Consider the following 57,033-nt stretch of genomic DNA (forward strand, 5'->3'; position numbering starts at 1 on the left):
CTAGAGATTCGTCCTGAGCCGGGTGATTTCATCATGTTCAATTCGCGCTGCATGCACTCGGTGACCCCGGGTGTGGACGACCCGCGATTGAGCCTTTCGTTCTTTGTCGGCTATCGCGGCAATGCTTCACCCCTGACTTTCTGGAGCTGAGATGTTTTCGAATTACCTGGGCGAGTTTCTGGCGCTGGCAACGATCCACTTTCTGGCCGTGGTCGCCCCCGGACCGGACTTCGCCGTGACCATCCGCCAAAGCGTGCGTTTCGGCCGCTTAGTGGGTATTTGCACGGCGCTGGGCATCGGCGCGGGCATTTCCGTGCATGTGCTTTACACCTTGCTCGGCGTCGGCGCGCTGATGCACACCACGCCCTGGTTGTTGACGGTGGCCAAGGTTGTGGGGGGTGCCTACATTTTGTACCTCGGCGTGAGCCTGATACGCAGCAAACCCAAATCAGCGATTGAAGGCGACAAGGGTGCAGAGGCGTCAACTGAACGGCAGACCTTGTTCAGGGCCTTCAGCACGGGATTTCTGACCAATGCCACTAATCCCAAGGCCACGCTGTTTTTCCTGGCGATCTTCACGACCATCATCAGCGCCACGACACCACTGCAGATTCAGGCGCTATACGGGCTATGGATGTGTTTCGTGAACGCCTTGTGGTTCGTGATCGTGGCCCTGTTCTTTTCCAGCGCCCGGGTGCGGTTGCTGTTCATGCGCATGGGGCACTGGTTCGAACGAACCATGGGGGTGATCCTGATTCTGTTCGCTGGCCGGTTGATTCTGTCGATGTAAAACAAACGGCCCGCCAGTCTGGCTGGCGGGCCGTCGATATCATTTCTTGTTCGATAACCCAGACATTTACCAAAGCGCCAGGGTATAGCTGACGATCAAGCGATTCTCATCCAGATCATTGCCAAAGTTCGAACGCACCGACGCGTTGCGCCATTTAAAGCCCAAGCCTTTCAACGTACCGTCCTGCACCACGTAAGCGATATCGGTGTCGCGCTCCCATTCCTTGCCTTCACCCGCAGCACTGCGCTGCACGTTATCCCCCGAGATATAGCGGGTCATAAAGCTCAACCCCGGCACACCCAATGCGGCGAAGTTATAGTCGTAGCGCGTTTGCCAGGAGTGTTCGTCAACGTTGGCGAAGTCATTGATCTGCACGAAGTTGACCAGGTACGGATCGCTGCGTCCGATGTACGGAAACGGATCGTCGCCGCTCATGCGCTGGTAGCCGAAGCCCAGCGCGTGACCGCCGCGACTGTAGGTAAACATCGCACCGAGAGCCTGGTTGTCGAGGTCACGGAAGTTGCCATCTTCGATGCTGCGCGCATAGCGCACGTCGCTCTTGAGCGACTGACCGGCTCCCAGATCCAGCAGGTGGACCAATCCGAGGTAGTTTTGCTGGTAGATGTTTTCCAGCTTGCCGTAGCGGTACTGCGCTGTCAGGTTCGGCAGGAATTGATAGTCAGCCCCGGCGAACTGGAATTTGTCGCTTTGCCCGCCGATGCGATTGGCGGTCATGTCCTGATAGTCAGTGGAATCGACAAAGTTGATCTGCGTGAGTTGACCGGCGGTGAGCTTCAAACGGTCGATTTCCTGCACATTGACCAGGCCGCCTTTGAAAGTTGACGGCAACAGGCGAGTGTCGTTGGAGTTCACCACCGGATCCTTGATCTGCAACGTCCCCAGCTTCAGGGTGCTCTTGGACAAACGTACTTTGGCGGTCAGGCCCAACTCGCCATAGCGATCCTGCGAGCCACCCGACAAATCCGCCGGCAACAGATTGGTGCCCGCCGTGCCGCCGCCGGAGTCCAGTTTAAAACCGGCCATGCCCAGCGCATCCAGACCAAACCCCAGCGTGCCAGCGGTATACCCGGACTCCATTCGCAACAGAAAGCCCTGTGCCCATTCCTCGGCTTTGTCTCGCGAGCCGTCCTGGCGGAAATCGCGATTGAAGTAAAAGTTGCGGGCTTCCAGGCTGCCTTTACTGTCGGCAATGAAATCCGCCTGAGCGGCCGGTGCGCCGAGCAAACTCAAACCGAGCAATGTGCCGACCGGGAGGTACAACCGTTGGGTGGAAAGCGAATAGTTCATGCCTGCTCCTGTTACGGGCGCGAGCGAGCCCTCTCGGGGGCGTTGCGATCGCGGCCGATGTTTGTCGATTAGCAATGGATCAGCGACGTCTGGGCACAATGGCCCAGACGTGTCGGGGTTCAGGATTCGAGTTGTCGACCGCGGGTTTCCGGCAGGCTTAACGCGGCCAGAATCACCACGCCGTAGGCACCGGCAGCGAAGATTCCGATCCCCGTACCAATCGGCAACGTTTCGCTCAGCGCACCGATGAACAACGGAAACAGCGCCGCAATGGAACGCCCGGCGTTATAGCAAAAGCCCTGGCCCGAACCGCGCATGCGGGTCGGAAACAACTCGGTCAGAAAAGCGCCCATGCCGGCAAAAATGCCCGAAGCGAAGAAACCCAACGGAAAGCCCAGCCAGAGCATCCAGGTGTTGTCGATGGGCAGTTGGGTGTAGGCCAGAACGATCGCCATGGAGCCGACGGCAAACAGGATGAAGTTCTTCTTTCGGCCGATGGCATCGGTCAGCAATGCACTGGTCACATAGCCGATGTAGGAGCCGACGATCACCATCGCCAGATAGCCGCCAGTGCCGAGTACACTTAGGCCGCGTTCGGTTTTCAGGTAGGTCGGCAACCACGTGGTGATCGCGTAATAACCGCCCAGCGCGCCAGTGGTCAGCAACGAAGCGCGCAAGGTGGTACTGAGCATCCGAGGCGCGAAAATTTCGAAGAAGGCCCAACGCGAATCCTTTTCAGGCTTGGCCTTGCGCTCAATACAGGCCTGCTCGAAGGTGTCCGACTCCTTGACCAGTCGGCGGATCACCAATACGAATAGCGCTGGCACCAACCCGATCATGAACAGCGCCCGCCAGGCCTCTTCCGGCGGCAGAAAACTGAATAATCCGGCATAGAGCAATGCCGTCAGCCCCCACCCCAGCGCCCATCCGGCCTGCACCATGCCCACTGCCTTGCCGCGATCCTTGGAACGAATCACCTCGCCAATCAGCACCGCACCCGCAGTCCATTCGCCACCGAAACCAAAGCCCATCAAAGTCCGGGCCACCAGCAGTTGCTCGTAGTTCTGTGCCAGTCCGCAGAGGAAAGTGAAGAAGGCGAACCACAGCACCGTCAATTGCAAGGTGCGCACCCGACCGATGCGGTCGGACAGTATTCCGGCGATCCAGCCTCCCGCCGCCGAGGCCAGCAGCGTACAAGTGCCAATCATCCCGGCATCGCCCTTGGAGATGCCCCAGGTGGCGATCAGGGTCGGAATAACGAAACTCAGCATTTGTGTGTCCATGCCATCCAGGGCATAGCCGATCTTGCAACTCCAGAAGGTACGCTTTTCATTTTTCGACAGGGGGCCGTACCAACTGAACGGGCCGGTGCGGCCCGAACCTGAAAGCACGTGGTCAGTCATGGTCTTTTCCATGGGAGTTCCTGCGGCAGCAAGCGAAGATGACGGACACGCCTCATTATTTTTTTGTGAAGGCGTTGTCGTGGGGGGCAGACGCAGTGGCTGCGTCGTGGAGCGGATTCTTCGCGCCAAGGCCAAACTGCGTCAAACGGGAAAAAAACGAGGTTATGCATAAGAAAATTTGATACCCCCGGCGACGAACTCTGGAGTAACAATTACTGCACCCCCACCACGGTTCTCTGTGGAAAAACAGTGAACGCCCCCCCCACGAGAACCGCCATGAACCTCAAATTTCTCGAAACCTTCGTCTGGGTCGCCCGCCTGCAAAGCTTCAGCCTCACCGCCGAGAAAATGTTCAGCACTCAGGCCGCTATCTCTAGCCGGATTGCCTCGCTGGAAGAAGAGTTGGGCCTGCGTTTGTTTGTGCGCGATTCGCGCGGCGTGTCGCTGACGCTCGAAGGTCTCAAGGTGCTCGACTACGCCGAGCAGATGCTCGAGGTTCAGCGAGCGTTGAAACACTCACTGGATAACACCAACCCGCAACAGGGCCTGGTGCGCATCGGTGTGATGGATACGGTGATCCATACCTGGCTCAGCCCGTTGATGTCGACCTTGATGCAGACCTTCCCCGCCGTGGAAATCGAGATCACGGCCGACGCCGCACGCAATCTGTGCGATCAGCTGCAAAAGGGCTATCTGGACATCGTGTTCCAGACGGACCTGATCCGCCACGAAAGTGTGCGCAACCTCGAACTGGCGCACTACCCCATGCACTGGATCGCCGCCAGTAACTCAATCTATGCCCGCCCCTATGCCTCACTGGCCGAAATGGCCAGTGAGCGCATCATCACCTTCGTCAAAAACTCCCGGCCGCATCAGGATGTACTCAACCTGCTGCACGCCCACGGCATCAGCACGCCACGCGTCAGTTGCGTCAACTCAGTGTCGGCCATGACCCGGCTGATTCGTGACGGATTCGGTATTGGCGCCTTGCCGGCCGCGCTGGTGGCCAAGCCCTTGGCCAGCGGCGAGCTGATTCAGCTGGAACCGGGCACTCGCTTGCCGCAACTGGATGTCGTGGCTTCGTGGCGCGCCGGCGTCGGCCTGGAGTTGATCGAGAGCATCGTCGACATGAGCCGCCAGGTGGTCTCCCAATACGCTGCGGATGTCGGCCCGCTTCGAATGGTTCCGGCACCCGGTCTCAACAGCCGACGGTCCCTTGAATAACTTTTAGTTGTCGGGGGGTAACAACATTCCTGGTTGGACGGCATCGTCATGGTTTTCTAAAAAGGGTCATCGAACCTGAAGAGATGCCGTGATGAGCCAACCCACCCTGTCGTTCGAACAACTGAAGCACAGCGTTCCACTGGCCCTGCGCCAATGCATCGCTGCCGGACAATATCGGGGCCACACCAGCGGCTTGGCCCAAGGTCGGGTGCAAGCCAATATCGTGATTCTACCCAATGATTGGGCTAACGAGTTTCTCCGGTATTGCACGCTCAATCGGCAGGCTTGCCCGGTGCTCGACGTTACCGAACCGGGTGATCCGTATTTTCGCAATCTCGGCACAGCCATTGATATCCGCCACGAGGTGTCCCGATACAGGGTCTATCGCCATGGCGAGCTGAGCGAAGAACCGTCGGATATCGAGCATTTGTGGCAGGACGATCTGGTGGCCTTCGCCATCGGTTGCTCGTTCTCCTTCGAACAACCGCTGCTGGATGCCGGCATCGCCCTCAGGCACATCGATCTGGGGCGCAATGTTGCCATGTACCGGACGAACATAGACACTCGCCCTACCGCTCGCCTGAGCGGCAAGCTGGTGGTGAGCATGCGCCCGATGAAGGCCGCCGCGGCGATCCAGGCGATCCAGATCACCGCACGCATGCCCAACGTCCACGGCGCGCCTGTGCACATCGGTGATCCGGCGCTGATCGGCATCGATTCACTAAGCAGCCCGGACTACGGCGATGCCGTGCCAGTCGAAGCCGACGAAATCCCGGTATTCTGGGCCTGCGGTGTGACCCCGCAATCGGTGGTACAAACTTCACGTCCGCCGCTGTGCATCACCCATGCTCCCGGCTGCATGCTGGTAACGGATGTGTGGAATAGCGCTTTGTAAATGAGGGCGGGCTCGCGTGGCATAGTAACGTGAGCCTCGGATAAGGATGTTCTCAACCTGATAGGGATTCGACGGACAAACAATGAACACTGCTCAACAATCGATTCAACAGTACATAAAAGCCAAGGACAGTAATCGCCCACATTTGTTGCGCCAGGCCTTTGCGCCAGACGCGATACTGGACATGGTCGTGCATACCGGCTCTATCTCGTTTCCACCCCACGTTGAAGGCCTCGGATCTATCGGCGATGTACTCGTCAGGCGATTCGGCCAGACTTTCGAAAACGTCTATACCTTTTGTCTGGGACTCCCACCTGAACCGCAGGCCAAAACATTCCAGTGCAAATGGCTGGTCGGCATGTCCGATAAGAGCGGCGGCGAAGTTCGAGTCGGTTGCGGTCTGTATGAGTGGCAGTTCAGCCCCGAGTCGAGGCTTGTCGAGAGGCTCACTATCACCATTGAGCACATGAAAACCCTGCCAGCGACTGATCTGCACTGCATCATGGAGTGGGTATCGCATCTGGATTACCCATGGTGCAGTTCGCAAGCCTTAGTGAGCAATGCTCCTGATATAGACACGCTTGAAGAGGTGATCCAGTACCTTACGGCCAATACGCCAACCTGCACTTCGCAGGTGTAGAGCTACACAATCAGTCGTATTCAGCTTCCTTGTAATATCCCCTCAGACGCCATTGTTAGGTTTGGTCAGCATCCGAAAAGTACAAACCGGCACGCCTGAAAAGACGCCACTCAATGAGTGGCGTTTTTGTGAAATATGCAGCGCAAAACCCAAAGAAAAACTCGCAGGACCGTAAAGCACCCCATATTCCATCAGCATCCAGCGCAATACCAATGATTGCGCGGCCTGACCGTGGCTTTCAGAAAAAAACCAGTATCTGTATCGAAAGTTTTCGTTCAAAGCATGGCGCTTTGCCTTGGTTGAACTACCTTTCAAACAAGAAGAAGACATAACGGTTCGAAATGCCACGTTAGGTTCAGCGATCAGATAGCGGATTGGCAAAAGGAGTTACCTCACTATGATCCTGACAAGCGTTTTCCGGCTCAGTGCGTTAATTGCCGGTTGCTTTTTAGGGGAGTCAGGTCGGCGCAAAGTGCCGTCTTTAGCTGCTGTCGAGCCTGCGCATATCGTTCGGGTTGACAGCCCAGGCATCTGGATCACTAAAAACCGTTATAGCGAAGGTCGCTCGTTGTTCCGTCAGAACAGCGTATTGCAGTTGCTTGCATGTAGCACCACGGAATATTGCCGGAGCCATTAGTCAGGGGCCTGGCGGGGTAGAGGGCCGACCAAGGCCCCTTGTAGTGATCCGAGGCAACCTGGTTTTGCCTCAAAGATGGCTATTCAGCGAGGATGCACTTAATGAGCTATCGTACCGTGCCCGCTTTCAAGCGAATTATCCATGGTCTGTTCTGGACGGGCCTCAGCGTGAATGCGGCTCAGGCCGCGCCGGCCAATTGTTCGCAACTGGATAATATGCCGACAACGTTTGAGGTCGGCCAGGGGCTTCAGAATGAACTGCGCGTCCCCGTCCCGGTGACACAGCTGGCAGTCGGCGATCCGAAAATCGCCGACGTGCAACCCAGCGGCAACAACCCCAATGCCTTCTTGCTCACCGGTATGGCGCCGGGGACCACCAGCCTGATGGTCTGGACTGCCTGTTCGACAACGCCGCGCCAAAGCATGGTGTTCGTCAAGGGCAAGGCCACCGCGGCGCTCACTAGCGTCTCGACAGTGCCTTCCGAAGATCCGCTGTTGCCGATCCAGGTGCAAACCGACATCCGCTTCGTTGAAGTCAGCCGGACCAAACTCAAGGAAGCCAATGCCTCGATTTTTGGCCGCCAAGGCAACTTCCTGTTCGGCTCACCGAGAACCTTGCCCACCGTCGGCGGCATTGTCACGCCGTCGGTGCCGGTGAACAACGGCATGTTCAACTTCGCTTTTGCGTCCAGCGATACTCTAGTGTCGATCAACGCACTGGAAGGCAGCGGTTTCGCCTACACCCTGGCACGGCCAAGCCTGGTAGCGCTCAGCGGGCAGAGTGCGAGCTTCCTGGCCGGTGGTGAAGTGCCGATTCCAGTACCCAGTTCCGGCAGCGATAACGTGTCCATCGAGTACAAGGAATTCGGTATTCGCCTGACCCTGACGCCGACCATCATCGGGAAAAACCGTATCGCGCTGAAGGTGGCGCCGGAAGTCAGTGAACTGGACTTCACCAACGCCGTAAGCATCGCCGGCACCATCGTTCCGGCGCTGACCATTCGACGTACCGACACCAGCATCTCCCTGGCCGACGGCGAAAGCTTCGTCATCAGCGGCCTGATCAGCACCCGCAACAGTTCCCAGGTGAACAAGTTTCCGGGGCTGGGCGATATCCCGATTCTGGGCGCGTTCTTCCGCGACAACAGCGTCAACCGTGAAGAGCGTGAACTGCTGATGATCGTTACCCCGCATCTGGTCCAGCCACTGGCTGCCAATGCACAACTACCGTCATTGCCTGGCGAACAGCTGCGCAATTACGACCCGAACTTCTACCGTATGTTCTTTCTTGAAAATGGCGACTTCGACAGTCGTTCCGGGCTCTCGCAATGAGCCTGAATCAGACTTGCCTCGACCTCACTCGTAACGGTGATCTTGAACGCTTGCCAAGCCAGCTTTATTGCCATTGGCCAGGCGTTCAACGTGTTGTAGCCAGAGGACACTCGATGAAAGCAGTCATTGCAATAGCGGCGACAATCATGCTCACAGGTTGTGCCAGCAATGGCTTGTCGTCGCGACCGGCTGAGTGTGCCAAGCCCGCTTCGGATCAAGAGCTGGCCCTGAGCTTGGCCGATAACATGGTCAATGAGGGCCGTTTGTATGCCAGCCTGGCGAATCTGGAAGGTTTGCCCGACAACCTGGTTCAGGTTCGCCTGCGCAAGGCTCGGGTACTGCGCTTGATGGGGCGTAACGAGGCAGGGCCGTTGTATCAAAGCTTGCTCGGCACCTGTATGGCCGCTGACGGGGAACATGGCTTGGGCCAGTTGGCCGCGGCCAAAAATGATTACGCCAACGCTACCACTCACCTTGAGCGTGCGGTGAAGATGGCCCCCACCGACGAAAGGATGCGCAATGACCTGGGGGTGGTCTACCTCAATCAGCGACGGATCCCTGAAGCACGCTTTGAGTTCATGACCGCCATGGAGCTCAAACAGTCCAATTCACTGGCGGCAATCAATATGGTGACGCTGCTGATCTATCAGGATAACTGGAAGGCAGCTTCCGAACTCGTGACCCGCGCCAGCTTAAGCCCTCAGCAAGTCGCAGAGGCTCAAACCCGCGCGGAGAAGCTCAAGGCTTCTGCTAAAAAAGCAGTGGCATCCGAGGGGAATCGCAGAACTGAGGTAGCCGCTGCCTCATCCAGTGCGACCAAGTAAAACGTACGAGGAGTCGAGATGAATACCAAGAGGCTGTTGATCGTGTGCATGGCTTGCCTGTCCACCAGTGCCTGGGCTTTTGAACCAGGCCCCTCTTCGAAGGAGCAAAAAGGCACCGAGCAGTGGATGCAGCTACAGATTCGCGGGATAGTTGCTTCACCCAAACTGCAAACCGCTTCGGCCACCGAACGTGACCTGGCCATGCAGCGTTGGCTGAACAGCTTCAACTACCCGATTCCGGAGTTTTTTGACCAGGATATGGCGGGTGAGATCCCTAGCAGTAACTGAGGCGCATCAACGGGTGATCAGCTTCTGGTGTCGTCTAAAGTGGCCTGGCTTGCAAAGCCGGGCTAGACGTCGTGTACAAGTAAAGCGGCGGCATCTGCGCATTATCCAAGCCTGACCGGATCACCCTAATGTAGGAGCTGCCGCAGGCTGCGAGCTTTTGCTCTTCAGCGATTCCTCGACCATTAAAATCAAAAGATCGCAGGCTTCGCCAGCTCCTACGCCTGACCGCGGTGTTCCTTAAAGGAATGCCTGGCAACCATTGCTTGCGCCTTGACCAGCCTGTCACCGAGCGTATCGCGACAATCAGCGCCCGGTCATTGATGAACAGATATACGCAAATCCCTGTAGGAGCTGCCGCAGGCTGCGATCTTTTGCTCTTCAGCGATTCCTCGCCATCAAAATCAAAAGATCGCAGGCTTCGCCAGCTCCTACGCCTGACCGCGGTGTTCCTTAAAGGAGTGCCTGGCAATCATTGCTTGCGTCTTGACCAGCCTGTCACCGAGCGTATCGCGACAATCAGCGCCCGGTCGTGATGAACAGACATACGCAAATCCCTGTAGGAGCTGCCGCAGGCTGCGATCTTTTGACTCAGAGGCCTGGGCAATGAATTGCCTGCCAGAAAAATCAAAAAATCGCAGCCTTCGGCAACGCCTACAGGGATGTGTGGAGCTATGGAAGGAAAGTGCAGATCAGGCTCGGGCGGCAAGGCCATCGTATTCGACAGCCTCCGCCCGTTATTTCACCCGAAAGCTCTCATTACACCGATCATTGCAGGGCCGATGGCGACCAGGAAGAAGCTCGGCCACAGGCAGAAAATCAGCGGAAATATCAGCTTGGTACCGATTTTTGCCCCCATCTCTTCGGCGGCTTGCGTACGCCGATCACGGAACTCGTCGGCATAGATGCGCAGGGTATCGGCCACACTGGTACCGAAGCGAATACTCTGCGCCAACAGGCTGACCAACCCTTGTACATCATCCAGCCCAGTGCGCACGGCCAGTTGCTTGAGCGCCTCGGTACTGGTAATGCCCGCGCGGATTTGCGCATTGACCAGGGCCAGCTCTTCAGCCAGTTCAACCTGACTGACCGACATTTCTTCAGCCACCCGCTCGATGGTCGTGGGCAGGGCCAGGCCTGACTCCACGCACACCACCATCAGGTCCAGTGCATCCGGAAACGCGGCGCGCAGCCGGTTTTGACGCGCCTGCTTGCGCTTGCCGACATACAGGGCCGGCAGCAGCCATCCGATACCCGCCATCATGACCACCAACAGCAGACCAATGGTCAGCGAAACCTTGGGGATCAAAGGTAATAGCAACAATGCAACGCCGACCAGCAACAGCGGTAACATCAAACGCACCGCCCAGTACATCTGCACCGCCGAAGCAGAACGGTACCCCGCATGCGTCAACAGCGTCTGGGTGGCGGAAGCCTGAGCCGATTCGCTCGAGGCAAAGCGCTGACCGACCCGCTCCAGCAACAGTTGCAGATTACCCGGAGCTTCCTGCCCGGTCGTATTACCTAAATGACCACGCTTGATCAACGCCAGGCGACGCTGCACCGGGTCCTGAAGGCCCAGCATCAGCAAGATCACGGCGACCACAGCAAGCACCGTACTGACGCCAATGGCGCCAAGGAACAACAGGCGCCCCATCTCCTCGTTCCCCGTGACCCGACTGAACAACCCGAGTAAAAAGTCCATGATCTATACCTCCCGGTAGCAAATACCGCTTTAAACCTGAATCCGGATGATTTTTTTTATCCAGAAAATCCCGATCAACATGGCGCAGAAAGCCCCGATGATCAGCTTATGGCCTATGGGATCATTGAGCAGCACCGGCAAGTAAGTGGGGCTTGTAACGATGATCGCGATCGCCAGCACGAAGGGAATGGCCACCAGTATCCAGGCCGACATCCGCCCTTCGGCCGACAGGGTTTTGATCTTGCGCTGGAAGCGGTAACGCCCGCGAATCAGCCGGCTCAAACGTTCCAGCACTTCTGTCAGGTTGCCGCCGGTCTCGCGATGAATGAGGATCGAAGTCACCAGCATCATCACCGTCATGCTTGGCATACGCTCGAGCAGGCCGAGCATGGCGCGGCGTACATCATTGCCATAGTTGATGTCGGCGAAGGTCAGGCCGAACTCATGAGCAACCGCGCCCTTATGCTCCTCGGCAACCAGGCGCAGGGTTTCGTTGAACGGGTGTCCGGCGCGCAGGGCCCGGCACATGGCATCCAGCGCATCCGGCAGGCCTTCCTCAAACTCAGCGAAACGTTTGCCACGGTCACGAGAAATTTTCAGCACGGGCAACCAGAACACCCCGAAGCCCGCCAACAGCGCCATCCACCAGACCGACGAGAGCATCCAGATCGAGATAGCCGCACAAACGCCCAGAAACAGCCCGAGCAACAGCACCCGATAAGCCCGGTATTCGTGGCCGCCCTGCTCGATCACCTGGGTCAGGCTCGCCATGAAAGGCAACTGTTCGAGCATGGCCTCCAGGGGCGACAAGCGCGTCAGGTATTTCTGCCGTAACACCGTTTGCATGTTGGGCAAATTGTTGGCTTTCTCCAGCACATGCAGACGACCGCGGATGCGCTTGCGCATCTTGCCGGCCTCGCCGAACACCGGTACCACCACGCCCTGGGACAGAAGGAACACGGCGATAAACACCATGCCGAGGAACATCAGAATGAATTCACCAGGAATATTGTTCATGACTGCCGTGCCTCCATCCACTCAGGCCTGAACATGTTAAGCGGCAATTCGATGCCGCGCTTGGCCAGCACATCGCGGAAGGCCGGGATCATGCCGCTGGGGCGATAATCGCCAAGCACTTCGCCGTTCTCGCCCATGCCTTGACGCGCAAAGGAGAAGATTTCGGTCATGGTGATGATCTCGCCTTCCATGCCGTTGATCTCTTGCACGCTGACCAGGCGGCGCTTGCCGTCCTCCTGACGTTCCAGCTGGATCACCACATCTATGGCCGACGCGATCTGCTGACGCATGGCCTTGATCGGGAAAGTCGCCCCGGTCATCGACACCATGTTCTCTATTCGGCCCAACGCATCACGCGCGGTGTTGGCGTGAATGGTGGTCAACGAGCCGTCGTGGCCGGTGTTCATCGCGGTCAGCATGTCCAGCGCCTCGGCGCCGCGCACTTCGCCGATCACAATGCGGTCCGGGCGCATCCGCAAACTGTTGCGCACCAACTCCCGCTGACTTACCTCGCCACGCCCCTCAATATTCGAAGGCCGGGTTTCCAGGCGCACCACGTGGGGCTGTTGCAGTTGCAGTTCAGCCGAGTCTTCGATGGTGACGATGCGCTCGTTTTGCGGAATGAAACTGGACAGCACATTGAGCATGGTGGTCTTGCCGCTGCCGGTACCGCCGGAAATCAACACGTTCAGGCGTCCACGAACAATCGCCTTGAGCAGCAGGGCAATGGCCGGGGTCAATGTCCCCACCGAGATCAGGCTGTCGGTATTGAGCAGGTCCACCGCAAAGCGGCGAATCGACATGCTCGGGCCGTCGATCGCCAGCGGCGGGATAATTGCGTTGACCCGCGAACCGTCCTTGAGCCGGGCATCCACCAACGGTGAAGACTCGTCGATACGACGACCCAGGCTGGAGACGATGCGGTCGATGATGTTCAGCAAATGCTGATCATCACGAAAGCGCACATCGGTCCGTTGCAGTTTGCCGAAGCGCTCGACATAGACCGAGGCATGGCCGTTGACCAGAATGTCGGAGACGCTGTGATCAGCCAGCAACGGTTCCAGGGGACCCAGGCCAAGCACTTCGTCTGTGATTTGCTTGATGATCAACTGGCGGCTGGCAGAACTTACCGGTGCCGAATGCTCATCGAGCAAGCGCTGGCAAATATCGCGAATCTGCCGCGTGGCCTCCGCCTGTTCAAGGGAGTCCAGCAAGGACAGGTCCATGACCTTGAGCAACTGCTGGTAGATCTTTTCCCGCCACTCGGCTTCCACCGGAGTGACCTGGCTTCTGGTTTCGTAAAGAACGTCCGGCGCTGCACGTTCCCACGCCATTATTTCCTCTGCCGGATCCAGCAGGTCCTCGGTCGCCGACGAAGCGGCGGGTTTACCGGACTGTTTGCGCAAGCGGTTACGAAAGTCGCTGATCATGGGTCATCCCCCGAAAAAACGGTTGAAGGCGCGTTTGAGTAAGCCTTTGTTCCCGGCTACTTGTTGACCGACCAGGTCCTCGGTCATGTCGCGCAGAGCGGTAGTAATCGCTGCCCTCGGCGCATGCAGCCCCAACGGCACGCCAGTGTTCTGACTCTGGCTGACCAGGTTGAAGTCGTTGGGTAATTTCGACAGATTGGTGCATCGCAGCGCCTCACCGATGTCTTTGAGGCTAATCGCTGCCGACTTGTCAAAGCGGTTGACCACGATCTGCAATTGATCGCCGCGCACACCCAGGTCATCGCGAAGAATTCGCACCAGGGAGCTGGCATCGCGCAGATGGCTGACGCTCTGCTGCACCACCACGTACACCCGATCCACCTGTTCCAGCACAGAGCCGGTGAGGTGGTCGATTTGCCGCGGCAGGTCAATCACCACCCAGTCGTAGCTGGCGCGGGCCAACTTCAACAGGGCGTCAAGTTGCTCGGGCTGGGCATCCTGTGGCAGACACAGCTCACCGGCCCGGCCACCCAGCACATGCAAGGTCGGGCTGAAGTGACTGCAAAAACCGCGTAACGCGACGCTGTCCATGCCGTCGATCTGATGCAACACCTCAAGATGGCTGTGCGTCTGCGCCACATCCAGGTAATGCGTCACGCTGCCAAATTGCAGGTCCATGTCCAGTAACAGAGTACTGCCGCCCTTGGCACTAAGCTGCTGAGCCAGATTGCAGGCCAGCAAGGTTCCGCCGGAGCCGCCCTTGGCGCTCATCACGGCGATCAATTTGCCTTCTGTTCCACTGCCAGTCCGAACTTCCATGACCAGCCGATTCAAGGCGGCAACCAGTTCGGTCTCGGCAATGGGCTCGGGCAGAACGTCCCGGGCGCCGGCCTGCATCGCCATACGCATGCCTTCCTGTTCGCTCAGCAGACCGCAGACCAACATCGGCGGACGCTCATGGGCCGGGTGCAGCAACAGCGCCGCCAACTCTTCGCGCCACAGGTGGCTGACGCGCAACAGCAACAGATCGGGCATCCGGTCCAGGCCGTAGAGCGGGTCGACATGTCCATTACTCACCAGGCGAGTGCTCACCTCCAGGCCGGGCATGCGTTGGCAGACACTCTGCAGATCGCGCAAAGAGGTGGCATCGCGGCTGCTGATCAGCAACCGGAGCCCGGCTTTGCCGGTGGAGGTGGAGAGCGGCGTTTCCTTGGTATTCAGCATGGTGTGATCTCCCCGGAATCGGAATGACGCCCAAGGCTTTCGCGTGGCAACGTTGCCCTGAATGTGGGCAAGGTAATGGGCACGCCGAACCCGGGAATGAACAGATTGAAAACGAAGTTTTGCAGACTCAACTGGACATAGCGGATGGCACGAAAACCGTTGACTCCACTCGTATCGCCGGGGTTGGCGACCAAAGCGCCGTTGGCATCCAGGTAGGTCAGCGTCAGGTTGTTGGTGGTCAAGTCGGTGATCAGCTGGCTGGTACCGGCGTCGGTCGCGGCATTGAAGATCGCCCGTCGCAAAACGACCGGATCGCTGATGTTGCACACGGCCGCCAGGCGTGCACCGCGCCGTGCGGCTTCATCCAGCGCATTGACGGTGAAGTACAGTCGGCCCATCTCCAGCACGGCAAACAACAGCGTGAATACGAGCATACCGATGATGGCGAATTCCACGACATAGGTGCCGCGCATGCGTTTGCGATTCATCACAGTGCCCTCATGACAGTGGTGGCGACCAGCGGAATGCTCAGCGCAATCGGATTACCGAAGAAACCCGGAATCGAGCCGGTGCAATTACCACTGCCAATCACCGGGCAGAACGTATAGGTGATGGTTACCCGCACATGGTCCAGGCCCACCGCGGCGACTTCCACCATGCTGGTCGTCAACCCTGACACCACCGCGGTCCCGGTATTTGCAGGCACGCCATAGACCGCGACATTTCTCGTCTGGGCCTTCAGCGCATCGCTCAGAGCGACAGCGCCAAGCGTCGAGTTCCAGGCCTGGCTAGCAACGAAACGGTCAGCATCACGGCTGGCCTGCAGCAATACGTTGTAGTGGTAGAGCATGCGGCCGAACTCGCCGAAAGCCAGCAACAGCAGGAGCAACAACGGCAGCACGAGGGTGAATTCCACCAGGGCCAGGCCTTGCTGGCGCTGCGACTGTTTAAACGCGTGAAGTCTCATGACGCCCCCTCCCTACGAGTCAGTGCTCGGAGTGCCGCTGTTGAGATAGGTTTTGTAGAGCTGGATGATCTGCGGGCCGGAATCGGTTGCCGGCGAAGGGCTGGGCACGTTGTCGCCTTCGCACTCTTTCACAAACTGTCCGAAAATCTGCGCCTCCGTGCCGCCCCCGTTCATGGGCTGCACCACGAAATAGCAGCCAAAACCCAAGACAGGAATCGAGGTTGAACCGCCCTGTTTCCCGGTGCATTCACCCACCACGATTTTCAGCATCCGGCGCTCGAACACTCCATTGCTCTCACAGCCGCTGCCGGTCCCTGCCACGCACGCGGCCACGCTGGCACGCCAGTCGTTGTAATCCATTATCGCCTCGCCACCGGCCGTAAGATTGCCATCGCTCGATGTGACAGGCTGGCCCTTGTATTGCGCTTGTGCCGGGGTAACTGAATCGTTGTAAGTAATCTGAGGGTTGCTGGACGCGGTCACCAGGTCTGGCGGGTAGTTCGAAGCACTGACCGGACCGTTGTAGATGCCGAAGCGTGTATTCAGGCCTTGAGACGCAGGGCCGACCATGTTGCCGGGAGAGGTCTGGACGTTCTCTCCCACATTGCGGCAGACCGAGCCGCCTCCAGCCAGATCCTGCCTGACCGTACTGCCGCCCGAGCCGAAATCGAGCAACTGGAAGTTGCCTGGGCCAATGGCGGACGAATTGCCAGCCGCCGACTTCAATACCTGCAAATCACCAAACTGGAAGCCCCAGAACATACCGGCGTCAGGGTCGTATTGGGTCGCATCGCCACAGATCATCAACGGAGCGAGATCACACGGGCTGGTAGGGCTGGGTCCAGCAGTGGCGATCGCCGCCACCGCTTTGTCTCCCAGCACACCGAATGACTGAACGAAGCCCCAGAAAAAACCCGTCAGACTATAGTTCGATACCGATACCCGAACGTATTTGGGATCCGTCGGGCCAGGAAAAGAGAATGGGCCATAGACGCTGTCGGACAGTTCCACTACCGCAAATGCACCTGGATTACCGGCGACAGCCGTGGACAATTCGTTGTTGCCGGCGGCATTGGCATTTTGCAACAACGTATTGAGCGCGGCAGATCGCGTGGTGCTGGCAAAGTTGGTAGCGCCTGCTACCTGACTCAGGGTTTTGGCGCCACTCAGGGCGGCGGCGTCCACCGCATTCTGCAGACGTGTCTTGTTCAGCAACATGTGTCCGCCGTCCAGAGCCAACGCCGCCAACATGGACATCGCCGCCAACGCAATCACCATCAATACGCTCACCGAACCTTCCTGGCGCCTTGGCGTCGCAGTGAACGGCTGCTGAATTCGAAGATTCATCATCAAGCCCTCATTTACCGATACTGATCCGGATCGGCTCCGCCAATACCTGGGTGTCCCAGGCGCCTAGTACGTTCTGTCAGCGAATGTTGACTACTTTGGTTTCGATCCCGCGGATGATGGTGATAGCCCCGCCACGCTCGCCACTGCTGCGCTGTACCACGCGTTTTGGCGCCGGGGCAGCGACCATCGCCATGACCGGTGCCGCCGGTGCAGGTGCAGGCGCAACGGTCGCGATTTTCTTCTGGTCGTTCAGCGGATTGCGTAAGGTCAGTTGCAATTTGCCTTCCGTTTGTGCGGTAACCAGGGTTTCAGCCTCTGCAGTCGTCATTTCCAGCGTCACTGCACGTACCACTACCGGCTGGGTTTTGTCGGTACCTGCGGTCTGGTCCACCGCCAACACGCGCAGGTTCTCGAGGATGGTCTTGGAAACGGCGCTGTTGCTGCCGGCACTTGTGGTTTTGGTCGCCAGTACATCAACCCGGTTGCCTGGCAGGAGGAACCCACCTACGCCGACCACATCGTCTACGCGCACCGAAATGGCACGTTTGTCTGTCGCAATCAGCGAGGCCAGGGTACTGCCGCCCAAATGCTCGCTCAGGCGTGCGCCGCGCATCACGTCGCCCCGCAAGATGTCGAACGTTGCGATCTTGCCCACGGCCTTGTCGGTTGAATCGAGAGCATCGTCCGGAATTGTGTCCATCGGCATGCGTACGGTCGTCACTTGTTGGGCCTCGACCATCTGCCCGAAGGGAATTTCTACCGTGGCGACCACCACACTTCGAAGGTGATCATCCGGCGTGGCATTGAGCCGTGCGCTCAGCCAGGAATCGGCCATCCATGCAGCCCCAAGGCCCATGACCAGGGAAATGCCTATCAGGGAAACAGTACGAGAGCTCATGTCAGTATCTCCGCTTCAAAGAAAGTCGAGCTGGACGAAATAGTTGTGCCAGGCCCATTCCAGCTCCTGCGGCGACAGGGCTCCGGAACCGCCCAGGTAACGCTGACGGTCGAGGGCCATGTTCAGGAGATCGCGGGGATGGCAAGGCACCAGGGGCATGCCTTCACTTGCATAAAGCCTTTGCAATACATAACGCAGCAGCAGCGGGTCAAAAGGAATGCCCAGGCGCTCGCTTTCCTGACGCCAGATCTTTTCGTACTCCTCAGGCTTCAGGTAACCGAACTGCAGCTTGTAACCAATCCGGCGCAAGAAGGCCTCATCGGCCAGCTCCAGGGGATTGAGGTTGGTGGAAAACACCAGAATCAAATCGAACGGCAGCTCGCAATGCCGACCGCCGCCCAGGTTGAGGAAGTCACGCTTCTCTTCCATGGGTACGATCCAGCGATTCAACAGCTCGGCCGGAGCCATGCGCTGGCGTCCCATGTCGTCAATGATGAACAAGCCATTACTGGCCTTGAGCTGCAAGGCGGCCTGGTATTGACGGGTGTAGGGGTCATAGCGAACGTCCAGCTGTTCCATGCTCAACTCACCGCCCGTAATGACGATCGGGCGTTTACAGCACAGCAGACGACGGTCGATCCCTTCGTTGAGCATCAGATTGTTCGATTGACTGTTGTCATCCAGACGCTGATGCACCTGCGGGTCATAGATCTCGATCACCGCCTCGTTGATGACGATGGCATGAGGCACCCAGATCGCTTCGGCGAACAGACGAATCAGCCGACTGCTGACATACGTCTTGCCGGTACCCGCGGGGCCATAAATCATGATCGCGCGCCCGGAGTTCAGCGCCACACCCAACTGATCGAGCATCCCCTCCGTGAGCACTACGCCCGCGAGGGCCCTGTGCATATCGTCGGCGTTGATGCGACCGTGGTGAATGGTCTGGATTTTGATCAGGGAACGGTAAGTACTCACCGGGAAAGGTGCCGCGCCTATATAGCCGCTACGTGACAGGGCATCGCGGGCGGCACTGCGACCGCGTTCGGTCAGGCCATAACGCAGCATCTGCCCTCCTGCCGATTGCGGCCCCATCTGGCCAAGCACTTCGACACGGCCATCCTTGCGCAGAAACGCCAGGACTTCTTCCAGTACTGCACCGGTCAGTGCCAGGCGCTCCACCAGCCGCGGCATGTCGAGCACGCCGGCGTCATGCAAATGCTTGCACACTAGCTCACCGAGAAAACTGTCGGTCAGACCGGTTTCGCGGATGGTGCATGGCTGAGGCGCCAGTCGTTGCACCGCGTCCCTATCGCTGGGGTAGGCATCACTATCGACGATGACGTGCATGACTAAGCTCCCAATCCACCAGCAACGAGTTGCCAGTAGACGCTGTTTAAAGTGCCGATCAGGATGGCGATCGAATAAGGGAAAGGCTTGCCGGCTACTTCATCCGAAGCAGGCGCCAGATAAGCCTGCGCCCTGACCATCAGCCAATAGCGCCCCAGGGTTTGAAGTAGTTGACCGCGGAACAGCACGATCAGGAAACCGCATACGCCGCCGGCAATCAGACTGAACAAGGCAGCCCACAATGCGTAATGAACCGGTAAAAAACTGCCGACCATGGCCATTAACTTGACGTCACCGGCCGCCATGCCACCCACGGCATACATCGGTAGAAAGAACCCAAAACAGATCAGCATACCCAGCAGGCTGTCACTCAATCCGCTGACACCACCTGAATAAGTTTGACTGACCAATCCCAGGGCAAGCCCCAACAGGACCAGCATGTTGGGAATACGGTGGCGAAGCAGATCGCTCACCACCGCGACGCCCAGCAGTCCTAGCAGTACAACTGTCGACACCAGCAATTCCATGGACATGGCGCGTCTCCCCCTACCGGGACTATCGTTAGCAGGCAGCACCTTTGACCGCGGCGCACAGCGCTGTGATCCTGGTGTTCACCTCGGCGCCCAAAAGAACAAACATTGCGGCAACAGCTACCGTGATTAACCCACCGGCCACCGCGTATTCCACAATAGTCAGACCGTCTTCATCTTTGGCGAACTTGCTTATCGAAGTTCTGATTGTTTGCAGACTCATTTTGTGTGCCTCACTTCAGGGGACATATGGCTCAGAAAGAATATTGGCGGGGACAGCGCGAAGTCCGTTGAGTTGTCCGGTCTATCCGCGAAACAGAAACAACCGGTTGTTCAATGGATGTCGCCGCGCCCCCCGCCGAGTCGGCGTATCAGCAGGCAGCACCTTTGACCGCGGCGCACAGCGCTGTGATTCTGGTGTTCACGGCGCCACCCAAAAGAGTGAACATTGCAGCAACAGCTACCGTAATAAGCCCACCCGCCACTGCGTATTCCACAATGGTCAGGCCGTCTTCGTCTTTGGCGAACTTCACTACCGAAGCCTTGATTGTTTGCATGATCATTTTGCCCACCTCACTCGAATGTTGTTTTTTCGGAGGCAGTGCGTTCTGCTCTGCCTGGATGCAACACTAGTCAGGGGCAAGGCATAGGCGTTAGGAAGATTTTGCACATCACTAGGACTTTTTTGCGGGGGTGCCCAACTGCCGTTTATTGGCTTTTAGAAGGAACGGCAGGGCAAAAAAAGGGAATGACTTGCGATTGCGATTGCCGTTGATTCACAAGCGACGAGCGGTTGCGGCTCGGGACATCGATCCACGCTAACAAACAACTGGCTGTAACGGCTTTGCAACGAAATATAGAGCGTATAGAACTAAAGTATCAGTTCTTTATAAGCATTTAATCTGCAAAGTCAGTGCACGTTGACAATACTACTCAGCGAAGAGCGGCGCTAAGAACCCCAGAGTAGAGACATGACGTCCAATTTGACCAGAAGGCCATCGCTACTGTGGTTCGATCTGACCCACGATCATTCCACGAAGGAACTCATCGCGCAGTTCGAGGGTACCTGCGACTGCAAATTGGCGAAAAATTCCGCGTTGCCCATCGGGGAACAGGCGGACATGATCTGCATCCATTTCGATCGCCCCGACACACCAGGCTTGAGGCTGTTGCTGGAGATCAAACGCACAACGCCCACCATCCCGATCACCATGTTCACTGTGCAGCACTCGGAAGAACTGGCGGTATGGGCCATGCGTTCCAGTGTCTGGGAATACATGGTGTTGCCGTTCTCATCCAACGAGAGAAAGCGTTACCTGACGGCCGTGGTGCAGCTGTGCGAGTTGCGCAGAAATACCAACGGCCAGGGCCAGACATCGCTGATCGATCACTCCCCGACCTTGCCGGACAGCATCCGATTGACCTCGGGGCACCAAAAACACCAGGCGCTGAGCCACGTCATGCTGTACATCGACCAGCACTTTCGCGACAGCATCGATCAGAGGGATTTGGCGAAGCGCTGCGGCATGACGACCTTTCGCTTCAGCCGACTGTTCAAGGAAGCCAATGGCGTTGGCTTCACCGATTACATCCTGGACAAGCGCATGAGCTTCGCCAAGCAACTGCTCGACAATAGCCAGATGCCTATTACCAGCATCGGCTATGAGGCCGGCTTCAAGGACCCGTCGTACTTCGCTCGCGCCTTCAAGCAGTTCGTCAACTGCACGCCCAGCGAATACCGTTTGACCTGCCAACTCAGAGCGGTGGCAGCGCAACCGGCGCTGGAGGATACAACCGCTGAAGTGCTCGAAAGCCTGGTACAGAGCCTCGGAAGTTGAGGCGGTTTTTAGGCCCGTGACAAATAACTCGCATAAAAAAACGCCGCTCAATGAGCGGCGTTTTTTTTGAATTTGGAGCGGGAAACGAGACTCGAACTCGCGACCCCGACCTTGGCAAGGTCGTGCTCTACCAACTGAGCTATTCCCGCAAATGGCGTCCCCTAGGGGACTCGAACCCCTGTTACCGCCGTGAAAGGGCGGTGTCCTAGGCCACTAGACGAAGGGGACACGCTGCCCGGAACACATGGTGTGTGTTTCGGTGCCCAGATCCGCATCCGAAGATTAGGTTCTGGTTTCACTCAGCCCTGCCCGAAAGCAAAGCCGTTTAAAACTGGAGCGGGAAACGAGACTCGAACTCGCGACCCCGACCTTGGCAAGGTCGTGCTCTACCAACTGAGCTATTCCCGCATTGGCGTCCCCTAGGGGACTCGAACCCCTGTTACCGCCGTGAAAGGGCGGTGTCCTAGGCCACTAGACGAAGGGGACACACGTACAACATTCACTCCCTACCGCGTTTCGCTGTGTGCTTTACGCTGTAAGTGGCGCGCATTCTATGGATGGATTGAGGGGTCGTCAACCCCCAGATATAAATTTATTTAAATCAATGACTTCGCCCTGCTTTCAGCAGCGTTTGAGGCTTTTCCGTCGACTGACCTTTGGCGCCTATATTCTGGCATCCAGCAAGGCGCTATAGTCCCGGCCCGGATGATGGCAATGTGCATCTCGCACGTTATTTACTTATCTATGCAGCGTTACGGCCGATATAAGCAGAGCCATTGCCGATTCAACTCGTCGAGCGACCCTAGGCGCCCAAATGCCAAGCTACTACACTCGACTCGCACGCGAACCCTAATAAAAGAGGTCTTACCGGTGACACCACTCATGATCACCCTGCTAGTCGTAGCCGGGATCGCACTATTGATCGCCATTGGCTACATGAACCATGTGGTGGAGAACAATAAGCTGGAAAAGGCCCGCACCAAGGTTGAACTCAATGACCGCCTGCGTCGCTGCGGTGAAATCACCGAGACCTTCCCCGGTCAGTTGATGACACCGACCCTCAAGCTGCTGTTGACCCGTCTTGAATTGAACGTCTGCCAGCGCTTGCTGAACCTGGAAAAATCCAACAGCACCTTAAAGGCACGGATTGCCGAGCTGAGTGCCCTCGTCGCCCAAGGCGAATCGATCCCGGTCAACAACCCGCCGGCACCGATCCAGACCGAAGCCAAAGCCAAAGACGTGCGCTTTTTGCTCGAAGCCCTGCATGGCCAGATCACCCGCGCGGCACAGGACGGTTTCCTGCCGCCCAACGAAGCCAAGCGCTGGATCCGTGAAGTGCGCCACATCCTGGTCCTGCTGCACATCGAATTCTTCAACAATCTGGGCCAGCACTCGCTGCAGCAGAACCAGCCCGGCCAGGCTCGTCTGGCCTTCGAACGCGGCGTGCAATACCTGCGCAAACAACAGGAACCGCAGATTTACGCAGAACAGCTGGAATACCTGGAGAAACTCCTGGCCCGCGCCAACGCCCAGGTCATGGACAAGATCGCTCCGGTGGAAGGCGAGATGAACCAACTGACTGAAGGCCTCAAAGACGTCGAGGCTGACGCCGACTGGAAGAAAAAAGCGATCTACGACTGATCATGCCAATGCTGAAAAGCCACCGGGTCAGGTGGCTTTTTTTTGCGTTGGGATTGATGGAGGGCAGCCCCTACAACCTGAAATGCCCCACCATCCCCTTCAGCTCACCCCCCAGCTGCGCCAACTCAATACTCGACGCTGCATTGCCCTGCATCGCCAGCGACGACTGATCCGCACTGGCGCGGATACTGGTGACACTGCGATTGATCTCCTCGGCCACTGAACTCTGCTCTTCCGCAGCCGCTGCGATCTGCTGGTTCATCTGCTGAATCAGCGACACCGCTGCCGCAATGCTCCCCAACGCGCTCTCGGTTTGCAATGCATCGCTCACCGCCAGCTTCACCAACTCGCCACTGTTCTGAATCTGCTGCACCGACGACTGCGCCGCCGAGCGCAAGGCACTCACCAGCCGTTCGATTTCCTCGGTCGATTGCTGGGTTCGCTTGGCCAATGCCCGAACTTCATCGGCCACCACCGCAAAGCCCCTGCCCTGCTCGCCAGCCCGCGCTGCCTCGATGGCCGCATTGAGCGCCAACAGGTTGGTTTGCTCGGCAACGCTTTTGATCACGCTGAGTACCGTGCCAATGTTCTGGATTTGCGCACTGAGGCTTTCGATGCTGGAACTGGCCGAGGTGGCCGAGTCCGCCAATTGCTCGATCCGCGCCATGCTATGACGCACCACCTGCTGACCGCTTTCGACTTTGTCGTCGGCAGTCTGCGCCGCCTGGGCGGCCTCTTCCGCGTTACGTGCGACGTCGTGCACCGTGGCGGTCATCTGATTCATCGCGGTGGCGACCTGCTCGGTTTCTTCCTTCTGGCTGCTGACTTCAAGGTTGGTCTGTTCGGTTACCGCCGACAGCGATTGAGCAGAGCTTGCCAACTGTTCGATACCGGCCTGCAAACCACTGACGATACTGCTCAGCCCTGCGCCCATTTGCTGCATGGCTTGCATCAACTGGCCGATCTCGTCACGGCGGGTCACTTCAATCGTTGCACTCAAATCGCCCGCGGCGATCCGTTGAGCAACACCAATCACGCTGCGCAGCGGCGCGACGATCAACCGGGTGATCACCCACGCAGCAATCAGCCCCACCAGCAAGGCCAGTGCCGAAGAACCGATGATCAACAGCGAGTTCTTTTTCAGCTCTGCCTGCATCGACAGGTCTTCGGCAACGTAGGCTTGATCCACCCGTTCCACCACTTGAGCGGCGCGCTGGTGGAGTTGCTCGTAGACGGTTTTTTCCTCTGCCAACAGTCCGGTGTACTCGGCGAGTTTTTCACTGAAACCGGCGATGTGACCGGACACTTCATTGAGGACAGTCTGGTAGCCCTCGTCCTTGATCGTGGTTTTCAGTTGCTCGGCCTGGGTCAGCGCCTGATCGGCCTGCTCGATCTTGCCCTGCCCGCCGCTGTCGTCGCCCTTGCGGCTCTGGTCCAGGCGTACGCGCGCTTCGTTCATGGCCTGCAACATCAGCCGCGATACCTGACTGACCTGATTGGCCTGCTCGATGAATTGCGCGCCGTCCTTGCCCTCGGATTCCTTCAAGGTATAGGCACCATCATCGGCGAGCCCGGCCTGCAGCACGTCCAGGTTGTTGGCCACGCTGGACACCGACCAACTGGCCATTTCCAGTGCCAGGTCCTTGGCCTGACTCAGCGAGACGAACTCGTCAAAAGCCTTGCGATAGGCCCCCAGAGATTGCTCGACGTCATTCATGACCGGCACGTTGGCCGCTGACTGGGCCTTGAGCTGGGTCGCCAGAGCGATCAGAGCGTCCACCCCGGCGCGCAAGGCGTCCGCGGTTTTCGGATTACCGTGCAAGGCGTATTCCTGCTCGAGCAGGCGAACCTTGAGCAAACCGCTGTTGAGCGACGACATCTGCTTGAGCCCGTCGAAGCGCTGACTGATGGTTTGCAGGGACCATACGCCGATGGCCGCTACCAGTGCGGTCAACAGCAGCACCAGTACAAACCCGACACCCAGTTTTTTCGCCATACCGAGGTTGGCAAAACGTCCTTGCACGGCCGAAATCATTGCGCTTAGTCCCCTGCCATTGTCTGTTGATGCAGATTCGCAACGGGCTTGTGCCAACACAAGTCTCTGGCTGCGGAATAATGGCAAAAAGCTACGCCCGCGTCGCTTTCAGAACGCTCGAGGTCGATCCTCAGGATCTGCTGACGTTTGGCAGCGCAACGCGGCTCGTCACCAAACGTCAACAGACCCTGGCGGTGGCCTGAAAAAATGCCCGGGCGCGAGGATCACCGGCATAAGCTATGTTGATCCGCTGCCAGTCATGAGCCTGGCCGGTCGGACTGAACGCCGTCGGACAAGACAGCAGGACACCGAAGCGCCGAGCCTGAGTGCGCACCTGAGCATAGTCAGCGTTGCGCGATCGCGCCCAGATGAACAGGCCGCCAACCGGTTTGCCGAAAACCTCCCACTCCGCGTCTTCGAGGACCTGCAAGGCTGCGTCCCTGCCAATACTTAAACGCTGGCGCTGACGCTGCACCAATTTGCGGTAGGCACCGCTGGCCAACAGACTCGCCAGCACCGACTCGCTGAACCGTGAAGCGCCCATGCTGCTGATCATCTTGACCTGCGCCAGTCGCGAAATGACATCGGCACTGGCCACTACAAAGCCAACCCGCAACGAACTGCTGAGGGTTTTGGAGTAGCTGCCGACGTAGATCACGTTGTCATCGATGCCCAGTGCCGCAAGGCGCGTGCCGGGACCGCTGTGAAAATCAGCGTAGACGTCGTCTTCGATCACCCGCACGCCATGGTTTTTGGCCAGTTGCAGGACCTGCTGAGCCACCCCCGGGGTCAAACTGCTGCCAGTGGGGTTGTGATAAAAGCTGTTGATGAACAAGCCACGGGGTTTGTACTTCAGCAGCACTGCCTCGAGTGCTTCGGTGTCTGGCCCGCGCGGGGTTCGTGGCACCTCGATCATGCTGACCCCGTGCAGCCTGAGCAGATCGAACAGCATCGAATAACCGGGACTCTCCACCACCACGCAATCGCCCGGTTTGAACAGCGTGCGCACAATCAGATCGAGCCCATGACTGGCCCCTGCCGTGGTCAGTATTCGGCTTTCATCCACCTCGATATTCAGTTGTTTCAACCGCTTGAGGATCTGCTGGCGCAAAGCAGGCAGGCCCAGCGGCGTGCTGTAGTTGAACAACCCGGCCATGTCGGTGCGGCTGACCTGGCGTATGGCGTAGCTCAGGTCGTCAGTCTCGCGCCAGCTTTCGGGCAGGCCACCGCAACCCAGTTTCAGTTCCTCGACATGGCCGCTTTGCTTCTCCTCAACCCCTTCGAACCAGGGAAGATCGCGTTGCTCCTGAGCGGCCAGCACCGTTGCCGCGACAAAGAAACCCGCCCCGTTACGCGTCTCCAGTACCCCTTGAGCCACCAGCCGTTCACAGGCCTCGACGACACTGGATTGACTGAGCAGATTGATCCGCGCGATTTGTCGCACGGAAGGCAAGCGCCCCCCCGGCGTCACCTCGCCGCGACGGAGCCAGTCGGCCAATGCGTCGACGATTTGCTGCACGACAGGCACCAATGCCTCCCGATCGATTCTCAACTCCATGAGCAAGCAAACTCCTGTCCGTTTTGCGGGGAACAGTTAATCACAGGAGCGCACCAGGGGATGTGCGACAACGCCGCCAAAACCCTCAGATCTAATCATTTGAAACACATTGATCGGCGTCTTCACGGAACCGGCGTCAATGTGTGTAGTGCTGAGAAACCTGTGGCGAGGGAGCTTGCTCCCGCTTGAGGGCGTAGCACTCACAAGATTTTGGGGCCGCTACGCAGCCCAGCGCGAGCAAGCTCGCTCGCCACAAAGATTGTGTTTGCCTGAATCCCTGTGGCGCGACCTAAAACATTAAAACGCCGTGACCCCACCATCCACCGCCAGCGAATGACCGGTGGTGAACGCCGCGCCGTCGCTGCACAGGTACAGCACCGCGCTGGCAATTTCTTCGACCTTACCGATACGCCCGACCGGGTGCATGGCATTGGCGAACTCGCCCTTCTTCGGGTCCGCTTCGTAGGCTCGACGGAACATGTCGGTGTCGATCACTGCCGGGCACACCGCATTCACGCGAATCTTTTTCTTGGCGTATTCGATGGCCGCCGATTTGGTCAGGCCGATCACCGCGTGTTTCGAGGCGGCGTAGATGCTCATCTTCGGCGCAGCGCCCAGGCCGGCGACCGAAGCGGTGTTGACGATCGCGCCGCCGCCCTGGGCCAGCAGCAACGGCAACTGATACTTCATGCACAGCCAGACGCCTTTGACGTTGACGCCCATGATCGCGTCGAACTCATCGACTGTGCCGTCGGCCAGTTTGCCTTTCTCGATTTCGATGCCGGCATTGTTGAAGGCATAGTCGAGACGACCGTAGGTATTTACCACCTCGTCCATCAGATTTTTTACATCGCTTTCCACAGTGACGTTGCAGCGCACGAAGGTCGCTTCACCGCCGGCGGTGCGAATCAGCGCCACAGTGCCTTCACCACCGGCCGCGTCCAGATCGGCAACCACCACTTTCAAACCTTGGGCGGCGAACGCCAAAGCGGTCGCGCGGCCAATACCGTTGGCCGCGCCTGTCACAACGGCAACCTGGCCAGAAAACGTCATGCTCATTGTTATGTCCTCGGAGGGAAGAATGCAGGGGATCGCGTGTGGCCAGTCTAGTCATAGGGGCGTATGGCGCGGCAGCACTATCAGAAGGCCGGTTGGGCACCCATGAGTTGCAGTGATAGAACCACTGCCATGACTATCACCGCACTGGATCGATGTGCATTCGCAGCGTCAGCCAACCTTGCAGCATCGCCCATGAAGGTCTATCAACAAGACTTCATTCATCTTGAGTGCCTGTCATGACTACCCAGACCAATCGCCAGTTTCTGCTCGCCAAACGTCCCGTGGGCGCGGCCACCCGCGAGACGTTCACCTATCAAGAAGTACCGGTCGGCGAGCCGGCGACGGGTCAGATCCTGGTCAAGAACGAGTACCTGTCCCTGGACCCGGCCATGCGTGGCTGGATGAACGAGGGCAAGTCCTACATCCCTCCGGTCGGCATTGGCGAAGTCATGCGTGCGTTGGGCGTAGGCAAAGTCATCGCTTCGAACAATCCGGGGTTTGCCGTGGGGGACTACGTCAATGGCGCCCTTGGTGTGCAGGATTACTTCCTCGGCGAGCCGCGAGGTTTCTACAAGGTCGATCCGACACTGGCACCGCTGCCGCGCTATTTATCCGCGCTGGGCATGACCGGGATGACCGCCTACTTCGCCCTGCTCGATGTCGGCGCGCCGAAAGCCGGCGACACCGTGGTGCTATCGGGCGCGGCCGGTGCGGTGGGCAGCATTGCCGGGCAGATTGCCAAGATCAAAGGCTGCCGGGTGATCGGCATTGCCGGCGGCGCGGACAAGTGCAAATTCCTGATTGACGAGCTGGGTTTTGATGGCGCCATCGACTACAAAAACGAAGATGTACACGCTGGCCTCAAACGCGAGTGCCCGAAAGGCGTCGACGTGTATTTCGATAACGTCGGCGGCGATATTCTCGATGCCGTGCTGAACCGGCTGAACATGAAGGCGCGGGTGGTGATTTGCGGTGCCATCAGCCAGTACAACAACAAAGAAGCGGTCAAAGGCCCGGCCAACTATCTGTCGCTGCTGGTCAACCGCGCCCGGATGGAAGGCTTTGTGGTGATGGATTACGCCGCGCAGTTCGCCGCTGCCGGGCAGGAAATGGCCGGCTGGATGGCCAAGGGGCAGCTCAAGAGCAAGGAAGATATCGTTGAAGGACTGGAAACGTTCCCGGAGACGCTGATGAAGTTGTTCAGCGGCGAGAATTTCGGGAAGTTGGTGTTGAAGGTTTAACCCATACCCTGAAATGACCACAAAACCAATGTGGGAGCGAGCCTGCTCGCGATGGCGGCGGATCAGCCAACATTCATGTCGACTGACACTCCCTCATCGCGAGCAGGCTCGCTCCCACATTTGGATCTTCAGTGTTTGGTTAAGCGAGCTCTGCCACTACATCGGCCAACGCCTTCGCAGGATCCGCCGCCTGGCTGATCGGACGACCGATCACCAGGTAGTCGGAACCAGCCTCCAGCGCCTGACGCGGGGTCAGGATGCGGCGCTGATCGTCCTGGGCGCTGCCCGCCGGACGAATCCCCGGGGTCACCAGTTGCAGCGACGGGTGCGCGGTTTTCAGTGCCCGGGCCTCCAGGGCCGAGCAGACCAGACCGTCCATCCCGGCCTTTTCCGCCAGCGCGGCCAGGCGCAGCACCTGCTCCTGTGGCTCGATGTCCAGACCGATACCCGCCAGGTCCTCACGCTCCATGCTGGTCAGCACGGTCACGCCGATCAACAGCGGTTTCGGGCCGCTGCGCTGATCGAGCACTTCACGGCAGGCAGCCATCATGCGCAGACCACCGGAGCAGTGCACGTTGACCATCCACACGCCCATTTCCGCGGCGGCCTTGACGGCCATGGCGGTGGTGTTCGGGATGTCGTGGAACTTGAGGTCCAGGAACACTTCGAAGCCTTTGTCGCGCAAAGTGCCGACGATTTCCGAGGCGCAACTGGTGAACAGTTCTTTACCGACTTTGACCCGGCACAGCTTCGGGTCCAGCTGATCGGCCAGCTTCAGTGCGGCGTCACGGGTAGGGAAATCCAGGGCGACGATGATAGGCGTCTGGCAGGCGGACATGAGTGGGCTCTCAGGCAAGTCGAAATCGGCGCGCATTGTAGCGGAACCAGCGCCGCTGCGGGACCCGGTGATCGGTAATTCGTCGTCGCGGCTTAGACAAGACTAGCTCCTGCGGCAATTGTGTCGAGTTCGGTACACACACGACACGCCTACAACACCCTTCAGCGCTACCCTCGGCAGCCGCAACAGGTCCTACAGCACTTCCCGCCTCACGGCCGGACGCCTATGCTGAAGCCACAACCTCGCAGCCTATCTTTGTGGTTGGCAGCCTATCTGGCAGATGAACGCACGCATGCACAACTCCCCAGCACCTCTGAACGACGATCAAAAAGCGCCGGCCGACGATAAACGCTGGAGCATTCGCGCCCTGATCGTCGACGATGACGTCCCGATCCGTGAACTGATGATCGACTACCTGGCCCGGTTCAATATCCACGCCAGCGGTGTCACCGATGGCGCCGCCATGCGTCAGGCGCTGCAAGCCGAGCATTTCGACGTGGTGGTGCTCGACCTGATGCTGCCCGGCGAAGACGGTTTGTCGTTGTGCCGCTGGTTACGCGCCGAATCGGACATCCCGATCCTGATGCTCACCGCCCGCTGCGAACCCACCGACCGGATCATCGGCCTGGAACTGGGTGCCGACGACTACATGGCCAAGCCATTCGAGCCGCGGGAGCTGGTCGCACGGATTCAGACCATTCTGCGTCGAGTGCGCGACGACCGCACCGAACAGCGTGCGAATGTTCGCTTCGACACCTGGCGTCTGAACAGTGTGCTGCGCCAGTTGATCGCCGCCGATGGCCTGGTGGTGCCGCTGTCCAATGCTGAATTCCGTTTGCTCTGGGTGTTCATCGAACGTCCGCGCCGGGTACTCAGCCGCGAACAACTGCTGGACGCCGCCCGTGGTCGCTCGATCGAAGCGTTTGATCGCAGCATCGATTTGCTCGTCTCGCGCCTGCGCCAGAAACTGGGTGATGACCCGAAAGCCCCACAGCTGATCAAGACCGTTCGCGGCGAGGGTTACCTGTTCGACGCACGAGACATCGGCTGATGCGTGCGCGCTTCGATACGCTGTTCGGCCGCCTGTTTGGCGTGCTGCTGCTGGCGATCGTACTGGCGCACCTGTTGGCGTTCTTCTGGTTCAGGAATTACGGTCCACCGCCTCCCCCGCCTGCGCCGTCGGAATTTTCCGAGCGCTTCGACGGACAACGCCCACCACCCGACCCGCGCTTCGGCAACCGGCCGCCACGGCCGTGGTTCGGCGGGCCGCTGGTGCCGCTGACCTTTCAGTTTGTCTCGCTGATCATCGCCGCCTGGTACGGCGCCAAGCTGCTGACCCGCCCGATTCAACGTCTGAGCGACGCCGCCGAGCGCCTGAGTGAAAACCTCGATAGCCCACCGCTGGATGAGTCGGGCCCACGGGAAGCGCGGCAAGCGGCGCACACCTTCAACCTGATGCAGAAGCGCATTCTTGAACAGGTACAGCAGCGCTCGCGGATGCTTGGCGCGGTGTCCCATGACCTGCGCACGCCGCTGTCGCGGCTCAAGCTGCGGCTGGAACAGATCGACGACGACAAGCTGCAAGGCCAGATGCGTCAGGACCTGAACGACATGATCAGCATGCTCGACTCCACTCTCACCTACCTGCACGAACAGCGCACCAGTGAGGCACCACAATGGATGGACGTGCAGGCGCTGGTGGAATCCCTGAGCGAAAACGCCCAGGACCAGGGTTCCAATGTCCAGGCCAGCGGCCATTGCGCGCCGTTGCAGGTTCAGCCGATGGCCCTGCGCTCGTGCATCAATAACCTGCTGGACAACGCCCTGCGTTATGCCGGGGACGCGCTGATCTCGCTTGAGGACAGTCGCGAGGAACTGGTGATCCGGGTCATCGACCATGGCCCGGGTATCGCGGCGGATAAACGTGAAGCGGTGTTTGAGCCATTTTTTCGCCTGGAAGGTTCACGTAATCGCAACTCCGGCGGCGTCGGCCTGGGCATGACCATCGCAAGGGAAGCAGCGGAGCGGTTGGGTGGGCAGTTGAGCCTGGAAGAGACTTCCGGTGGTGGTTTAACCGCCGTCATTCGCCTGCCCCGCCTCTAAATCACACACAAATCCAATGTGGGAGCGGGCTTGCTCGCGAAAGCGGTGTGTCAGGTTTAAAACGTAAAGGATGTCTCCGGTTTCTACCCGAGCAAGCCCGCTCCCACAGGATCTGAGCCAGGCCAATATTCGTGTGTACCAATCGGTACAAATCCCACATACCCACGACAACTTGCCCCTTGAGGCTGGATAAGCCGGTGTACCCACCGGTTTCCAATAAGGAGTGAGCCTAATGATCGGTAGTATCAGCAGCAACTACACGAGCTATACCAGCACCAGCAGCACCTCCACCAACAGTGCCCGCAGCCAGCAATTTCAGAAAGAACTGCTCGCCAAGCTCGACAACAACAGCGATGGCGCGGTGGATCAGGACGAGCTCACGAGCGCCCTGTCACAGAAAACCGATGACGGTTTGCTGGTCAGCCTGAGCAAGAACTTCAGCGACCTGGACAGCGACGAAAGCGGCAGCCTGAGCAGTGAGGAAATGGCCGCGATGGCCCCTCCACCGCCACCGCATGATCAGGCACCGAGCACCGAACTGGCCGATGCGCTGATCAGCGCTCTGGACACTGACGGCGACGGCGCCATCAGCAGCGATGAACTGAGCAGCGGCCTGAGCAATGCCGGCAGCACGGCCGACAGCTCGGAAATCTTCTCGGCGCTGGACAAGAACGAAGACGGCACCGTCAGCCAGGACGAACTTGTCGCCAGCCTGACCCCGCCGCCACCGCCACCTCAGCAGATGTCCAGCGAAGAGCTGTTCAGCCAGCTTGATACCGACAGCGACGGCAGTGTCACAGCCACCGAACTGAGCAGCGCCCTGGCCAGCGACAGCACCTCGTCGACCAGCACCGACACCAGCGCCGCACTGCTCAAGATCCTGGACAGCGACAGCAGCGGTGGCGTGAGCAGCGATGAACTGAAAACCGCCCTGCAAGCCGGCCGCGAGCAGAACACTGACAGCTCCACCAATCAGTTCAACGTGACCGAAGCGCTGAACAAAATGATCGCCAACCTGAGCAAGCAGTATTCGCTCGACAACGTGGCGACCGTGGGCAAATACCTGAACGAGGCGACCTGAGTCAAAAGCTTCGCGAGAGTTTGTGGCGAGGGGGCTTGTCGGAACGCCGCATCGCCCCGTTCGGCTGCACAGCAGTCGTAAAACCGGCGAGTGCGGTTTGCCTGAAAACCGCGATTGCAGGTTTTGGGGTCGCTTCGCAACCCAACGGGGGCAAGCCCCCTCGCCACAGAAAGCCCCCTCGCCACGGGTTTTATGTCGATCATGAGTAATGCGGTGTTGATAGGGGCGTCATCGCGAGCAGGCTCGCTCCCACAGAGGGAATGCAGTCAACTGTGGGAGCGAGCCTGCTCGCGATGGCTGTTCTGCAGGCAACACACCCTCTGATGCTCAAAACACCCACCATGAAAAACCCGCCCTCCCATGCAACCGGAATGGCGGGTTTTGTCGTTTCAACTCACACGGTATCCACCTTCAACGAATGGTCATTGAGCATGCCGTTGATGATCGTCGCCGTATCCGCGCCGCCGGCAATCACCCCGCCCGCCCCGGGGGTGACGCCGTAGTGGCTGGCCAGGTTCACGCCGGCAAGGTCGATGGTCTGGTTCGGCGTAGCGCCGGCCATGGCGCTGACGTCGATGCTGGTGATGACCGATGCGCCGCTGCCGCTGACGGTGAAGTGCAGGTAGTCATCCAGCGATGCCGCGGTGCCGTTTTCCCCTTGCAGCAGTTGCGACAGGTCGAGTTTGTCGGTGCCTGGGGTGAAGTCGGTGATGACGTCGTGGCCGCTGTTGCCTTTGAGCCACTGGAAGGTGTCGGCGCCGCTGCCGCCGGTGAGGGTGTTGTTGCCCAGACCACCGATCAGGAAGTCGTCGCCGCCCCCGCCGTTGAGCACATCGTTGCCCAGACCGCCGTTGATGATGTTGCTGTTGTTGTCGCCCATGAGGCTGTCGTTGAAGTTCGAGCCTGTGAGGTTTTCGATGCCGGTCAGGGTGTCAGTGCCGGCGCCAAGGGTGTTTTGCGCGGTGATCAGGCTCAGGTCGGCGGTGACTCCTGCAGTGGCGTGGGCATAGCTCGCGGTGTCGTTGCCGGTGCCGCCATCGAGCAGGTCATTGCCCGCTCCGCTGAACAGCAAGTCATTACCGGCGCCACCGTGCATTTCGTTGTTGCCGGTACCGGCGGTGAGTACGTCGTTGCCGTCGCCGGCATTGATGACGTTGTTGCCAGCGCCCGCCACCAGTACGTCGTCACCTGAAGTGCCGGTCAGCGTATGGCCGTCCTGATAGCTGATGGTCACATTGGCCGAGTCGCTGCCGCCGTGGTTGTCGTTGGCGGTGTAGGTACCGTGGAAGTCCGGCGTGGTGTCGTGGGCTCCGGCGTAGTTGACGGTCATGGTCAACTGGTAGCTTTCCGAGCCCTTGCCGCTGTTGCCCGGACCACCGTCGTCGATGTTGGTGATGTGGATCTGGTACGTGCCGTCCGCCGAGGCGGTGATGATCTGGCCGTCAGCGATGGCAATGAAAGCGCCGCCGTTGACCGAGTACTCCATGGTGACGTGGCCGGCCGCCAGGTTGTGATCCAGGTTGAGGGTTTCACCCTGCTTGAGGTTGACGGTGATCTGATCCTCGTCGTTGGTATTGTTGTTGCTGACCGCCCCCAATGCCCCGCTGACCACCAGTACCGCGGTCATGGCTGCGGTGTTGGCGACGAATGCGCTGCGGGCGATGGTCACTGCCTGGTTATTTCCGGTGAAACTGAAGTTCGGATTGGTACCGGTAAAGTCCCCGCCCTTGGCTGCCCACCCGGTATTGAAGGTGGTCGGCGATGCCGTGAGCGCATCGCCATTGACGTCGCTGTCGTTGGCTAGCAGCAGCTCGCCCGGCACCACAATGCTGCCCGACAGAATATTGGTGATGACATGGTCATCGACCGCCACCGGTGGCGTGTTCGGAATCACATTGATCACCAGCGTGGAACTGGTCAGATCGCCGTCGTTGTCGCTGGCGGTGAAGCCGATGTTTTCGGTGATCACCGCGGTCGTGGTTTTCTGCGAGAGATAGGTGTACTCGCCGGTATCGAGGTTCACCAGCAGCGTGCCGCTGTTGTCGGTGGCGATGCTCAAGGTGTTGTTGGCGGTGTTGAAGGTGCCGTGGTTGACGCCGCCGCTGAAGATCAGCGAACCCTGATTGCTGTTGCCTTTGGGGTCATAGGTATAAGTGGTGCCATCGACGGTGATGGTTTTGATGAAGCCGCCATCGGCGCCGAACGTACCGCCCTCGCCCTCGCCCAGCAGCAAGCCGGTGACCGGCGCGCCTTGTACGGTGCCCGAAAGTACCGAGTTGAGTTGATTGAGGTCGGTCACTGCCACGGCATTAGTGTCGGTGTGCGTGCTGCCGTCATAGGCCACTGGATCGAGGCTGTCGTTACTGACGCCGCTGCCCAGGCCGATGGCGTAGTTTTTGATGCCATTGGCGTCGAGGAAGGCTTTGAGCGCGGCCTCGTCCGCGGTGCCGATGTCGCCTTCGTTGGGTTTGCCATCGGAGAAGAAGTAGCCGACGTTCTGCGCCCCGGTGAGTTTGCCCGAGGTATCGAACGCGGTTTGCATGGTCGCCACGGCTACGTCGTAGTTGGTCCCGCCACCCGCCGTCAACGTCGCGATGATCGACTTGGCCGTCGCCACATCGACCCACACCGAGGTCTGGTCCGTGGCGCTGCTGCTGAAGGTGACGATCTGCACCTTCACGTCGCCCAGATTGTCGTACTTGTCGAGCAGTGCGCTGATCGCCTGCTTGGCCAGGTCCAACCGCGACAGGCCCGATACGCCGGAGGGATCGTCCATGCTCCCGGACACGTCGATCACCAGCAGCAGGTTGGAGTCGATCTGCACCGCGGGCACCGAACGGTCCGAGGCGACGGCGTTAGACGGCACGTCATCGACGATGCTGACCACAAGGGTGCCGGTGGTGCTGTTGCCCACCGAATCGGTGGCGGTGTAGGTGAAGCTTTCGTTCAGGGTGTTCGCGCCGTCGTTGGCGTTGGGCGAAGTTTTCGGCGCCGAGGTCAGGGTGTAGGTGTAGCTGCCGTCGGGGTTGAGCAGGATCTGCCCGTAGGTTCCGGTGGCGCTGCCGACCAGGGTGTAGGTGATTGCGCCGCTGGCGCCGGTGACCGCACCGACCAGCGTACCGGAGCCGGTTTCACCCGTGTTGCCAGGCTCGCTGCCGGTGACCGTACCCGCCGCCAGGTCCTGCCCGTTCTGGGTCAAATCCAGGGCTTTTTCGTAGACCGTCACGTCGGTATCGGTGGCCGTTACGAGGCAGTTGTTGGACACGTCGATGGAAAGCGTGGTGGTGCTTTCATCGCCGTCCGCATCGCGCACGGTGTAGGTGAATACATCGGTGGCGCCCGCCTCGCCGACCGAGTTCGGATTGCTGTGGTACACGGCGTTGCCGCTGGCATCCAGCGTCAGGTAGCCGTAGGTGCCGTTGATTTGGCTGTTCAAGCCGCCGATGGCCGAAGTCGAAGTGTCGCTTCCAGCGCGCACGCCGACCACTGCACCTCCCGATGCAGGGCCGTCAGCACCGAGCACATCGTTGTGCAACACGTTGCCGCTGACCGTACCGCCCTCTACCACCGCGACTGAATCGCAGTAAGCAGTCGGCACGTCATCGACGATGTTGATCACGATGGTACTGGTGACGCTGTTGCCTAGAGAATCGGTGGCCTGATAGGTGAAGCTTTCGCTCAGGGTATTCGGTCCGTCGTTGGCATGGGGCGTGGTCGCTGGTGCGGACGTCAGGGTGTAGGTGTAGCTGCCATCCGGGTTGAGCAGGAGTTGCCCGTAGGTGCCGGTGGCGCTGCCGACCAGGCTGTAAGTGATCGCGCCAGTGGCGCCGGTGATGGAACCGGCCAGCGTGCCGGAAGCGGTTTCGCCGGTGTTGTCAGGTTCACTGCCGGTGACCGTGCCTGCTGCCAGGTCCTGTCCATCCTTGGTCAAATCCAGCGCTTTTTCGTGAACCGTTACGTCGTTATCGGGGACCACTACCAGGGAGCAGTTGGACACGTCGACGGTAATGGTCGTGGTGCTTTCATCGCCGTCGCCATCGCGCACGGTGTAGGTGAACACGTCCGTAGCACCCGGTGCACTGACCGAGTTCGGATTGCTGTGGTACACGGCGTTGCCGTTGGCATCCAGAGTCAGGTAGCCGTAGGTACCGTTGATTTGCGTATTCAAACCGCCGATGGCCGAGGTCGAAGTGTCGCTGCCGGCGCGCACGCCGACCACTGCACCACCCGATGCAGGGCCGTCAGCGCCAAGCACATCGTTGCCCAACACATTACCGCTGACGGTCCCGCCCTCCGCCACCGCGACTGCATCGGCGTGAGCGGTGGGTACGTCATCGACGATATTGATCACGATGGTGCTGGTGACGCTGTTGCCCAAGGGATCAGTCGCTTGATAGGTGAAGCTTTCGCTCAGGGTGTTCGGCCCGTCATTGACGTTGGGGGTGGTCACTGGCGCGGAGGTCAGGGTGTAGGTGTAGCTGCCGTCGGGGTTGAGCACTATTTGCCCATAAGTCCCGGTGGCGCTGCCGACCAAGGTGTAAGTGATCGTGCCAGTGGTGCCGGTAACCGAGCCCACCAACGTACCGGAGCCGGTTTCACTGGAATTGCCCGGCTCGCTGCCGGTGACGGTGCCTGCTGCCAGGTCCTGGCCATCCTGGGTCAGATCCAGGGCTTTTTCGTTAACCGTCACGTCGCTGTCGCTGGCTGCTACGAGGGTGCAGTCCGCCACGTTGATGGTGATGGTTGTGGTGCTTTCATCGCCATCAGCATCGCGCACGGTATAGGTGAACACATCCGTGGCGCCCGGCGCGCTGACCGAGTTCGGGTTGCTGTGGTACACGGCGTTGCCGTTGGCATCCAGAGTCAGGTAGCCGTAGGTGCCGTTGATTTGCGTGTTCAAACCGCCGATGGCCGAAGTCGAAGTGTCGCTGCCGGCGCGCACGCCAACCACCGCACCACTGAGTGCCGGACCGTCGGCGCCACCGACGTCATTGTTCAGCACGTTGCCCGAGGCCGTTGCGCCCTCGTCGATCGTGGCGAGATCAGGGTTGGCGGTGGGCAAGTCATCGACGATGTTGACGTTGATCTGACCCAATGCCGTGCTGCCATCGAGGTCGGTGGCGACGACGTTGAGGTTCTCGGTGATGCTGTTGGTGCCGTCGGCGTTCGGATGGGTTTCGTTATCCGTCAGGGTGTAGCTGTAGCTGACCACGCCAGTCGTGCTGTTGAAACCGGTGATGGTCAGCGTATTGCCGAGCGCAGTGACAATCGATTGCGGGAAGCCGGCGGCCACGCCATCGGTGACCACCGCGATGCCACCCACCGTCAGGGTTTGCAAACCGTCGAGGGCGGTGACGGTGAAGGTGCCGCTTTGGGTCAAGGCAGGTGTGTTGGGGCTGGTGCCGTCGCTGAGGTTTTTCTCATAAACGTTGAGTTCGCCGCCGTTGACGTTCAGGCCATCGAGGGTCACAGGGTCATCGTTGTTGTGAATCTCCAGCACCAGGTTCGCGGTGCTGGTATCGCCATCGGCATCCGTCAGGGTGTAGGTGAAGGTTTCCGTGGCGCTACCGCCACCGTTCAGGGCTTTGAAATCGGCGTCGCTGCTGTTCAGGGTGTAGGTGTATGTGCCGTTGGGGTTGAGCACCAGGGTGCCGTAAGTCCCGTTGAACGTGCCGCCGATGATCGGCCCACTGTCGGGACCGGTGGCAATGCGGTCGGCGCCCTGGAGGTCGTTGGGCAGCACGCTGCCGGTCAGGGTCAGCAGGGTTTCCGAGGCGGTATTGGCGTTGGTGTCGTCGATCGCTTTGGGCACATCGTCAGTGATGTTGACGTCCAGCGAACCGGTGGCGGTATCGCCATTGCTGTCACTTGCGACCACGGTGAACTGTTCACTGAGGTTGTTGGCGCCATTGCCAGCCGAGTGGGTTTCGTTGCCGACCAAGGTGTAGCTGTAACTCACTACGCCGGTGGCCGGGTTATAGCCGGTAATCGTCAGGGTGTTACCCAATTGAGTGGTGATCGACTGCGGAAAACCGGCGGGCACACCGCCACTGATCACGTTGATCCCGCCGATGTTCAGGCTGGTCAGCCCGTCAGCAGCAATGACTGTGAAGGTGCCGCTTTGAGTCAGCGCTCCGGGGTTGCTGGCCGAACCTTCCGCCAGGTGGGCTTCATTGAGGGTGAGTTCGCCCCCCGCCGCCGACAGGCCAATGAGGGTAACCGGGTTATTAGGCGCGCCTGCCCCCCCCGCACCACCTGCGCCATTGTCGCCGTTGTCGCCGTTGTCCGGATCCCGGCGCTCCAGGGGGAATTCGGGAATGCCGTTGAAGCCTGCGGTGGGGAAACCAATGATGGGGTCGACCCTGCCCGCCACTTCCTCCAGCAGCACAAAACTGTGGCCGCCGCCCAATCCACCCGGCGCGCCCGAGGCGCCCGGTCCGGCGGCAGTGGCTTCACCTGTTTGAGTCGGGTCGGCACCGGCGGCAATAGCTTTTTGCAGCTGCTCGACATCAGTCAGTTGCGCCTGACTCGGCGTCACCGCATCGGCGGTCTCCACGTGCGGGACCTGATGCGTCAGTAATTGGGCCGTCATCTGCAGGCTGCTGTCACGACCCAGGGTCAGCTCCTGGCCATTTTTCAACTGCACCGCCACCGCGCCTTCGGCCCCGGTGACCAGTTGCTCGCCGGCAAACAGCCGATCGCCCTCGACCAGGGTGCGTCGGGTGCCATCACCCGCCACTGCGTACACCTGACCGATGACCTTACTGACGATACCGATGAGCGTTGCCATGTGCATTTCCTCCGCTGCCAACTGCTGTCGGCATCCTGTTTGCGCGAAGAACGTGCCCATGGTTCAAGCAGGTTGGCCTGACGGATCGTTTGCCGAGAAAGCGTTTACCTGACGTAAACCACTGCCTCCCGACACTTTCGCCAGGCGTGTCGCTCGCAAGGGGAATTTCTGGATCGGGATAAAACCCTGTGCAATCAATGGCATCGGGATCCACTTCCAAAATAACCGCCCTGCTAACGATGCGTAACGGTTTTGAATCACTTGAGTGACAAAAAATTGTCGCCTCTAAACCGTCTCGCTTCCCTCCCCTCCAGCACTTCTTCGCTCTGTGTCGAAAAGTGGATTGAACTTTCCTCAAGCCCTTCGATGCTCCTGAGAGCTCATAAACAAAGGCTTTCGCATTGAACAATGTGCTGGATTTTTCAGAGCGCATAAGTTTTTTTCGGCATAAGCGTTATGAGAAATCCTTCTTAGCTTCGCGTCAGGATGTTCTTAGCTCTGTTGTAACAAGGGTGAGACGGTTTCACTTAAAAATAACGTCAAATATTTGGCGACTCACTAAGTACCATCAGGAATCAGGGAGAGGCATCCATGCGCGTTTTAACCCCCCTCTGCAGCGCGATTTTGCTGGCCATGGCCTGCACTTCTCAGGCTCAGGCGATGTCATTGACCGAGGCGATCCAGAGCACCATTGCGACCCACCCGGAACTGGCGTCGCGGGTCGACGCCCGGCTCTCGGCCGACGAGCAGGTTAAAGTCGCCAAAGGAGGCTTTTATCCCTCGGTGGATTTGAACGCCGGCTACGGGCGCGGGTACAGCGATAACACCACCACTCGGGCGCAAGGCAATCACCACACCGAAATCCTCAACTACACCCAATCGGAACTGCGCCTGCGGCAGATGCTGTTCGACGGTTTCAACACCTCCAACGAGGTTGCGCGCACCAAAGGCGTGGCCAACTCGCGAGCCTATTACGCTCAGGGCACCGCCCAGGATCTGGCCCTGCGCACCATCGAGGTGTACCTCGAAGTGCTCAAGCGTCGCGAACTGGTGACCCTGGCCAAGAACAACCTGCAAGCGCACATGCGGGTCAATGATCAGATCGGCCTGCGCACTCAGCGTGGGGTCGGCAGCAACGCCGACTCCGACCAGTCCACCGCCCGCCGGGCACTGGCGCAAAACAACCTCGACACCGCCGAAGTCGATCTGGCCGATGCCGAGACGAATTTCTACAGCGTCGTGGGGCGCATGCCCGATGAACTCGAAGCACCGCCATCGACCCGCGGCGAATTGCCCGCCACCCTGCCGGAAGCCCAGCAGAGCATGGTGGAAAACAACCCGTACCTGAAATCCGCCCAGGCCGATGTGCAATCGGCCGAAAGCCAGTACGAAGTCGCCAAGTCGCCGTTCTACCCGCGTTTTGACGCTGAAGCAGCGGTGGGCGCGAATAATAATATCCAGGGCGACGAAGGCCACGACAACCAATGGCGAGTGGGTGTGGTGATGAACTACAACCTGTTCCGCGGTGGCAGCGACAAGGCCCGGCTGGCCTCCGATGCGCACCAGATCAACCAGGCGCTGGACATCCGCAACAACGCCCTGCGCCAGCTCAACGAGAACATCCACCTGGCCTGGAACGCCATGCTCAACGCCAAGAAACAAACCCCGACCGCCCGTGAATACGCCGAAACCACCACCCGTGTGCGGGCCGCGTATCAGGATCAGTTCGGCCTGGGTCAACGGACCTTGCTCGACTTGCTCGACAGTGAAAACGAGCTCTACAACGCCAACCGCCGTTACACCGAAGTGCGCTACACCGAGGAGTTTTCGATGTACCGCGTGCTGGCGAACATGGGTCAGTTGCTGAGCAAACAACGGGTGGTGCTGCCTGCCGATGCGATCGCCGCCACCGAAGTGAAAAACGAAGCTCGCTTGCCTGAACTGAAATGAAGTAGCTCAACGTGACCAATTGTGGCGAGGGAGCTTGCTCCCGCTGGGTTGCGCAGCAACCCCGAACACCGATTGAAGATGAAGACAGTGTGAGTGCTGCGCACTCAAGCGGGAGCAAGCTCCCTCGCCACAGGCAATCAATATGACCAGCATGGAAACCGGCAACACGGGTGTCGATCCGCGTCTGAGCTTTGATGACCCGCTTCTGGACGGTCTGTTGATCCTCTGCAAACTTCATGGCGCGACGGTCAGTCGCGCCAGCCTGAGTGCCGGGCTGCCAATGGCACACCAACGTTTGAGCCTGGACCTGCTGCCGCGCGCAGCGGCTCGGGCCAGTTTGCAGGCGCGTGTGCTGCGCCGTGAACTGGGGGAGATTTCCGCACTCAACCTGCCCGTGATGCTGATCCTCAACCATGGCCGCTGCGCAATCTTGCGTCGCTTCGGCGATGACGGTCAGGCGCTGATTCTGCCGAGCGAAGCCGACGGTGGAGAACAATGGGTCAGCACGGACGAGCTGGCCGCCAACTACAGCGGCCAGGCCTTGTTCGCCCGGCCGCGGCATGAACTCGAAGACTTGCGCGCGCCGCTGGTGCCGCGAGTGGAGGCGTGGTTTCGCGACACGTTGAAATTGTCGAAGTGGCTGTACAGCGATGCGATTCTGGCGAGTTTCCTGATCAACCTGCTGGGGCTGATGGTGCCGCTGTTTGTGATGCAGACCTACGACCGGGTGGTACCGAACCAGGCCACTTCAACGTTGTGGGTGCTGTCGATCGGCTTGCTGATCGGAACTGGCTTCGAACTGGTGCTGCGGGTGGTTCGCGCGCACTTGCTGGACACCGCCGGGAAGAAAACCGACGTGATTCTTTCGGCGACCTTGTTCGAACGCATCACCGGCATGGCGATGAAAGCGCGTCCAGCAACCATCGGTGGTTTCGCCCAGAGCATTCATGACTTTCAGGGCCTGCGGGAATTTCTCACCGCTGTCACGCTGACCAGCCTGATCGACCTGCCCTTCGCGGTGCTGATGCTGGTAGTGATCGGCCTGCTCGGTGGCTGGCTGGTGGTGATTCCGCTGTTGGCCTTCCCCATCACGATCATCTTTGCCATGGTGATTCAGGCACGTCTGCGCGACACCGTGCAGAAGAGTCTGAGCCTCGGCGCCGAACGTCAGGCCTTGCTGATCGAAACCCTCGGAGGCCTGGAAACCCTCAAGGCCTGCAGCGCCGAAAGCGAACGCCAGCACAAATGGGAAAGCACCCACGGCGCCCTCACCCGCCTCGACAGCCACGCGCGCAACCTCTCGGCGCTGGCCACCAACGGCACGTTGTTCATTCAGCAGTTCTCCGGCATGGCGACCATCGTCGCCGGGGTCTACAGCATCATTGCCGGTAACCTCAGCGTTGGTGCGCTGGTGGCGACCTACATGCTCGGCAGCCGCGTGCTCGCGCCGCTGGGACAGATCGCCGGGCTGATCACCCGTTATCAGCAAGCACAACTGACCATGAAAAGCACCGATGCGCTGATGTCGTTGCCACAAGAACGTGACGCCAAGCAGCGGCCGCTGGAGCGCACGCAATTGCAAGGCGCACTCGACGTCAGCGGCGTGACGTTCCACTACAACGGTCAGAATGCCCCGGCCCTGGCCAACGTCAGCTTCAGCATGAAACCGGGCGAACGGATCGGCATCATCGGCCGCAGCGGCTCGGGCAAAAGCACGTTGGCGCGGCTGGTGATGGGTTTCTATGCGCCGGAAGAAGGCCAGTTGCTGCTCGATGGCCTGGACCTGCGGCAACTGGACGTCGCCGACCTGCGTCAACAGATCGGCTACGTCGCCCACGACCTGCCGCTGCTGGCCGGCAGCCTGCGCGACAACCTGACCCTTGGCGCGCGCTACATCAGCGATGCCCGGATGCTCGAAGTCGCCGAACTGACCGGCGTCACCGAACTGGCTCGCCAACATCCCCATGGCTTCGACCGGCCGGTGGGTGAACGCGGTCAGTTGCTGTCGGGCGGTCAACGCCAAGCAGTGTTGCTGGCGCGGGCCTTGTTGCTCGACCCGCCGATCATGCTGCTCGACGAACCCACCAGCGCCATGGACAACAGCAGCGAAGACGTCCTGCGGCAAAAACTCCACGGCTGGATTCAGGGCAAAACCCTGCTGTTGGTCACTCACCGCACCTCAATGCTCAGCCTGGTGGACCGGTTGGTGGTGCTGGACAACGGGCGGATCGTCGCCGACGGCCCGAAAGAAGCGGTCATCGATGCATTGCGCAAGGGCCGTGTCGGCTCTGCGACGGTTTAGGGCACAAACACATGACCTGTGGCGAGGGGGCTTGCCCCCGTTCGGCTGCGAAGCAGTCGTAAACCTGCTAGCTCGATCGGTCTGGTACAACGGGGTGAATGGCTTTGGGGCCGCTTCGCGACCCAACGGGGGCAAGCCCCCTCGCCACAAAGCTCCCTCGCCACAGCTTTGTGTTCGGATTTATTTCTTTTAACTGACGGGTATTGCCCATGTCTGCTCAAACACCGGATTCAGCGGCCCGAAGCTACCTCGGCAGTTTCAGCAAAAGTGCCGAAAGCGAATTCATGCCGGAAACCGCTGGCGCGTCGTTGCAGGATTCGCCGCGCTGGTCGCGGATCACCGTGTGGCTGGCAGCGGCGCTGCTGATCACCGCACTGGTCTGGGCCAAGTTCGCCGTGTTGCAGGAAGTCACCACGGGCGAAGGCAAGGCGATTCCGTCGAGCAAGATTCAGGTGATCCAGAATCTGGAGGGCGGCATCGTCACGGAAATCTTCGTGCGCGAAGGGCAAATGGTGAACAAGGGCGACACCTTGCTGCGCCTGGATGACACGCGATTTCTGTCGAACAAAGGTGAAAGTGAAGCGGATCGTTATGCACTGACTGCGCAGGTCGAACGGTTATCGGCCGAGGCAGAAGGTCGGCCGTTCAAGCTGTCTGCGGAAGTCATCGCCAAGGCGCCACAAGTGGCCGAGGACGAACGCTCGCTGTACGAACAACGCCAGCGCCGACTGGCCAGCGAACAGCGCACGCTGACCGAACAACTTCGGCAGAAAACTCAGGAACTGGCGGAATTCCGCTCCAAACAAGGGCAGTTCAGTTCCAGCCTGGCGCTGCTGCAACAAGAGATGAACATGTCGGCGCCACTGGTGGGCACCGGTGCGGTTTCGCCAGTGGAAATCCTGCGACTCAAACGCAGCGCGGTGGAAATCCGCGGCTCGCTGAACGCTACGACCCTGGCGATTCCCCGTGCCGAATCGGCGATCAATGAGATCAAAAGCAAGATCGACGAGTCCGAACAATCCTTCCGTTCGGACGCGGCAAAAGAGCTGAATGAGAAACGCACCGACCTGTCGAAAATCACCGCCTCAAGCATTGCCATCGACGACCGGGTGACGCGCACCACCGTGGTGTCGCCGGTTCACGGCATCATCAAAATGCTGAAGGTCAACACCATCGGCGGCGTGGTCCAGCCGGGCAACGACATGGTGGAAATCGTGCCACTGGAAGACAACCTGCTGATCGAAGCCAAGGTCCGCCCTCAAGACGTGGCATTCCTGCACCCGGGCCAGAAAGCCATGGTCAAGTTCAGCGCTTACGACTACACGATTTACGGGGGGTTGAGTGCGAAGCTGGAGCTGATCGGGGCGGACACCATCACCGATGACAAGGGCAACAGCTTTTATCTGATTCAGGTGCGGACCGACAAGAATCACTTGGGCGGGGATGCGAAACCGCTGCTGATCATTCCGGGGATGGTGGCGACGGTGGACATTATTACCGGGGAGAAAAGCGTGTTGGATTATTTGCTTAAACCGGTGTTGAAAGCGCGGACCGAGGCGATGCGCGAGCGGTAGTCAGTGATCGTTCCCACGCTCCGCGTGGGAATGCCGCCCGGGACGCTCCGCGTCCCTTCCCGGATGTGACGCAGAGCGTCACTGGATGCATTCCCACGCAGAGCATGGGAACGATCATCGCCCGTGATTTTTCTGGTAGGTCTCCTCCCCCATCGCCGCAATCTGCCCCTCGATCAATGCCTCGAACGGTTTTAACAACGGCTCAAAACTGACGGGTGACTCAAGCGCCTGCAACGCCTGCACAATCGCCTCCACCGTCGATAACGCCCCAGGCCCCGGAGCCTTGCGCAAGCGATAACGCGACACCCCGCCCTCGGCCAGCGTCACTCTGGGCAACGCCGCCAACAACGGATTGAGGTGCAGCATTTTGCGCGCCTTGCGCCAGGTGCCGTCCGGAACCACCAGTAATAGCGGTTCATCATTGGTGGTGTAAGCCTGCAACGGTTGCGCATCCTCGGCGGGAAACAGCAGCCGCGCCTGATAGCCCGGCTGATTCAACAGCGCCGGCAAATCCTCAAACACCTCGCCGACGATCAACTTGGCATTCTTCAACCCCAACGCGGCCAACCGCGCGGTGTTCAGCGCGTGGTTCACTTCGCTTGGATGCTGAAGCAGCAACACCCGGGTGCGGCTGTCGAGGCTCGGGATCAGCGGGCACAGGCAATGGGTTTGTGGACGCAGGCAACGCGGGCACTGGATTCTGGACATTGTCTTAAGCCTGATTGAGCTGCGCTTTGAGCAGGTCGCGGAAGGTCTGGATCAGCGGTTCGCGGCTGCGGCCTCGGCGCACGATCATCGAGAACGGCGCCTGATAACCGAACGTCGCCGGCAGCAGCACGCGCAAATCGCCTTTGTCGGCCCAAGCCTGGGCGTAGTGCTCCGGCAAGTAACCGATGTAGGCGCCGGACAGCACCAGAATCAGCTGGGCTTCCATACTTTCCACGGTCGCCGCGCTGTGTTTGAAACCGTGGCGGGCCAGTTCGGCCTGGCTCCAATAGCCGCGACCGACCATGCGCTGTTGGGTGATGACTTGCTCGGGAATGCGCCGCTCGGTGAACAGCGGATGGCGGCTGCTGCAATACAGCCAGTGTTGCTCGCGGTACAGCGGCATGTAGACCAGACCGCTCATGCGCGTGGAAAAGGCACCGATGGCCAGGTCGAGGCGGTTGTCCTGCACGCCGAGTTGCAGCTCGTAGGGGCTCATGACCGACAGATGCAAATGCACCGCCGGGTGCTCCTGACTGTAGGCACCGATGGCTTCGGCGAAGGGCAAGGCCTTATCGCTGACGGTGGAGTCGATCACGCCCAGGTTCAAGGTTCCGCGCAGCTCGCCTTTGAGGGCGGCGGCGTATTGTTCGAAACCTTCGAGTTCGGCCAATAGCCGCAGGGTTTCCTGATGGAACAGCTCACCCTTGCTGGTCAGGCTGAAACCACCGCGACCGCGATGGCAAAGCACCAGGCCCAAGGCTGCTTCGAGCTGGCTCATGTAAGTGCTGATGGCCGAGGTCGAGAGGTTGAGCTCTTGCTGGGCGTTGGCGAACCCCTGATGGCGGACCACGCTGACGAAGATGCGCAATAGTTTCAGGTCGGGTAAAGCGTTGGCCATGGGGGACTCCAAGCACCTAGATCGTTCCCACGCTCTGCGTGGGAATGCAGCCCGTGACGCTCTGCGTCACATGCAGGAAACAGCTGGACGCGGAGCGTCCGTGGATGCGTTCCCACGCAGAGCGTGGGAACGATCACGCGTAAGAGTCTATCTCCGCCCTCGCCATTAGTTTAGAAAAATCTGAACTAAGTATTTGCCCGTAGCGATTCTTCCCGGTCACTACATTTCGCAGAATCGGCCCACAGCGGTGCCCGTCTCTCCCCGAGCGTGCAACCGACATAAATAAAACAACGACGATGAGGCCTTACCCGTGGACAAGATTCTTCACCAACCACTGGGCGGCAACGAAATGCCGCGCTTCGGCGGCATCGCCACCATGCTGCGACTTCCCCATTTGCCATCCGCTGCCGGCCTGGACGCTGCCTTTATTGGCATCCCGCTGGACATCGGCACGTCCCTGCGCCCCGGCACCCGTTTCGGGCCGCGTGAAATCCGTGCGGAATCGGTGATGATCCGCCCGTACAACATGGCCACCGGCGCCGCGCCGTTCGACTCGCTGTCGGTTGCCGACATCGGTGACGTAGCGATCAACACGTTCAACCTGCTGGACGCCGTGCGGATCATCGAAGAGGCCTACGACAACATCCTCGAACACGATGTGATCCCCATGACTCTCGGCGGCGATCACACCATCACCCTGCCGATCCTGCGTGCCATCCATAAAAAGCACGGCAAGGTCGGCCTGGTGCACATCGACGCTCACGCCGATGTGAACGATCACATGTTCGGCGAGAAGATCGCCCACGGCACCACCTTCCGTCGCGCTGTAGAAGAAGGCCTTCTGGATTGCGACCGCGTGGTGCAAATTGGCCTGCGCGCTCAGGGTTACACCGCTGATGACTTCAACTGGAGCCGCAATCAAGGCTTCCGTGTGGTTCAGGCTGAAGAATGCTGGCACAAATCCCTGGCCCCGCTGATGGCCGAAGTTCGCGAGAAAGTCGGCGGCGGTCCGGTGTACCTGAGTTTCGATATCGACGGCATTGACCCGGCCTGGGCACCAGGCACTGGCACCCCGGAAATCGGCGGTCTGACGACCATTCAGGCGATTGAAATCGTGCGCGGCTGCCAAGGCCTTGATCTGGTCGGCTGCGATCTGGTGGAAGTCTCGCCAGCGTACGACACCACCGGCAACACCTCGCTGTTGGGCGCCAACCTGCTGTACGAAATGCTCTGCGTACTGCCGGGCGTGGTCCATCGCTGAGGATCGGTCATGAGCGAACGTGATCAGGTACTCAACGCCGCCGCTGAGCTGGTGTCGGCCTTTGCTCGTAACGATCGCGAAGCTTACTTCGGCGCATTCAGCGTTGATGCCAGCTTCGTGTTCTACACCCTCGAGCAGCCCCTGCTGTCGCGCGATGCCTATCAGGCGTTGTGGGACACCTGGCGCGCCGAGGACGGCTTCGAGGTGCTGTCGTGCACCTCGAGCAACGCCTTCGTCAGCCTGCAGGGTGACGTGGCAATTTTCATCCATGACGTGGCCACCGAGCTGCGCATGCAAGGGGAGCAACACTTCAGCCAGGAGCGCGAGACGATTGTTTTCAAAAAACAGACGTCTGGCCAAGAACAACAAGGCCTATGGCTGGCCTGCCACGAACATTTGTCCGCAATGCCGGAAGGGCTGCCACCCCCTTAGCCAAACAGGTGACGCTCACACACGATGAGCGCGCCTTTATGATCGGAGCAGATCATGAATAACAACAACAAAGACCAAAGCCTTACGCAAATCGAAACCCACGGGGTCGAACAGATCCCGGACAACGAACGCACCGCAGGCCCGACGGACTTGTTCCGGATGATCTTCGGCGGTTCCAACACCTTTGCCACCGCCGTGCTCGGCAGTTTCCCGGTACTGTTCGGCCTGTCTTTTCAGGCGGGCGTCTGGGCGATTGTGCTGGGCGTGTTGCTGGGTTCGCTGATCCTTGCGCCGATGGGTTTGTTCGGTCCGCTTAACGGCACCAACAACGCCGTGTCGTCCGGTGCACACTTTGGTGTGCATGGGCGGATCGTCGGTTCGTTCCTGTCGCTGCTGACCGCCATCGCCTTCTTCTCGCTCTCGGTGTGGAGCTCGGGCGATGCGTTGATCGGTGGCGCAAAACGCCTGATCGGCCTGCCGGAAACCGACCTGACGCTGGGCCTGGCCTACGGTCTGTTCGCGATTCTGGTGCTGACGGTGTGCATCTACGGTTTCCGCTTCCTGCTGTGGGTCAACAAGATCGCCGTGTGGAGCGCCAGCCTGTTGTTCCTGTTGGGCATCTTTGCTTTCGCAGGTCCTTTCGATGTGAACTACGCCGGCAGCGTCAGCCTCGGTCAACCGGGTTTCTGGGCGGCCTTCATCGGCGCTGCACTGGTAGCGATGAGTAACCCGATTTCCTTCGGCGCGTTCCTCGGCGACTGGTCGCGCTACATCCCGCGTGACACCTCCAAGCGCCGGATCATGGCTGCCGTGGTGATCTCGCAGATCGCCACCTTCATCCCGTTCCTGTTCGGCCTCGCCACCGCCACCATCGTGGCGATCAAGGCACCGGACTACATCGCGGCCAACAACTACGTCGGCGGTCTGCTGGCGGTGTCGCCAAGCTGGTTCTTCCTGCCGGTGTGCCTGATTGCGGTGATCGGCGGCATGTCCACTGGCACCACCTCGCTGTATGGCACCGGGCTGGACATGTCCAGCGTGTTCCCGAGGGTGCTGTCACGGGTCAAGGCAACGCTGCTGATTGGCGTAATGTCGATTGCCTTCATCTTCATCGGGCGCTTTGCGGCGAACCTGGTGCAGAGCGTGTCGACCTTCGCCGTGCTGATCATCACCTGCACCACCCCGTGGATGGTGATCATGATCATCGGCCTGCTGGTGCGTCGCGGCTTCTACTGCCCGGATGACCTGCAGGTGTTCACCCGTGGCGAAAAAGGTGGCCGTTACTGGTTCACCCACGGCTGGAACTGGCGTGGCCTGGGTGCCTGGATCCCGAGCGCGCTGGCGGGTTTGTGCTTCGTGAACCTGCCGGGGCAGTTTGTCGGGCCACTCGGGAATCTGGCGGGCGGTATCGACATCAGCCTGCCGGTGACCCTCGGCCTGGCCTCGCTGGTGTACCTGACACTGCTGAGCCTGTTCCCGGAACCGGCTGCGGTGTTCGGCCCCAACGATGCACGCAGCAAGGGCGCACACACCATCGCAAAACCTGAAATGCGTCAGCCAGCCTGACACCGACACCCCTGTGGGAGCGAGCCTGCTCGCGATGACTGCGGCACATCCGACATTGATGTGACTGATAAATCGCTATCGCGAGCAGGCTCGCTCCCACAGGGGCCGGTCCACAGAACCATCTTTGTTTCACCATAAAAAAGACAATCGGAGACACGCCATCATGGCTTTGGATTTATTCGTCGTACTCATCTACGCCGCCGCGATGCTGATACTCGGCTACTACGGCATGCGCAAGGCCAAGACCAACGAAGACTTTTTGGTCGCCGGTCGTAACCTCGGCCCGAGCCTGTACATGGGCACCATGGCCGCGACCGTTCTGGGCGGTGCATCTACCGTCGGCACCGTGCGCCTGGGTTACGTCCATGGCATCTCCGGTTTCTGGCTCTGCGCGGCCCTCGGTTGCGGGATCGTGGCGCTGAACCTGTTCCTCGCCAAACCGCTGCTGAAACTGAAAATCTATACTGTTACCCAGGTGCTGGAAAAACGCTACAACCCGATGGCCCGCTCCGCGAGCGCGGTGATCATGCTGGCGTATGCGCTGATGATCGGCGTGGTCTCGATCCTGGCCATTGGCACCGTACTGCAAGTGCTGTTCGACCTGCCGTTCTGGCTGTCGGTATTGGTCGGCGGTGGCGTGGTGGTGATTTATTCGGCGATCGGCGGCATGTGGTCCCTGACCCTGACCGACATCGTCCAGTTCGTCATCAAGACCGTGGGCCTGATGTTCATCCTGTTGCCGATCTGCCTGTACCGCGTCGGCGGCTGGGATGAGTTGGTGTTGAAACTGCCGGCAACCGCCTTCAGCTTCACCACGATTGGCTGGGACACCATCATCACCTACTTCATGATCTACTTCTTCGGGATCCTGATCGGCCAAGACATCTGGCAGCGTGTGTTCACCGTCAGGAGCGCCAAAGTGGCTCAGGTCGCCGGTACATTCGCAGGCTTCTACTGCATCCTTTACGGACTGGCCTGCGCCCTGATCGGCATGGCCGCTCATGTGCTGATCCCGGATCTGGACAACGTCAACAACGCCTTCGCCGCCATCGTCAAACTGTCCCTGCCGGACGGTATCCGTGGCCTGGTGATCGCCGCTGCCCTGGCGGCCATGATGTCCACCGCCAGCGCCGGCCTGCTTGCCGCCGCCACCACCCTGACCGAAGACCTGCTGCCGAAACTGCGCGGCGGCAAACAGTCGAGCCTGGCGGTCAATCGCCTGTTCACCCTGCTGACCGGAATCGCCGTGCTGGGTATCGCGCTGGTCGTCAACGACGTGATCAGTGCCCTGACCCTGGCCTACAACCTGTTGGTGGGCGGCATGCTGATCCCGCTGATCGGTGCAATCTTTTGGAAACGCGCAACCACCGCCGGCGCTATCGCCAGCATGGGCATGGGCTTCGCCACCGCGCTGTTGTTCATGTTCAAGGACGGTATGGACGCCAACACCCCGATCTACTACAGCCTCGGCGTAGGCCTGGTGAGTTTCGTGGTGGTCAGCTTGCTGTCCCGTCGCCCGGCAGTGGTGGCGAGCGCCGCCTAAACTTTCCATGACGACTTGATGCTTTCTTCGACGGGTGTGGCACGGGCGTGTCCTCCCTTATTTCCTGCGCGGCGTTGCGCCTAAAAGCGAGCCAGGCAAGGCGCAGTCCGTAGGTAAGGGTCGTTTCCTTGCCAAGGACTGCAACACAGCCTGGCTCGCTTTTAGGCACAACCCGGAGGGCCGGAGCTGATGTCGTGCAGGGCTGCGTTACTCGGAGCTTATTTGGAACAACCAAACCACGCTCCTCGCGCCTTGCCCTGCACGACATCAGATCCGGCGCGGCGCAGGAAATAAGGGAGGACGCGCCCACTTGCCACACCCGTTTTTTTTCGCCTGAAGGAATCTGCTTATGAAGATCGTCAGCCGCGATCAGTGGTTCGAGGTCAAACAGCTCAGCGACGGCATCCGCCTGATTCACGAGCCTTACATTCGGCCCTTTTACCGCTGCAATCTCTGGCACATTCAGGGGCGTGACAAGGATTTGCTGCTGGACAGCGGTTCCGGCCTGGTCAGCCTGCGCGAGCAATTGCCGTGGATCACCGAACGACCACTGGTGGCGGTGGCCAGCCATTGCCATTTCGACCACATCGCCGGGCATCACGAATTCCCCGAACGGCTGGTACACCCGGCCGAGGCACAGATCCTCGCCGAGCCCGACGGCGACAACACCCTGAGCAAGGCTTTTGTCGGTGACGACATGTTCGAGGCTCACCCCGACTGCCCGTTGTGCTACGCCGAATACCGGGTCAAAGCCGCACCGGCCACGGGTTTGATTGAAGAAGGCGACGTGCTCGCTCTCGGCGATCGGGTCCTGCAAGTGCTGCACACGCCGGGTCATTCACCGGGCGGCATCAGCCTGTTTGAAGCGGCGACCGAAACCCTGTTCAGCGGCGACATCATTTACGACGGGCCTCTGATCGAAGACGCCTATCACTCCAACCTCGACGACTACGCCCGCAGCCTGCAACGCTTGCGCGCGCTGCCGATCCGCACGGTGCACGGCGGACATTTCGGGAGTTTTTCCGGGGAGTATTTGCGCACGATGATAGACGAGTGGCAGCGCCGACACGCCTGAAGCCTGCTGTACTCAGCACCAGGGACAACAACAATAACGCCCTCGAAGAACAATCATGACAAGAGACGCCGTTCGTACAGCCGTGCACCGCCTCATCAGCCGTCTGCTGGAGGGCCGGGAAGACTTCGACGACAACACCCGTCTGGTGCAGTTGGGACTGGATAAAAAAGATATTCAAGATCTGATTTTCCATCTGGAAGATCAGCTGGGACTGACAGCGTCCACCGCCGAAGAAGACCGAATGCTCAAGACTGCGACGACCGTCGACGACTTGAGCCGGTTTTTGATTGAGATCGGGCGGTATTGAGACCGGTTGTCATATACATCTTTTGTGGCAGATGCAGTCACCTGTGGCGAGGGGGCTTGCCCCCGTTGGGCCGCGAAGCGACCCCAAAACGCTCACCGCGGTGTATCAGACAGAACGCAGTGCGCCGGTTTACGACTGCTGCGCAGCCGAACGGGGGCAAGCCCCCTCGCCACAAGCAAGCCCCTCGGGCAAGTCTCCTTGCCACAACAAGCCCGCTTGCCAGATAGGTTCAGGCGTTTACCGGCGGCGCTGCTGGCGGCGACGTTGTTCGTCGTCAGTGCGAATGGGTATGGGTTGCAGAGGCGGTTCGATCAAACCGAGTGCGACACCCAGGTCATGCAGCCAGTTTTGGATTTTCTCTTTCATGATGCCCCCCTTCAGGGTCGTGCCGAGCGGCCGAAGTTCTGTAGCCCCTTCGCACTGATAATAGTCCGAAGTCCTACGCAATGCTCGCCCAAGATCGCAATGATCTGTTACTAAATTGATCCAAATCCCAGACCGCACGTTCAAGCAATTGCCTGGGCCTGAATCGCTGCCGATGGATACACCGCCTGCTGTTGCTCGATCCATGCATTCAGGTTGGCCCCGACCATGCCTTTGCGCCACATCAGCCAAGTGGTCGCGCTGGCGAACGGCTCGGCCAACGGGTGCACTGCCACGCTTTCGCGCCCCGGCAGGCTGGCGAGCATCGACTCCGACATCAGCGCCACGCCGGAGCCGGCAATCACACAGGCGAGCATTCCCGGATAGGACTCGATCTCCATCGCCCGGCCCATGGCCGCGTGATCATGGGCAAACCAGGCTTCCAGACGCATCCGATAGGAACAGCCCTGCCGAAACGTGAACACCGAACGTCCTTCGACATCCAGTGCGCTGCGTACCGGCGGATGATCGGCCTCGCTGATCAACACCAGCCGTTCGTCGCACAACGGCACGCCGTCGAGCCCGGCCAGTTCCAGCGGACCGTCCACCAGCGCCGCATCGAGGCGCCCGGTGAGCAGACCTTCGAGCAATTCGCCGCTGGGGCCCGATTGCACTTGCAGGTTCACCGCCGGATAGCTGCGGTGATAACGCGCCAACAGCTCTGGCAGGTGAATTGCGGCGGTGCTGTACATCGTGCCCAGTACGAAATCCCCGGCCGGTTGCCCGCCCTGCACTGCCGCATGGGCTTCGTCGTGCAAGGCGAACAGCTTGGCGGTGTAGTCCAAGAGGACTTTTCCCGCAGGTGACAACTGCAAACGCTGACGCTCACGTACGAACAGTTCGACACCGAGTTGCTCTTCGAGCTGCTTGAGCCGGGTCGACAGGTTGGACGGCACGCGATGCAAGCGTTCAGCAGCCCGGGTAATGGAGCCCTCCTCCGCCACCGCCTGGAAGATCCGCAATTGGCTGAATTCCACGCCATTCTCCAAATCAGAACAAGTTTCTCACTATTATTCATTTTTAAAGAAAGTCAATCAGTCCTAGCCTGACGGTCATTGATCCTCGGAACGGAACTCAGACCATGTCCCCTCTGATTCGCTTAACCGCCAGCTTCATCGCCCTGATGATGGCCATGGGCATCGGGCGTTTCGCCCTGACCCCGCAACTGCCGCACTTGCTCAGCGAAGGCCAGATCGACCTGACTGCCGCCGGTCTGATTGCCGCCGCCAACTACCTCGGCTACTTCGTCGGCGCGGTGGACGCGATGTTCGCCCGTCGTCCCAACCAGGTTCGTCGGCGCCTGATCGGCGGTTTGTGGCTCTGTGTATTGCTGACCCTGGCCTCGTTCTGGGCCGACGGGTTCTGGTCGCATCTGGTGCTGCGTTTCGGCACGGGCGTGGCCAGCGCCTGGGTGTTGGTGATGATTACCGCATTGAGTCAACCGCTGGCAGCGGCGGCCGGTCGTCCGCGACTTGGCGCCCTGGTCTTTGCCGGGCCGGGCCTGGGGATTTTTCTGACAGGGTTGTTGGCTCTGGGCTCGAACCTGCTGGGGCAGACGTCCGCAGTCTTGTGGCTGGTGTATGCCGGAGTCGGGCTGGTGATGCTGTTGGGGATTCTGCCGTTCCTGCCGCAACCGGCTGCCTCTTCTGTGGCGACACCACCTGCTGCCACATCCGGCACCCAAGGTGTCGGACGTTTACCGGTGATCTATGGTCTGTACGGTTTGGGCTACATCATCCCGGCCACTTTCCTCTCGCAAATGGCCAGCGCGCAGTTCCATGGGCAATGGCAAGCCGATCTATTCTGGCCATGCTTCGGTCTGGCGGCGGCAATCGGGGTGGTGTTGGTGAGCCTGCGTCGGCACAACCCGAATGCCACTCGCCATTGGCTGATGGCAACATTGTGGTTGCAAGCGGTCGGAGTCTTCGCCTGCCTGTTGGGCAGCGGTGCCGGCCTGGCGTTAGGGGTGATCTTGTGTGGCGGGCCGTTCCTGGCCTGCATGCAACTGGTGATGCAGCGCTCCCGGGAACTGGCGCCCCATGCCACCCAGCGCAACGCCGGGCTGCTCACCGCGTGCTTCGCCGTGGGTCAGCTCAGCGGGCCGTTGCTGGCAGCGCTGAGCAGTCATTTCAGCGGTGGATTGCAACCCGCGCTGCTGATCGCCGGCAGCGGTTTGCTCATCGCAGGAGGCCTGTTGCTGCGCCCGGTCAGGGTTGCCCAAGTGCTTTGCGCAAACGACGGCGGACCCACTGCTCTGCGCTCACAAAAGTGATCCCGAGCAGAACCAGCACCGCGCCGATCACAAAGTTGAGACTCAGTTCTTCGCCCAGCAGCACCACGCCGAATGTGACGCCGAACAGCGGCGTCATGAACGAAAACACCGCCAGGTTCGCCGCCAGATAACGACGCAGCAGCCAGAACCAGGTCAAGTAACTGAAGAACGACACCACCAACCCTTGGAATAACACACTCGCCACGGCAACAGTGGTCAGGCTGACATGAGTGACCTGCCCGCTGAGGATCGCGATCAACAGCAGGCCGACGAAGCCGACGATCAGTTGATAAAACAGCGTCAGCGTCACCGGCGCTTCCGACAGGCGCGAGGCGCGCACCACAACAGTGGTCGCGCCCCATGACGCGCCAGCCAGCACGCCCAACGCATCGCCCATCAGCATGCGGTGGTCGAGGTTGTCCCAGGACACGCCACCGGCAAACGCAATGGCAATGCCGATGAAGGCGAGAACAATCCCCAGCCACTGCACCGGCCTTAAACGCTCACTCGGCAGCAGCCAATGCACGCCCAACGCGGTGAAGATCGGCGCGGTATAAAGGAACACCGACATGTGCGCGGCCGTGGTCAGTTGCAGGCCTTCGGAAATGAAGAAGAACTCCAGGCCAAACAACGCACCCGCCAGCAAGCCGCCGCGCCAGGTAGTGCCAACCTGATCCCAACCGCCCTTCCAGCAGATCAACAATCCTACGAGCAACGCGGAAATACCCGA

The 57,033-nt window shown here is 59.7% G+C and carries 49 protein-coding genes, 4 tRNA genes and 1 pseudogene (2 of these 54 only partly in view); 24 read left to right on the top strand and 30 right to left on the bottom strand.

Features of this window, described 5'->3' with window-relative positions:
- Both ACZ9IM_RS09755 and ACZ9IM_RS09760 read left to right on the top strand, forming a co-directional pair.
- Positions 1–150 carry the 3' end of a 2OG-Fe(II) oxygenase gene (locus tag ACZ9IM_RS09755; RefSeq protein WP_305446515.1) on the top strand. 621 nt of this gene lie to the left of the window's left edge, so the window shows 150 of its 771 coding nt (coding positions 622–771); the start codon falls outside the window, past its left edge; it ends in the stop codon at positions 148–150.
- Between the two features lies 1 nt (position 151).
- Positions 152–790: a LysE family translocator gene (locus ACZ9IM_RS09760; RefSeq protein WP_427627245.1), complete on the top strand. Its 639-nt coding sequence runs from the start codon at positions 152–154 to the stop codon at positions 788–790.
- 66 nt (positions 791–856) lie between these two features.
- Here the strand turns inward: ACZ9IM_RS09760 and ACZ9IM_RS09765 are convergent, their stop codons facing one another.
- Entirely contained in the window at positions 857–2,098 is a 1,242-nt protein-coding gene (locus tag ACZ9IM_RS09765) for an OprD family porin (protein WP_476223791.1), read from the bottom strand.
- 119 nt (positions 2,099–2,217) lie between these two features.
- On the bottom strand, positions 2,218–3,501 hold the full coding sequence (locus ACZ9IM_RS09770; protein WP_185022051.1) for an MFS transporter: 1,284 nt from the start codon (positions 3,499–3,501) through the stop codon (positions 2,218–2,220).
- Positions 3,502–3,777: 276 nt separating this feature from the next.
- Here ACZ9IM_RS09770 and ACZ9IM_RS09775 point away from each other — a divergent pair, with 276 nt between their 5' ends.
- The 3 genes from ACZ9IM_RS09775 to ACZ9IM_RS09785 all read left to right on the top strand — a co-directional run bounded on the left by ACZ9IM_RS09775 (position 3,778) and on the right by ACZ9IM_RS09785 (position 6,260).
- Complete coding sequence (locus ACZ9IM_RS09775) at positions 3,778–4,725, top strand: LysR family transcriptional regulator (RefSeq protein WP_008070207.1); 948 nt, start codon at positions 3,778–3,780, stop codon at positions 4,723–4,725.
- Positions 4,726–4,816: 91 nt separating this feature from the next.
- A complete protein-coding gene (locus ACZ9IM_RS09780) occupies positions 4,817–5,620 on the top strand; it encodes a putative hydro-lyase (protein WP_476223792.1) in 804 nt (267 codons plus the stop codon).
- A gap of 82 nt (positions 5,621–5,702) precedes the next feature.
- A complete protein-coding gene (locus ACZ9IM_RS09785) occupies positions 5,703–6,260 on the top strand; it encodes a hypothetical protein (protein ID WP_476223793.1) in 558 nt (185 codons plus the stop codon).
- A gap of 42 nt (positions 6,261–6,302) precedes the next feature.
- On the opposite strand, the gene ACZ9IM_RS09790 is transcribed toward ACZ9IM_RS09785, so the two are convergent.
- Complete coding sequence (locus tag ACZ9IM_RS09790; protein ID WP_476223794.1) at positions 6,303–6,641, bottom strand: hypothetical protein; 339 nt, start codon at positions 6,639–6,641, stop codon at positions 6,303–6,305.
- A gap of 357 nt (positions 6,642–6,998) precedes the next feature.
- Here ACZ9IM_RS09790 and ACZ9IM_RS09795 point away from each other — a divergent pair, with 357 nt between their 5' ends.
- The 3 genes from ACZ9IM_RS09795 (at position 6,999) to ACZ9IM_RS09805 (ending at position 9,340) form a co-directional block, all read left to right on the top strand.
- A complete protein-coding gene (locus ACZ9IM_RS09795; RefSeq protein ID WP_038982062.1) occupies positions 6,999–8,228 on the top strand; it encodes a type II and III secretion system protein family protein in 1,230 nt (409 codons plus the stop codon).
- Between the two features lie 113 nt (positions 8,229–8,341).
- Positions 8,342–9,052, top strand: a complete 711-nt coding sequence (locus tag ACZ9IM_RS09800) for a tetratricopeptide repeat protein (RefSeq protein WP_123494613.1) — start codon at positions 8,342–8,344, stop codon at positions 9,050–9,052.
- Between the two features lie 18 nt (positions 9,053–9,070).
- Positions 9,071–9,340 carry a DUF3613 domain-containing protein gene (locus ACZ9IM_RS09805; RefSeq protein ID WP_218397766.1) on the top strand — a complete coding sequence of 90 codons (270 nt, stop codon included), beginning with the start codon at positions 9,071–9,073 and terminating at the stop codon, positions 9,338–9,340.
- Positions 9,341–10,079: 739 nt separating this feature from the next.
- On the opposite strand, the gene ACZ9IM_RS09810 is transcribed toward ACZ9IM_RS09805, so the two are convergent.
- The 12 genes from ACZ9IM_RS09810 to ACZ9IM_RS09865 all read right to left on the bottom strand — a co-directional run bounded on the left by ACZ9IM_RS09810 (position 10,080) and on the right by ACZ9IM_RS09865 (position 20,371).
- Positions 10,080–11,042, bottom strand: a complete 963-nt coding sequence (locus ACZ9IM_RS09810; protein ID WP_476223795.1) for a type II secretion system F family protein — start codon at positions 11,040–11,042, stop codon at positions 10,080–10,082.
- A 30-nt stretch (positions 11,043–11,072) separates the two neighbouring features.
- The gene (locus tag ACZ9IM_RS09815; RefSeq protein WP_476223796.1) at positions 11,073–12,059 is read right to left on the bottom strand and encodes a type II secretion system F family protein; all 987 of its coding nucleotides are present in this window, start codon (positions 12,057–12,059) and stop codon (positions 11,073–11,075) included.
- Positions 12,056–13,489, bottom strand: a complete 1,434-nt coding sequence (locus tag ACZ9IM_RS09820; RefSeq protein ID WP_476223797.1) for a CpaF family protein — start codon at positions 13,487–13,489, stop codon at positions 12,056–12,058. Before ACZ9IM_RS09820 ends, ACZ9IM_RS09815 begins: the two co-directional genes overlap by 4 nt.
- Before the next feature lie 3 nt (positions 13,490–13,492).
- Positions 13,493–14,713, bottom strand: a complete 1,221-nt coding sequence (locus tag ACZ9IM_RS09825; RefSeq protein WP_476223798.1) for an AAA family ATPase — start codon at positions 14,711–14,713, stop codon at positions 13,493–13,495.
- Positions 14,707–15,201, bottom strand: a complete 495-nt coding sequence (locus ACZ9IM_RS09830) for a TadE/TadG family type IV pilus assembly protein (protein WP_476223799.1) — start codon at positions 15,199–15,201, stop codon at positions 14,707–14,709. Before ACZ9IM_RS09830 ends, ACZ9IM_RS09825 begins: the two co-directional genes overlap by 7 nt.
- Complete coding sequence (locus ACZ9IM_RS09835; protein ID WP_476223800.1) at positions 15,201–15,680, bottom strand: TadE/TadG family type IV pilus assembly protein; 480 nt, start codon at positions 15,678–15,680, stop codon at positions 15,201–15,203. Before ACZ9IM_RS09835 ends, ACZ9IM_RS09830 begins: the two co-directional genes overlap by 1 nt.
- Positions 15,681–15,692: 12 nt before the next feature.
- Entirely contained in the window at positions 15,693–17,030 is a 1,338-nt protein-coding gene (locus ACZ9IM_RS09840; protein ID WP_476223801.1) for a Tad domain-containing protein, read from the bottom strand.
- Positions 17,031–17,106: 76 nt separating this feature from the next.
- The gene (cpaB, locus tag ACZ9IM_RS09845; protein ID WP_476223802.1) at positions 17,107–17,928 is read right to left on the bottom strand and encodes a Flp pilus assembly protein CpaB; all 822 of its coding nucleotides are present in this window, start codon (positions 17,926–17,928) and stop codon (positions 17,107–17,109) included.
- Positions 17,929–17,943: 15 nt separating this feature from the next.
- Positions 17,944–19,278: a P-loop NTPase family protein gene (locus ACZ9IM_RS09850; protein ID WP_476223803.1), complete on the bottom strand. Its 1,335-nt coding sequence runs from the start codon at positions 19,276–19,278 to the stop codon at positions 17,944–17,946.
- A gap of 2 nt (positions 19,279–19,280) precedes the next feature.
- Positions 19,281–19,811, bottom strand: coding sequence for an A24 family peptidase (locus ACZ9IM_RS09855; protein ID WP_476223804.1), 531 nt, complete (start codon positions 19,809–19,811; stop codon positions 19,281–19,283).
- Between the two features lie 28 nt (positions 19,812–19,839).
- On the bottom strand, positions 19,840–20,031 hold the full coding sequence (locus ACZ9IM_RS09860; RefSeq protein ID WP_476223805.1) for a Flp family type IVb pilin: 192 nt from the start codon (positions 20,029–20,031) through the stop codon (positions 19,840–19,842).
- A gap of 148 nt (positions 20,032–20,179) precedes the next feature.
- A complete protein-coding gene (locus ACZ9IM_RS09865; RefSeq protein WP_008042358.1) occupies positions 20,180–20,371 on the bottom strand; it encodes a Flp family type IVb pilin in 192 nt (63 codons plus the stop codon).
- 408 nt (positions 20,372–20,779) lie between these two features.
- On the opposite strand from ACZ9IM_RS09865, the gene ACZ9IM_RS09870 reads away from it, so the two are divergent.
- The gene (locus tag ACZ9IM_RS09870) at positions 20,780–21,646 is read left to right on the top strand and encodes an AraC family transcriptional regulator (RefSeq protein ID WP_476223806.1); all 867 of its coding nucleotides are present in this window, start codon (positions 20,780–20,782) and stop codon (positions 21,644–21,646) included.
- 73 nt (positions 21,647–21,719) lie between these two features.
- Here ACZ9IM_RS09870 and ACZ9IM_RS09875 read toward each other — a convergent pair.
- The 4 genes from ACZ9IM_RS09875 to ACZ9IM_RS09890 form a co-directional block, all read right to left on the bottom strand.
- Positions 21,720–21,795, bottom strand: a tRNA-Gly gene (locus ACZ9IM_RS09875).
- Positions 21,796–21,798: 3 nt separating this feature from the next.
- Positions 21,799–21,874, bottom strand: a tRNA-Glu gene (locus ACZ9IM_RS09880).
- Between the two features lie 104 nt (positions 21,875–21,978).
- Positions 21,979–22,054, bottom strand: a tRNA-Gly gene (locus ACZ9IM_RS09885).
- Between the two features lie 2 nt (positions 22,055–22,056).
- Positions 22,057–22,132 (bottom strand) — tRNA-Glu (locus ACZ9IM_RS09890).
- A gap of 396 nt (positions 22,133–22,528) precedes the next feature.
- Between ACZ9IM_RS09890 and ACZ9IM_RS09895 the strand changes: the two genes are divergently transcribed.
- Complete coding sequence (locus tag ACZ9IM_RS09895) at positions 22,529–23,287, top strand: hypothetical protein (protein WP_185022054.1); 759 nt, start codon at positions 22,529–22,531, stop codon at positions 23,285–23,287.
- 70 nt (positions 23,288–23,357) lie between these two features.
- On the opposite strand, the gene ACZ9IM_RS09900 is transcribed toward ACZ9IM_RS09895, so the two are convergent.
- The 4 genes and pseudogenes from ACZ9IM_RS09900 to ACZ9IM_RS09915 form a co-directional block, all read right to left on the bottom strand.
- Entirely contained in the window at positions 23,358–24,239 is an 882-nt protein-coding gene (locus tag ACZ9IM_RS09900; RefSeq protein ID WP_476223885.1) for a methyl-accepting chemotaxis protein, read from the bottom strand.
- Positions 24,219–25,322: pseudogene (locus ACZ9IM_RS09905) on the bottom strand (HAMP domain-containing protein); the annotation flags it as partial. The gene ACZ9IM_RS09900 and the pseudogene ACZ9IM_RS09905, both read right to left, overlap by 21 nt.
- 178 nt (positions 25,323–25,500) lie before the next feature.
- A complete protein-coding gene (locus ACZ9IM_RS09910) occupies positions 25,501–26,880 on the bottom strand; it encodes an aminotransferase-like domain-containing protein (RefSeq protein ID WP_476223807.1) in 1,380 nt (459 codons plus the stop codon).
- A gap of 297 nt (positions 26,881–27,177) precedes the next feature.
- Positions 27,178–27,939 (bottom strand): SDR family oxidoreductase, encoded by a 762-nt coding sequence (locus ACZ9IM_RS09915; protein WP_427626041.1) that lies wholly within the window; start codon positions 27,937–27,939, stop codon positions 27,178–27,180.
- A gap of 236 nt (positions 27,940–28,175) precedes the next feature.
- Here ACZ9IM_RS09915 and ACZ9IM_RS09920 point away from each other — a divergent pair, with 236 nt between their 5' ends.
- Positions 28,176–29,180, top strand: a complete 1,005-nt coding sequence (locus tag ACZ9IM_RS09920) for an NADP-dependent oxidoreductase (protein ID WP_476223808.1) — start codon at positions 28,176–28,178, stop codon at positions 29,178–29,180.
- A gap of 139 nt (positions 29,181–29,319) precedes the next feature.
- Here the strand turns inward: ACZ9IM_RS09920 and pyrF are convergent, their stop codons facing one another.
- Complete coding sequence (gene pyrF, locus ACZ9IM_RS09925) at positions 29,320–30,018, bottom strand: orotidine-5'-phosphate decarboxylase (RefSeq protein WP_192343951.1); 699 nt, start codon at positions 30,016–30,018, stop codon at positions 29,320–29,322.
- A gap of 292 nt (positions 30,019–30,310) precedes the next feature.
- Here pyrF and ACZ9IM_RS09930 point away from each other — a divergent pair, with 292 nt between their 5' ends.
- From ACZ9IM_RS09930 to xopAW, 3 genes are all read left to right on the top strand, one after another.
- A complete protein-coding gene (locus ACZ9IM_RS09930; RefSeq protein ID WP_476223809.1) occupies positions 30,311–31,069 on the top strand; it encodes a response regulator in 759 nt (252 codons plus the stop codon).
- Positions 31,069–32,121, top strand: a complete 1,053-nt coding sequence (locus ACZ9IM_RS09935) for a sensor histidine kinase (RefSeq protein ID WP_476223810.1) — start codon at positions 31,069–31,071, stop codon at positions 32,119–32,121. Before ACZ9IM_RS09930 ends, ACZ9IM_RS09935 begins: the two co-directional genes overlap by 1 nt.
- 232 nt (positions 32,122–32,353) lie before the next feature.
- Positions 32,354–33,202 carry a XopAW family type III secretion system calcium-binding effector gene (gene xopAW / locus ACZ9IM_RS09940; RefSeq protein WP_476223811.1) on the top strand — a complete coding sequence of 283 codons (849 nt, stop codon included), beginning with the start codon at positions 32,354–32,356 and terminating at the stop codon, positions 33,200–33,202.
- Between the two features lie 394 nt (positions 33,203–33,596).
- On the opposite strand, the gene ACZ9IM_RS09945 is transcribed toward xopAW, so the two are convergent.
- On the bottom strand, positions 33,597–39,992 hold the full coding sequence (locus ACZ9IM_RS09945) for a retention module-containing protein (protein WP_476223812.1): 6,396 nt from the start codon (positions 39,990–39,992) through the stop codon (positions 33,597–33,599).
- Positions 39,993–40,583: 591 nt separating this feature from the next.
- Here ACZ9IM_RS09945 and ACZ9IM_RS09950 point away from each other — a divergent pair.
- The 3 genes from ACZ9IM_RS09950 to ACZ9IM_RS09960 all read left to right on the top strand — a co-directional run bounded on the left by ACZ9IM_RS09950 (position 40,584) and on the right by ACZ9IM_RS09960 (position 45,818).
- Positions 40,584–41,942, top strand: a complete 1,359-nt coding sequence (locus ACZ9IM_RS09950; protein WP_476223813.1) for a TolC family outer membrane protein — start codon at positions 40,584–40,586, stop codon at positions 41,940–41,942.
- 142 nt (positions 41,943–42,084) lie between these two features.
- Positions 42,085–44,244 carry a type I secretion system permease/ATPase gene (locus ACZ9IM_RS09955; RefSeq protein ID WP_123494639.1) on the top strand — a complete coding sequence of 720 codons (2,160 nt, stop codon included), beginning with the start codon at positions 42,085–42,087 and terminating at the stop codon, positions 44,242–44,244.
- 209 nt (positions 44,245–44,453) lie between these two features.
- Positions 44,454–45,818 (top strand): HlyD family type I secretion periplasmic adaptor subunit, encoded by a 1,365-nt coding sequence (locus ACZ9IM_RS09960; RefSeq protein WP_429545838.1) that lies wholly within the window; start codon positions 44,454–44,456, stop codon positions 45,816–45,818.
- 114 nt (positions 45,819–45,932) lie between these two features.
- Here ACZ9IM_RS09960 and ACZ9IM_RS09965 read toward each other — a convergent pair whose 3' ends face one another.
- Together ACZ9IM_RS09965 and ACZ9IM_RS09970 are read right to left on the bottom strand one after the other, a co-directional pair.
- A complete protein-coding gene (locus ACZ9IM_RS09965; protein ID WP_476223814.1) occupies positions 45,933–46,526 on the bottom strand; it encodes a tRNA-uridine aminocarboxypropyltransferase in 594 nt (197 codons plus the stop codon).
- A 4-nt stretch (positions 46,527–46,530) separates the two neighbouring features.
- Positions 46,531–47,424 carry a LysR family transcriptional regulator gene (locus tag ACZ9IM_RS09970; RefSeq protein ID WP_008013540.1) on the bottom strand — a complete coding sequence of 298 codons (894 nt, stop codon included), beginning with the start codon at positions 47,422–47,424 and terminating at the stop codon, positions 46,531–46,533.
- Positions 47,425–47,734: 310 nt separating this feature from the next.
- Here ACZ9IM_RS09970 and speB point away from each other — a divergent pair, with 310 nt between their 5' ends.
- The 6 genes from speB (at position 47,735) to ACZ9IM_RS10000 (ending at position 53,608) form a co-directional block, all read left to right on the top strand.
- Positions 47,735–48,685: an agmatinase gene (gene speB, locus ACZ9IM_RS09975; RefSeq protein ID WP_007905133.1), complete on the top strand. Its 951-nt coding sequence runs from the start codon at positions 47,735–47,737 to the stop codon at positions 48,683–48,685.
- Between the two features lie 9 nt (positions 48,686–48,694).
- The gene (locus ACZ9IM_RS09980) at positions 48,695–49,117 is read left to right on the top strand and encodes a YybH family protein (RefSeq protein WP_007905130.1); all 423 of its coding nucleotides are present in this window, start codon (positions 48,695–48,697) and stop codon (positions 49,115–49,117) included.
- Positions 49,118–49,171: 54 nt separating this feature from the next.
- A complete protein-coding gene (locus tag ACZ9IM_RS09985) occupies positions 49,172–50,683 on the top strand; it encodes a purine-cytosine permease family protein (RefSeq protein ID WP_476223815.1) in 1,512 nt (503 codons plus the stop codon).
- Between the two features lie 163 nt (positions 50,684–50,846).
- Positions 50,847–52,226 (top strand): sodium:solute symporter family protein, encoded by a 1,380-nt coding sequence (locus ACZ9IM_RS09990; RefSeq protein WP_476223816.1) that lies wholly within the window; start codon positions 50,847–50,849, stop codon positions 52,224–52,226.
- 349 nt (positions 52,227–52,575) lie between these two features.
- The gene (locus tag ACZ9IM_RS09995) at positions 52,576–53,301 is read left to right on the top strand and encodes an MBL fold metallo-hydrolase (protein ID WP_476223817.1); all 726 of its coding nucleotides are present in this window, start codon (positions 52,576–52,578) and stop codon (positions 53,299–53,301) included.
- 55 nt (positions 53,302–53,356) lie between these two features.
- Entirely contained in the window at positions 53,357–53,608 is a 252-nt protein-coding gene (locus ACZ9IM_RS10000; RefSeq protein WP_427626031.1) for an acyl carrier protein, read from the top strand.
- Positions 53,609–53,845: 237 nt separating this feature from the next.
- Here the strand turns inward: ACZ9IM_RS10000 and ACZ9IM_RS10005 are convergent, their stop codons facing one another.
- Both ACZ9IM_RS10005 and ptrR read right to left on the bottom strand, forming a co-directional pair.
- The gene (locus ACZ9IM_RS10005) at positions 53,846–53,974 is read right to left on the bottom strand and encodes a PA1414 family protein (RefSeq protein ID WP_007905120.1); all 129 of its coding nucleotides are present in this window, start codon (positions 53,972–53,974) and stop codon (positions 53,846–53,848) included.
- 140 nt (positions 53,975–54,114) lie between these two features.
- The gene (ptrR, locus tag ACZ9IM_RS10010; protein ID WP_427626030.1) at positions 54,115–55,008 is read right to left on the bottom strand and encodes a putrescine utilization regulator PtrR; all 894 of its coding nucleotides are present in this window, start codon (positions 55,006–55,008) and stop codon (positions 54,115–54,117) included.
- 104 nt (positions 55,009–55,112) lie between these two features.
- Between ptrR and ACZ9IM_RS10015 the strand changes: the two genes are divergently transcribed.
- Positions 55,113–56,303, top strand: coding sequence for an MFS transporter (locus ACZ9IM_RS10015; RefSeq protein ID WP_427626029.1), 1,191 nt, complete (start codon positions 55,113–55,115; stop codon positions 56,301–56,303).
- Here the strand turns inward: ACZ9IM_RS10015 and ACZ9IM_RS10020 are convergent.
- Positions 56,239–57,033 carry the 3' portion of a DMT family transporter gene (locus tag ACZ9IM_RS10020; protein WP_063341262.1) on the bottom strand. It continues 138 nt past the right edge of the window, so 795 of the gene's 933 nt are visible here — the last part of the coding sequence; its start codon lies beyond the right edge, outside the window; it ends in the stop codon at positions 56,239–56,241. The genes ACZ9IM_RS10015 and ACZ9IM_RS10020 overlap by 65 nt on opposite strands.

The sequence above is a fragment of the Pseudomonas sp. TE12508 genome (genome assembly GCF_056279485.1).

Excerpts from the sequence above, each read along its gene's own strand:
- ACZ9IM_RS09895 (WP_185022054.1), top strand. The coding sequence starts at position 22,529 with ATGATCACCCTGCTAGTCGTAGCCGGGATCGCACTATTGATCGCCATT.
- ACZ9IM_RS09960 (WP_429545838.1), top strand. The coding sequence starts at position 44,454 with ATGTCTGCTCAAACACCGGATTCAGCGGCCCGAAGCTACCTCGGCAGT.
- ACZ9IM_RS09900 (WP_476223885.1), bottom strand. The coding sequence starts at position 24,239 with ATGCAAGCCATGCAGCAAATGGGCGCAGGGCTGAGCAGTATCGTCAGT.
- ACZ9IM_RS09795 (WP_038982062.1), top strand. The coding sequence starts at position 6,999 with ATGAGCTATCGTACCGTGCCCGCTTTCAAGCGAATTATCCATGGTCTG.
- ACZ9IM_RS09915 (WP_427626041.1), bottom strand. The coding sequence starts at position 27,939 with ATGAGCATGACGTTTTCTGGCCAGGTTGCCGTTGTGACAGGCGCGGCC.
- ACZ9IM_RS09910 (WP_476223807.1), bottom strand. The coding sequence starts at position 26,880 with ATGGAGTTGAGAATCGATCGGGAGGCATTGGTGCCTGTCGTGCAGCAA.
- ACZ9IM_RS09810 (WP_476223795.1), bottom strand. The coding sequence starts at position 11,042 with ATGGACTTTTTACTCGGGTTGTTCAGTCGGGTCACGGGGAACGAGGAG.
- ACZ9IM_RS09840 (WP_476223801.1), bottom strand. The coding sequence starts at position 17,030 with ATGATGAATCTTCGAATTCAGCAGCCGTTCACTGCGACGCCAAGGCGC.
- ACZ9IM_RS09920 (WP_476223808.1), top strand. The coding sequence starts at position 28,176 with ATGACTACCCAGACCAATCGCCAGTTTCTGCTCGCCAAACGTCCCGTG.
- ACZ9IM_RS09990 (WP_476223816.1), top strand. The coding sequence starts at position 50,847 with ATGGCTTTGGATTTATTCGTCGTACTCATCTACGCCGCCGCGATGCTG.
- ACZ9IM_RS09800 (WP_123494613.1), top strand. The coding sequence starts at position 8,342 with ATGAAAGCAGTCATTGCAATAGCGGCGACAATCATGCTCACAGGTTGT.
- ACZ9IM_RS09815 (WP_476223796.1), bottom strand. The coding sequence starts at position 12,059 with ATGAACAATATTCCTGGTGAATTCATTCTGATGTTCCTCGGCATGGTG.
- ACZ9IM_RS09835 (WP_476223800.1), bottom strand. The coding sequence starts at position 15,680 with ATGAGACTTCACGCGTTTAAACAGTCGCAGCGCCAGCAAGGCCTGGCC.
- ACZ9IM_RS09865 (WP_008042358.1), bottom strand. The coding sequence starts at position 20,371 with ATGATCATGCAAACAATCAAGGCTTCGGTAGTGAAGTTCGCCAAAGAC.
- ACZ9IM_RS09945 (WP_476223812.1), bottom strand. The coding sequence starts at position 39,992 with ATGGCAACGCTCATCGGTATCGTCAGTAAGGTCATCGGTCAGGTGTAC.
- ACZ9IM_RS09760 (WP_427627245.1), top strand. The coding sequence starts at position 152 with ATGTTTTCGAATTACCTGGGCGAGTTTCTGGCGCTGGCAACGATCCAC.
- ACZ9IM_RS10000 (WP_427626031.1), top strand. The coding sequence starts at position 53,357 with ATGACAAGAGACGCCGTTCGTACAGCCGTGCACCGCCTCATCAGCCGT.
- ACZ9IM_RS09850 (WP_476223803.1), bottom strand. The coding sequence starts at position 19,278 with ATGCACGTCATCGTCGATAGTGATGCCTACCCCAGCGATAGGGACGCG.
- ACZ9IM_RS09770 (WP_185022051.1), bottom strand. The coding sequence starts at position 3,501 with ATGACTGACCACGTGCTTTCAGGTTCGGGCCGCACCGGCCCGTTCAGT.
- cpaB (WP_476223802.1), bottom strand. The coding sequence starts at position 17,928 with ATGAGCTCTCGTACTGTTTCCCTGATAGGCATTTCCCTGGTCATGGGC.
- ACZ9IM_RS09765 (WP_476223791.1), bottom strand. The coding sequence starts at position 2,098 with ATGAACTATTCGCTTTCCACCCAACGGTTGTACCTCCCGGTCGGCACA.
- ACZ9IM_RS09965 (WP_476223814.1), bottom strand. The coding sequence starts at position 46,526 with ATGTCCAGAATCCAGTGCCCGCGTTGCCTGCGTCCACAAACCCATTGC.
- xopAW (WP_476223811.1), top strand. The coding sequence starts at position 32,354 with ATGATCGGTAGTATCAGCAGCAACTACACGAGCTATACCAGCACCAGC.
- ACZ9IM_RS10015 (WP_427626029.1), top strand. The coding sequence starts at position 55,113 with ATGTCCCCTCTGATTCGCTTAACCGCCAGCTTCATCGCCCTGATGATG.
- ACZ9IM_RS09830 (WP_476223799.1), bottom strand. The coding sequence starts at position 15,201 with ATGAATCGCAAACGCATGCGCGGCACCTATGTCGTGGAATTCGCCATC.
- ACZ9IM_RS09860 (WP_476223805.1), bottom strand. The coding sequence starts at position 20,031 with ATGAGTCTGCAAACAATCAGAACTTCGATAAGCAAGTTCGCCAAAGAT.
- ACZ9IM_RS09970 (WP_008013540.1), bottom strand. The coding sequence starts at position 47,424 with ATGGCCAACGCTTTACCCGACCTGAAACTATTGCGCATCTTCGTCAGC.
- ACZ9IM_RS09995 (WP_476223817.1), top strand. The coding sequence starts at position 52,576 with ATGAAGATCGTCAGCCGCGATCAGTGGTTCGAGGTCAAACAGCTCAGC.
- ACZ9IM_RS09785 (WP_476223793.1), top strand. The coding sequence starts at position 5,703 with ATGAACACTGCTCAACAATCGATTCAACAGTACATAAAAGCCAAGGAC.
- ACZ9IM_RS09980 (WP_007905130.1), top strand. The coding sequence starts at position 48,695 with ATGAGCGAACGTGATCAGGTACTCAACGCCGCCGCTGAGCTGGTGTCG.
- ACZ9IM_RS09780 (WP_476223792.1), top strand. The coding sequence starts at position 4,817 with ATGAGCCAACCCACCCTGTCGTTCGAACAACTGAAGCACAGCGTTCCA.
- ACZ9IM_RS09955 (WP_123494639.1), top strand. The coding sequence starts at position 42,085 with ATGACCAGCATGGAAACCGGCAACACGGGTGTCGATCCGCGTCTGAGC.
- ACZ9IM_RS09855 (WP_476223804.1), bottom strand. The coding sequence starts at position 19,811 with ATGTCCATGGAATTGCTGGTGTCGACAGTTGTACTGCTAGGACTGCTG.
- ACZ9IM_RS09930 (WP_476223809.1), top strand. The coding sequence starts at position 30,311 with ATGCACAACTCCCCAGCACCTCTGAACGACGATCAAAAAGCGCCGGCC.
- ACZ9IM_RS09935 (WP_476223810.1), top strand. The coding sequence starts at position 31,069 with ATGCGTGCGCGCTTCGATACGCTGTTCGGCCGCCTGTTTGGCGTGCTG.
- ACZ9IM_RS09775 (WP_008070207.1), top strand. The coding sequence starts at position 3,778 with ATGAACCTCAAATTTCTCGAAACCTTCGTCTGGGTCGCCCGCCTGCAA.
- ACZ9IM_RS09805 (WP_218397766.1), top strand. The coding sequence starts at position 9,071 with ATGAATACCAAGAGGCTGTTGATCGTGTGCATGGCTTGCCTGTCCACC.
- ACZ9IM_RS09820 (WP_476223797.1), bottom strand. The coding sequence starts at position 13,489 with ATGATCAGCGACTTTCGTAACCGCTTGCGCAAACAGTCCGGTAAACCC.
- ACZ9IM_RS10005 (WP_007905120.1), bottom strand. The coding sequence starts at position 53,974 with ATGAAAGAGAAAATCCAAAACTGGCTGCATGACCTGGGTGTCGCACTC.
- ACZ9IM_RS09950 (WP_476223813.1), top strand. The coding sequence starts at position 40,584 with ATGCGCGTTTTAACCCCCCTCTGCAGCGCGATTTTGCTGGCCATGGCC.
- ACZ9IM_RS09985 (WP_476223815.1), top strand. The coding sequence starts at position 49,172 with ATGAATAACAACAACAAAGACCAAAGCCTTACGCAAATCGAAACCCAC.
- ACZ9IM_RS09870 (WP_476223806.1), top strand. The coding sequence starts at position 20,780 with ATGACGTCCAATTTGACCAGAAGGCCATCGCTACTGTGGTTCGATCTG.
- pyrF (WP_192343951.1), bottom strand. The coding sequence starts at position 30,018 with ATGTCCGCCTGCCAGACGCCTATCATCGTCGCCCTGGATTTCCCTACC.
- ACZ9IM_RS09825 (WP_476223798.1), bottom strand. The coding sequence starts at position 14,713 with ATGCTGAATACCAAGGAAACGCCGCTCTCCACCTCCACCGGCAAAGCC.